Source organism: Citrobacter sp. Cu096, assembly GCF_030332285.1.
Classification (GTDB): Bacteria; Pseudomonadota; Gammaproteobacteria; order Enterobacterales; family Enterobacteriaceae; genus Citrobacter; species Citrobacter meridianamericanus.
Window position 1 is genome coordinate 921,645 of record NZ_JAOWID010000030.1, and the last position, 57,671, is coordinate 979,315.

Here is a 57,671-nt window from a genome sequence, read left to right on the forward strand (position 1 = left end):
ATCGACGTACAGCTCTACGTTTGACGGCAATGTTGCAGAGCCCAGATAAGCAGGGAGGGGTGTAGTTGGCATATAGGGCTGCAGACCAAAATCAGTTCCAATCTGAATGCCGCCGATACGCGTCGGCCGAGACCAGATAAGTGAACTGGTCAGGGTATCGCCAGCGGTTATCGCCAACATCGTTTCGGGAAATGATGTACGCCAGCTGGTATCAAGGCGCTCAACGCTGTTATTTGCATATTCCTCGGTGGAATACTGTGTCAACTGGGTCGTGCTGAGTACGCCTGCGGCACTGAAGGCGCGAAGTTCGCTGAAGGTATTGATTGCGCTTTCATCACCCTGTTGGCTATAGATATCGTAATTGAGCAGCGCTCCGCGTGAGGTTGTCGCCGTCGGCGCGGTTTCTGTGGGCGAGCTAAGCTGCGTGGTCGCAAGATTGAGTGAACTCAGCGGGGCGGTAAGCGAAAGCGTTTGCAACTGAGCGTTGTAGTCAATGGTAAGCTGAGGGATATCGTTCAGGCAGACGACATTAGTGGCGTCTGGCGCAAAGCGAAAGCCCATTTTTCGTAGGGTGTCTGCTCCTGCATAGAACTTTCGATCATCGTAACCCAGATGCACCAGTCCAACGGAATTTCCATTTAAGGTGACGTCGAGATACAGATCGATACCCACAAGTCGCGATGCGCCATTAATAACACCGTTTTCATTCTGGTGATTGTTCTGCGTTTGTGCGCAAACCATTCCCGAAATTAATACCCCATTGAGAAAGCAATAGTTCAGCAGAAGCCAGGATCTGTTAAAGGTCTTGTACTGTTTTTTGGCCATTGATTGTTACTTCAACTTTCCCGCCATAATGCGTATCACTGGCTGACGGAGAGACTATCCAGCGCATTGTTGAGCCGGGCAAAACGTAGCCTAACAGTCCGGGTGTAATGACTTTTTTAGCCCCGCCAGGGCTTATAAAAGTTGCCGCAGATAATTGTGCATGACCATTTCCCAGGTTGCTGACTTCAATAAATTTTTTGCCATCCAGTTGTTGTAATTTCCATTGCAGTTTTGCCTGCGTTTGCGCAGATGATGCCGGTTGGATGAAAACGGGGACGGAATAACGCAGTACAAATTGAAGCTTGTTTTTCTCAACTTTTGCAGGCGGCAACTCATCTATCGATAACCGATAAGCGTCTTCTGCCTGTGTCGAGGGTGGCCCCGTTCGAATAACGCGAATCAATTGACGTTCTCCGGGGGCCAATGCCAGCATCGGCGGACTAATGACCAGCCCCTGAGAGGGCGAAAGTTTGTCGTCGTAAGCGCTTTGGCTCCAGCGAAAAACCCGAACCTGGGCATTAAGCACATTTTCACCTGCGTTACTCAGCCAGATACCATCGGCATTTTGCGTCGCTTGCAGCGTTAACGTGACCGGTGCGATTTGCAATCCGCTGGCGGAGGCAAAGTTGACGTTCGCAACCATCCCTAACAGGCATGCGCAGGCATACTGCGCAACAGGCAGTTTTACTTTCATGTGGTTTCCTGAAGTTAGTAGTTAACGTTAACTGTTACCGTGTCGGCATAGTCGTCAGGAGTGAAGTTGGCGCTCGGTGCGGTGGCATAAACAGTATAAATTTGCGCCAGGCCGGTCCCCGTAGCTGCTACGCCGTTTCCCGGCGCAGTGTCGGTGGCTGTGTTCCCCCACACCGGACCTGTTGCTGATGTACGATTTAGTTGATAGGGCACTTTATCAGTATTGGAGGCAGCATTAGCCACGGAGGACATGGCACCTGAGCCTGTCGTCGTCCCTCCATTAGCGGCTGACGGCGCCAGACCGATAAAATAAGGCGTGGTCTTTGAGCAATTAACCGAAATCGTGTTGCTTGCGCTAGTATTCGTTGCCGTGGTATTCACTGGTCCAAGAGTGATATTTGAAGCCGAACCGGCGGTCACGGTACAGGCCTTTTGAATCGTCATCAGTACCTGAAATGTTCCATTAACGGTTGCTGCATGAGCCACAGGAATAATGGAAAAGGCGCAGCAACAAAGAATTAAGCGTTTGTTTAAGACCAGGGCCATATCCTATACCTTTTTCAAATAACCACATTTATTACCTTAGAAAAACAACAATGTGGCATAAGAAGACATGATTTAACCCTAGAATAAGTATTAGGCGTACGCCAGTTGGACTAATGAAGTTTACTTACGAAAAAGGTGATGGCGTCTACAAAAGAATAATACCAATGGGTGAGTATTTTGTTTTTTTTCTGTGCTACGCGCGGGTTAAGACAGGTGAAAACGGACAATTGATTCGTTCGATGGCACTCAAAATAAGCATCATAAATCAGAATTTGTAAGATCTGTTCTCTTCAGTGTGAAAAAATGAGCAAGTGATAACCCACCTATTTTGGGGTCATCAACATTATGATGCTGTTATGGCCACCCTCGATAGTTACGGACAGTGGAAAATGACTTTGTAACCTTGCTCATTCCAGTGTTGTAGCAGCTCATTTTGTCTTCGGGTTGGCGTAATACCGGTCCAGACAAAAAGCGTTTGCCCTGGGAAAAGTTCTGGTCTTGGTGTTTCAATGGGTTCAGCAAGCACGGCAATATGCCAGCCTGATTGCGATAATCGCCAGGATTCGAGCCATAAACGAGTTCTGTCTTCAACATCCCAGGCCATCAGGATGGCATCTTTCCCTGATTTGCGTCGCGTCTCAGACAGCAGTGTTGCAACATATTCAATCAATGCACCGTCAAGCATACTGTTCATAATGCGGGATGTATTATGGTCAAGCATCAGCCGTTGACGTACGGGAAGAAAAACGTGATCAATTAATGCTTCAACTGGGTAGACACGACCGAGTGAGATAATTTTGGCTCGAAGTTTCGGCGGGTTCACCATGCGAAGAATGCCCATCATCTCTTCTTGCAGTTGATTCCAGTCGTCGTCAGTTTCACGAGTGCTGGTTTCGAGCAATGCTTTAACTTTGCCAACAGGCGTGCCATTGTTAATCCAACGTTTTATTTCCTCTATACGTTGGATATCTTCTTCATCAAAGAGTCGGTGACCACCTTCGCTGCGCTGGGGTTTGAGTAAACCGTAACGCCGCTGCCATGCCCGGAGAGTGACAGGATTTATCCCGCAACGTTCTGCGACATCCCCAATACTGTAATACGCCATAACTCCCCCAAACATTCCCGATTCTCCGTCACCGATATGCAATTCCTGTTAGTTTGTACAACATGCATCAAATTGTACAAAACTGACATATGATTCTAGCAAAATTAAGATTTACTTTACTATCATGTATGGCGCAAATGCTGAAATTTATATTCAACATGAAGGCGTGTGGGGGATATTTTTGTTAAAGAACAGTTAGTTGAATTTAGTAACGATGGGGAATTATTTTTTCTCAGGCCATGCAACAGACGGTGTTCCATTCAGGCAGGCTTGTGCAAAAAGGTTGCCCTGGAAGATTTCAATGCCCGCGGATTCAAGCCACATCCACTCTTCAGGTTTTTCAACGCCGACTGCGGAAATCATAATCTCCAGTGAAGCGCAGCATTTGATAATTGCCTGAATGATGGCCTGCCGTGGTCCACTTTTATGCACATCAGTGATGAGCTCGCGGCTGATCTTAATTCGGTCGGGTTGAAAACGAGACAGAAGCTGAAGCCCGGCAAAACCTGCGCCAAAATGATCTATCGCTACACATATTCCCGCAGCCTTGAGTGACTTCACGGCCTGCGAGAACGTATCAAAGCGCGAAATAACTTCACTTTCGGTAAACTCTACAATGATTTGCTCAGGTACCAGTCCATGCGCCGTGATTTCGTCTATAAGAAAACTCACTGCATCGGGTTCGTTTACCAGGGTCATGGGGAGCAGATTGACTGACAACATTTTGCCATTAAGTCCCAGCGCGCTTGCCATCGCAAAGGCTGTCTTTTTACTCTGCAGGTCTGCAGAATACACATCCTCAGGTTTTAAGCTGCCAAAATATGTTGTGGGGGTATCACCGTCTTTACCGCGGATAAGCGCTTCCAGTGCGATGACTCGCTGCGACATAGGATCGATAATAGGTTGAAAAGCAAAGCTGAAATCTGCATCGGAGGGAAATGTGTCTTCATCCAGGAGGGTACAAGTATTGTCGGTAATAAAACTCCAGTAATCAGGTGCGGGTATTTCAAAATAGCTCGACTTGTCTGTCGCAAGGACAAATGTGCGGAAAAACTGTAATGCCCTGTCATCATAGGTGAGCTGAAACTTCGATGTTCCCTTATTCAGCACGGCTTGCAGGACGTCATTGCGCTCATGTCTTTGTAAATCAAATAACTCCATCCCCACTTTTCCAAATCTTCTCGCTGGAGCGTAATCACACATCAGCTCAACGACATTGTGGTGTCGTGGATCATTACAAATACAACGATAGATCTCTTTTACCTGCTCCTCAGGGCCTTCAAGCAGTTGGAAAAAGTGGCGACCATTAAAGAGTAAGATCCCCGTAACATCTGAGAGTCTGTTTTTAATATTTGCGGCTGTCACCATATCTTCAAGCGCTTTAAGAGGTGCGTCATCACGTAGATGGCTACGATAAATTATGGTTGTGAGCATGGAAATTCCGGGACTATAAGCGGGAAGAAGAAGTATGGACAGTATCAGACAAACCTGATTATGTCGTGATTTTAATACTTTATTCTAACTTTAATTTCACATTTTAAAGACCTTATGAAGATAAAGCTTACCCTGGGTGAGAATCGATTTGTACAATGCGTTCAGTGTTTTAAGTAAGTTGCAATTATCATAACTATATGATTTAAAACAATTAGCACATTATGGTAAAAATTAATTCATCACGTTGTACACATTTTCGGTACAACTTTGCTACTGTTATAAAACTTAATATTCACCAGCATTTTGTTACAGGAGAAGTACATGCAGCAGCATACTGTTCTTACTGATTCCGCAGGCGCGATTTCTCGTTACTTTGCTAAAGCGCATCTTCCTACCCAGCAGGAAACCTTGGGCGAAATCGTTACTGAGATCCTAAAAGATGGGCGCAATCTTAGCCGCAAATCACTGTGCACCAAACTTCTTCATCGTCTTGAAAAAGCATCAGGAGAGAACGAACAGAAACATTACAATGCGTTGATCGGCCTGCTTTTTGAATAAATGAAAACCCTAATAAGATAATGGGTAAGTAGTGAAGGAGTTATGAAGAAACCTGACAGTGAACGCTTGAAACATGAAATTACAGGTTTGGCTGTGCTAGAAATTTTACGCATGCATACAGACGTTTCTTTAACGGTACTGATTAAGCAATTGCGACTTATGCAGGCCGGTGAAATGGACAGGACACGCAAACAACTAATTGACAGCGTTATCAATGAATTCACAAATTTTAATCCGGACAAAATAAAAATAAAACCGGACAGAACTATTGATGAGAGTGATTTCAGTGCCAGCAAAAAACCTAAATTACATTAAAGATAATTTTCCAGACTATACAAGCGAGGTTACTATGCTTCATGAAATTAATGTCCACAGTGTTATGGCGGATAAAGCGTTATCAAGTTATTTCCACAATGCCGGTGAGCTTTTAGCCGATGAGTCGGTGGTACTGGGTCAGGCGGTGACAAATGTTATTTTAGCAGGTGATAATGTTAACAATAAAAACATTATTTTAAGCCTGATCGGTTCTCTGGAATCGACAACTGATGTTGTCCAGGCTGATATTATAAGAAAAACCCTGGAAATAGTGTTGCGTTATACAGCTGATGACGTTTAATTTGTTATTATATTAATATAATAATCAACTTTGTTATATGCAGCAAACTCTACTGCTTCGCTTTTTAGATTAAGACTATGCACAGCAGCCTCTTTTTTATAAATGCATTTCTATGGGGGGATATGGCTAATTCAATTCCGGATAATTATATTTTCCGCTGCGCGCTATATAAGGATGTAGAGCGAAAAGTAATGTTAAAACAGGGTTATATAAACAACGATATTCTTGCTCAGGCATTTAGTACGCAGTTGAAGAATGAGAAAAATGTGATATTAACCGATATCTATGCGCAGATTCTGGCCCATCTTCAGCCCGATAAAACTGCGCAGCCCGGTTAGGTCAATGGTGATTTTTCATTGGGGCCATAAAAATGAACATAATTCAGGAACATGCTGGAAACGCGGAATTATGGGTTGATGATATTTTTATCAGACAAGGATTAAAGAACATCATTGCCGATATCGTTTTTGAAGATGATAAGGCGCGGCTAGTGTTCTTCACCGCTAATCACTTTGAGGCGGTAAAAAAGCAAAATTACGATCTGAATACGCACCGGTTGGTGCTGCTGATCGATGGCCATCTGTATCAGTATCTCAATGAGATTTCATTTTACAGATTGCCGATAGATATTAGCGTTGCCACACTCAAACAGTTTATTATTGATATTACTGGTTTTGCTAGTAATCACGAAAATCAATCAGAGCTAAATATCTCACTGACCGCGCGGGATAAATATATTTTAACGCAGTTAGGGGAGGGGAGAACCATTTTTGAGATATCTGCCCTGTTAAATCTACACTTAAAAACGATTTATCAGGCCAGGCAGAATTTGATCAAGAAACTGGGTTGCTCTGGGCTGATTGATTTTCAGGGGATACTGCAAGCGCAAATTTTTCGGAACTGGCTGAAACATGCCTGAGCTCACCGACAGTTTGTACTTGATGTTGGGGATGTACGACAGGGCCAGTGGCCCTGTCGCGGTATAAACTAAACTTTGCTATTCCATTACGAGTTCATTCCCGCCCTCCTGCTGATGATGCTTTTTACTCAGCGAGAAGAAGCCAAATATCAGCGTTATTACCACAATGCTGGCCATAATCAGGAAAATTTCCTGATAGCCCACCATATCAAACAGCTTACCGACAGGCAGCGACAGCACGATGATGCCAATTGAACTGGCAATATTAAAGCCAATCAGGTATATCGTTGACGATAGGCGCTTATCAAAATTTGCGACGCTGAATTTAAAAACTGAAATAACAAACAGTGGGACTTCCAGCGCGTGCAGCATTTTGATTAAGGAAATAATATAGATATCAGTGAACAACGCAGAGCCCAGGATTCGGCAGGTCATGATTGTGCCACCCAGCAGCAATGCGGATTTAGGCCCAATGCGGTTAATCAGGAATGGAATCATCGCCATGCCAACGGCTTCCATAAACACCTGTACCGAGTTGAGGTAGCCGTAGACGCGCGGAGCCAGTTCAGGGTCGTCAAATAAGCTGGCGTAAAACACCGGGAACATCTGCTGATCGTAGATGCTATAGAACGACCAGGTGCCGACGACAAAGATAACGAAAAACCAGAACTGCGAATCTTTAAAGATGGTGAGAAAATCCTTTCGGGTCAGCGCGTCTGGCTCGGGCGAACGTGTATCCGCGGATGCCGGGGCCGGTGCGTTGGTTTTGAACACCACGTTAATCACCAGGAATAACACCCCCATGACCGACACACACCAGAAGTTAATGTGCGGGTTGATACTGAAGAAGATGCCACCCACAAACGTCCCTGCGGCGTAGCCAAGCGATCCCCAGAAGCGGGCGGTGCCGAATTCAAAGTTGAATTTGCGGCTCACTTTCTCGACGAAGCTTTCCACCAGACCGCAACCGGCGAGATAGCCAAGACCAAAGAAAATGGCGCCTAGTACCATGCCAAGCTTGAAGTTGGAGACCAGCAGCGGTTCATAAACATAAATCAGGAACGGACCGCTGAGCGTGATGACAGTCCCCATCATCCAGATAAGGGGCTTGCGGGTACCGAGCTTATCCTGCAGAAAACCGTAGCCCAGCATAAACAGCATGCTGAAAAACTGGTTTACGGCATACAACATTCCCAGCTCCGTTCCGGACAGGCCTAATTTGCTTTTTAGCCATATGGCATAAAAAGACCACCACAGCGACCAGGCGGCAAAGAAAAAGAGCAGATACCCGGAGGAATACCGGTATTTATCATTACTGAACGGCATCGTTATTTTCATGTTTTTTCCAATCCAGATTAGGTCATTGTAAGGTCTTGCTGCCGCGACGTAACGCGTGCTCGGTATTACGGGTTTATCGTTCTGTTTAGCGAAGGTTGTGACTGAATAAAGCGGCTCAGCTGTTGGTTGTTGGGGAACGCGCTAAGCGCGCCACGCTGGGTAGTTGCCAGAGCACCGCAGGCGCTGGCCTGCTCGAGAAGGGAGGACAACGCCGCCGTTGACGCAGGCCAACCTGCACCAGCAAGCGCCGCCAGCAGCCCGGCCATAAAGGCATCACCTGCTCCGGTGGTATCAATGCTTTCGACGTGATAGCCGCTTAAAATCAGCCTATGGTTTTGCCAGAAAGCGATAGCGCCATCGGCACCGCGGGTGATGATTTTCAGGCGTGCGGGAAAACCAGTCAGGCGCTCGCAGGCGGTGTTCAAATCATCGGTCTGTGTTAGCCAAAGCAGTTCTTCCTCCGACATCTTCAGTATGTCGCTCTGCCGCGCGAAGTCGCTCACCTGGTCAAACATCTGCGTCTCATTGCTCCACATTTGCGGACGCAGATTGATGTCGAAGCTTAGCGTGCCACCGGCCTGGCGCATAGCAGCCATCGCCTGGGTAAGCGTGGCTCGGCAGTCAGGGGCGACCAGCGCCAGCGAGCAGAAGTGCAGAATATCGCGGCCAAAGTCGGGCAGGCTCGCCGGGCTGAGAAACTGATCGGCAGATGGATTGACCAGAAAATCAAATTGCCGCTCACCGTCAGGATCCAGCGACACCAGTACGGTGCTGGTGTGTCGCTTGGGATCAAACTCCAGGCTTTTGGTGTCCACCTGCGCTGTCACCAGCGTTTGGTGCAGAAAGCGGCCGAAGGCGTCATTGCCTACGCGGCCGATAAAGCCGCTGTCATGGCCGAGGCGGGCGACGCCGATGGCCACATTGAAGGGCGCGCCTCCCGCACAGGCTTCAAACTGCATATTGTCGCGCGGTAGCAAATCCACCACGGCATCTCCGAGCGTCCAGATTGTCATTATTTTTCCCCAAAGCAGTGAGACGGGTGGTTATTTGGCGGCGAGCGGCCAGGCATGCCCGTTATTAAAAATGGCGTGTCCGTTCTGGCTAAATAAGGTCAGTTGGCGATCGTCCGGTTCAGGATAAATACGGCTGCTGAGGGTGTACTCGCCGTGATTAACAAAGACTTCTACCGACGAACTATCGATAAACAGGCGCAGGTCCAGCACATCATTGGCGGGCAGCGGTACGCTACGGCAGCCCGACAGGCCGTGTTGCGGATAGCGGCGTTCCAGCACCAGACGCTGAGCCTGGGTATCGACGAAGACGCGCAGCCCGTCACCCAGCGCGATGCCGTATTGTTCAGCATGGCTGCGGGCAATATCGAGGCTCAGTTCGACTTCGAGAGCATGCGCCTGTTCTTCTACCATCAGGGTGCGATTGTTCAGGTCGCTGACCGGCCAGACATGAAGCTGACCGCGTAATGACTCCAGCTCTTTGACCGGGTTCATGCGCAGACGCAAATCTGCATCGAGCGTCACTTCCCGGGGAAGAGTAAGCATGCCCGCCCAGCCGTCGGCCTGTTCTGGCATCGGCGACTCCCACATCGATAGCCAACCGATCACCACGCGGCGACCGTCCGGTGTGAAAAATGACTGAGGGGCGTAAAAATCATGCCCGTGATCCATCTCCCGGAAGGGGTGGGTCACGTGGAACTGATGGTTATCCTGCCATTCGCCGACCATATAGCCGCTCTGGAACAGGTTACGGTAATCGTAGCCGTCGGCGGCGATACCCTGCGGCGAGAACATGAAGACGAGCTTATCGTCCAGCGGGAAGAGGTCCGGGCACTCCCACATGTAGCCCATGCCGTCATTGGCCTGGGCAAGCGTGCTCGCAAACTGCCAGTGCTGCAGATCCTGCGAACGATAGAGCTGTACTTCGCCCACGTCATCGACCCGGGCGCCCACAACCATGTACCAACTGTCTCCCTCTCGCCAGACTTTCGGATCGCGAAAATGGTGAACGCCCTGCGGGGTATCCAGAATCATGCCCTGGCGTTCAAAGTGAACTCCATCGGTGCTGGTGGCCAGACATTGCACCTGGTACAGGTTTTCCTCTTTTGCCTCGCCGTCGAATTTGTGCCCGGTGTAGATCAGGGCCAGTTTATTGCCGTCAACCACCGCTGAACCGGAAAAACAGCCGTCTTTATCCTCTGGCCCTTCGGGGGCCAGTGCGATGGGTAGGTGCTCCCAGTTCACCATATCGCGGCTGCGCGCATGGCCCCAGTGCATCGGCCCCCAAACCGGTTGCCACGGATAGTGCTGATAGAACGCATGGTAGTAACCATCAAACCAGGAGAGGCCGTTAGGGTCATTCATCCAGCCCGCCGGAGGGGCGAGGTGATAGCACGGATACCAGCGCGGATTGATACGATCTTTTTGCTGGTTTAGGGCCTTATTGGCCGTTAAGAGTAATGACGTCATTTGCGTGTCCCTGTCAGTGAATTGAGTAGAAGGTAACGTTAACATTCTCAGCTTTCTCGCAGAATTGATGGTAATATCGATGTTAATCACAAAAGTTAACGTTAACATTTTGCGAGTGTTATCAAGATCGCATTTTCAGACCCGGCAAGGTGAACGCCGTTAAAGGAGAGGGTATGGCATCTTTAAAGGATGTGGCGCAACGGGCTAACGTCTCGTTAATGACCGTATCACGAGCGATTAACGAGCCCGAGAGACTGCGGCCAGAAACCTATAAAAAGGTGATGGAAGCGGTAGATGCGCTGGGGTATGTCTCCGATCTCTCCGCGAAAAAAATTCGTGGCGCGAAAACCACGGCTAACACTATCGGGGTGTTAGCGCTGGACACCATGACCACGCCATTTTCCGTGGAGATAACGCTCTCTATCGAAGAGACCGCGCGGGCGCACGGTTGGAATAGCTTTGTGGTGAATATGTTCAGCAATGACCAGCCAGAGAAAATGGTGGATCTGCTGCTGGCGCATCGCCCTGACGGCATTATCTATACCGCGATGGGGTTGCGTCAGGTTCCGGTACCGGAAAAGCTGCATAAGTATCGCTGCGTGCTGGCAAACTGCGAAAGCATCAGTGGTCCTTTTCCCACCTATATTCCTGATGATGAGCAAGGGCAATACCTTGGCGTGAAGGCGCTATTAGCCGCAGGCTATCGTCGGCTGCTGTGCATCCACCTGCCGAAAGGGATTGTGGCGACCGATCGCCGCCGGGCGGGAATGGAGCGCGCCTGTCGTGAGGTGGGGGTTGACCCTGATGCCATGCTCCACCATTATCTCCCACCCGGCGAAAGCCACCATATTGATGCAGCGGAGATTGTCGGCCGCTATATCCATGGCGCGCGACCGATATTTGATGCTGTGGTTTGCGGGAATGACCGCGTGGCTTTTGTTATCTACCAGGTATTGCTGGGCCGTGGGCTGCGCATTCCGCAGGACGTCGCTGTGCTGGGCTATGACAATATGGTGGGCACCGGTGAGTTGTTTTTACCGCCGCTGTCGACGATACAGTTGCCGCATTATGAAATTGGCCGTCTCAGTGCACTGCATCTTATCCAGGGACTCGATCACCGGGATACTGTGCGAGTCGACAGCCCCTGGCTTCCCCGGTCGTCAATATGATTAGCTTAACTGCTTCGTTTCAATAACCGGAGGGATGTGTGCATTCTGTTGAGGGTATCGCTAATTTGCTGGTGGATGTTATAAAACTGAAACTTGGGGGTACTGTTTAGTCACTGTTGAGCGCGCAAGGCTCAAAGTTGGGTCGTATATTAAACTCTCGCCGTAATTTAGGGGTTTCAATAAAATAACCATTATTTATTAATGTTAACGTATCAATATATTGTAACTTACGAAACGTTTACATTTTTTTCCGTTCTTACCCATCCATCGCTCTTCTCTGCTTCTGTAACTTCAGTGGGACGTACAAGCGTCCACCACATTAACCACATGCAATAGTTCATCTTAGTGACATTGGATTTTACGGCGGTTATAGGCATTTACGTCCCCCTTTTTTAGCCTACAGATAAACCGTGAAAATTGTGATCCCGTACTCAGATAGTGCATTCCGTGGTTGCCTTTTAATCACAGACTTTTATTGTATTCTCATTGTATACAATAAAAATACAGAGAGTGAGTATGAGAGTGATCGATACCCATAACCATGTTTGGCAGTGCCGGGGGGAACATTTTTCCTGGATTACAGACGACCTGGCGGCAATTCGACGTGATTTTCTTATTGACGATTTGCAGGCGGTATTGGCTGAAAACAGTATCGAAGGCGCCATTTTAGTACAAGCCATCCCTTCAATTGAGGAGACCGAATGGCTGCTGGATATAGCTGAGCATCACGATGAAGTCAAAGGTGTTGTTGGATGGGTGGATATAAACCACGGGACTGAGATCGTAGAGGATTTGCAGAGACTGCTGAGAAAATCCCGCTATCTGAAAGGGATCCGCTATATGTCTCAAGGCTTGCCTGAGAGTCATTTAGTGACCCCGCAATTTATTCAGGGGGTTCGCAGTGTTGGGGAGCAAGGGTTGGTGTATGAACTGTTGGTTACGCACCAACAGCTTGAGGCGGCAAATCAGCTAATTTCTGCTTGTCCAGAGGTGACCTTTGTTATCGAACATGCGGCAAAACCCGCAGTTCGCGACAGGGAAATTATCCGCTGGCGTGAACAGTTAATGTTGATTGGTGAGGCTTACAGCAATGTTTTTTGCAAACTATCAGGCCTGGTCACGGAAGCAGATTACGCCCGCTGGACGGGACCTGAGCAGGCGAGCCAGGAGCTTGAACCTTATTTTAGCTCGGTTTTTGCCGCATTTGGCCATGAGCGAGTGATGTATGGATCCGACTGGCCAGTTTCTCTACTGGCATTACCGTACGCCGGCACTTTAGGGCTTTACCAGAACTACCTGCAATCTCACCAGGCTCTTTCCAGCGATAACTTCTTTTATCGCGTGGCAGAGAAGGTTTACTCATTAAAGTAACAGGGGGGCACTTATGGAAGTCGTTCAATATATTCTCGGATTTGGCCCGGCAGTGGTCATTCCAATGATTATGTTTTTATTTGCCGTGCTTTTTGGCGCGAAACTTGCCGACGCGGCGAAAAATGCAATGACGGTAGGTATTGGTTTTCTCGGTCTTTCGTTGCTGATTGGTTTTATGGTGACATCACTCAGCAGTTCGACAGAAGCGATGGTAAAAAACCTCAATCTTCATTATGAAGTGTTGGATCTGGGGTGGCCGCTAATTAGCGCCTTCAGTCTGGCTGCACTCTCTCTACCGATAGTTTATACGTTATGTTTTGTCACTAATTTGTTGATGATTTCAACCAACACCACTAAAACCCTTAACGTTGATTTTTGGAATTATTGGCACTTTGTATTTGCCGGAATCATTGTTGAACAGGTGACGGGTTCATTTTGGATGGGGATTTTCGCCAGTTGGATCACATTTATTATTACGCTAAAAATCGCCGATTACATTGCCCCACATGTGCAGAAATTCTGTGACACGCCGAACGTGACTATTACTCAGGCGGAGATCGTCGCCTGGGCTCCGTTGGCATTTTTAATGGATCGTGTAATTGATCGTATTCCGTTGATTAACAAAATTGACCTTAATCTCAGCAAAATTGAAGCCAAACTAGGTTTTTTTGGTAGCCCGTTAGCCATGGGAGCCATTCTGGGGGTAATTATCGGTATGCTTGGCGCGCTACCGTTCAGCGATATTATTAAGAGTGGGATGAATTTTGCGGCGGTAATGGTGTTATTGCCGACGATGGCGGGGGTACTGGTCAGTGGTCTGGTACCAATTACTGAAATTGCCTCTGAATGGGTAAAGAAACGTTTTCCAACAAAGTCACTTTATTTTGGTATTAGTGGTGAAATTGCTTTTAAAAATCCTGCGGTATTGTCTGTAGGTATTTTGATGGTACCACTCACTATCCTGATTAGTACTATTTTGCCTTTTAATACCATGATGCCATTCGCCGATATTCCTTATCTGCCGATATTTGTCGTCTTTGGCACGGTTGCATGCAACGGAAACATGTTCCGTGGATTAATTAATGGCATTGTCATCGTGTGTGGGATCCTATGGTTTGGTTCGGATCTCGCTGTTGTGTCGCAGGCTTTGGCCGAAAAGGCGCAACTGAATGTGCCAAAAGAGATGATGGCCTCATCAATCGATGGCGGCTCACACGCTATATCCTATATTTTCTACAAAATGTTCGAATTGTTAAAAGGAATGAATCCTGCACTCTTGTGTATTTTTTCTATCGTAGCGACCGGGATTATTATTTATGTGCTGAAGTTGATTTTCAATATTAATAATAAATCAATTACAGCACCCTCATTAACTGCAAAAAAAGTTGACTAAGAATACTGATAAACATCAGGGGAATATTATGATTACTCAGAATACAATTAAAAGTGTAGGGCTTAGTGTACCTTCTTTAACCTTCGGTGCAGCCAGCCTGGCTAATTTATTCAGAACGCTGAGCAATAACGAAGCCATGGACATTGTTGATAAGGCCATTCAGGTTGGCTGGCGCTACTTTGATACTGCACCACATTATGGCAGCGGACTTTCTGAACTGCGTTTAGGTCTGGGATTACGGGGACTGGATCGTAGCGAATATGTTTTGTCCACCAAGGTTGGTCGTCTGCTGCAATCGCGGAAACAAGAGCCTGGTCTTGAGGCGGGGGAGTTCTTCTATGATGAGAACCCGTTTAACCGACTGGCTGATTACTCCTATGAGGGCATCATGCGCTCATACGAAAACTCTATCCAGCGCCTGGGAACCCGTTTTATCGACATTCTCTATGTACACGATCTCGGTACCTATACCTACGGCAATACGGAACTGGAACGTCAACATTTTAGAACCTTCTGTGAGTCAGGGCAGAAAGCACTAGAAGAGCTTAAGCGCAATGGCGATATCAAAGCCTGGGGCGCAGGTGCGAATGAAGAGGCAATCCTTATGGAGGTGATGGATAACGCTGCCCCGGATATCTTAATGCTCGCCAACCGCTACAACCTGCTGGAAACAGACCGCCAGGCGTTCTTTGCTAAATGTGAAAGCAACAATGTTTCGGTGGCTGTTGCTGCACCTTTCGCTACCGGAGTTTTAGTCGCCAAAGATAAATCTAAGGCGTTGTATGAATACGGTTCAGCGCCAGCGCAGGTTATTGAAAAAGTAAATGCGATAGAAGCGCTATGTGCAAAATATGCCGTGCCGATTGGTGCCGCGGCGCTGCAATTCCCATTAAGAAACCAAAATGTGGTCACTGTAACCTGCGGCATTCAATCCGTGGAGCAGGCGTTGACTAATTTTACATGGGCTAACTGGGATATTCCGCAGGGATTGTGGGATGAACTGGTCAGTATTGGTATTCAGTAAGCATCATTTGTAACTTTGCGAAAAAAATAAACAGATATTGAGGATGTAATGAAAATAGTTAAAGCCGAAATCTTTATGGTTGATTTGAAACCTAAAGTGAAACGTGTCGATGCGATTCAGTCTTTTGTATCACAAGAGACGCCGATTATTCGTTTAACAACATCGAGTGGAGAAATAGGTGAAGGTTACACCTACACCATTGGCACTGGAGGCTCATCTGTGGTTGCGCTGTTACGAGATCATCTGTTACCGAAATTGATTGGTCAGGATGCGACGATGATTGAGGGCATCTGGGAATCATTGCTATTCTCAACTCATGCGACCTCGGTTGGCGCCATTACGTCTCTGGCACTGGCAGCCATTGATACCGCATTATGGGATTTGAAGTGTAAGCGCATGAATTTGCCGTTGTATAAAGTCGCAGGTGGCGCGAAATCGCGCATGAAATTATACACCACCGAGGGGGGCTGGCTGCATTTAAGCACTCAGGAATTAGTTGATGATGCGCTAGCCGTTAAGGCGCAGGGATTCTGCGGTTCTAAAATCAAAATTGGTTCTGAAAGTCCGGTGCGTGATATCGAGCGCTTGACTGCTGTACGTGAAGCGGTGGGTGATGAGTATGTGATCATGACTGATTGCAACCAGGCGTTTAAATTCTCGGAAGCCAAACAGCGAGCAACGTTGTTGGAACATATTAATCTTTCATGGATTGAAGAGCCGTTTCTTGCGCATGATGTTGATTCTCACCAGAAATTGTGTGAGTCAACCTCTATTCCTGTTGCTGTGGGTGAGTCCATTTATTCCATCCAGCACTTCAAAGAGTATTTACAGAATAATGCCGCAGATATTATTCAAGTTGATGTGGCTCGTATTGGTGGTATTACACCATGGCTTAAAGTTGCACATATGGCGGAATGCTTTAACAAAATTGTCTGTCCGCATTTCTTGATGGAATTGCATATATCATTATGTTGCGCCATTACTAATAGCCGTTGGTTGGAATATATCCCACAACTCGATAGTGTTACTCTGAATAAGGTGAACATTCGCGAGGGATATGCTTTTCCACCAGAGGAACCTGGTTTGGGTATTCAGTGGGACTGGCAGAAAATACAGGCTGATACTGTTGTTTACCATGTCATTGAATAAAACAATTTTTATTTTCTCAGGAATATATTATGTCTGAAAATCATGCTCAATTTCACGGTGCATGGTGCCCATCAATTACGCCTTTTGATCAACAAGGAAATATTGATTTATCGGCACTGCAACAGCATTTGCGACGGTTGAAAGAGGCAGGGACTCGTGTCGTATTGCTAATGGGAAGTATTGGGGAGTTCACTGCATTAACGCTGGATGAACGACTGATGCTTATCCGTGAGACACGGAAAATGTCATCGCTGCCGCTGGTGGCAAATATCTCAGCTACCTGTATGGCGGATATGATACGTCTGGCAGAAGAGGCCTCGCATTGCGAGTATCAGGCAGTGATGATTCTACCTCACTACTATTTTCAACAAACGCCGGCCCAACTATTGGCATACTACCGCGATCTGGGGCAACGCCTGAATGGAAAATGGTTCGCATACAACTTTCCTGCCCGAACTGGATGCGATCTGGACGCGGTACTGGTGGCGCAATTAGCGGCAGAATTTCCCAATTTTGTGGGTGTTAAAGATACTGTTGATTGCCTCTCTCATACTCGCGCCATCATTCAGTCAGTCGCGTCCGTTAGAGACGATTTTGTTGTTCTGTCCGGTTATGATGAATATCTCATCCCAAATCTACTCGCGGGTGGCGCGGGAGTTATTTCAGGATTAAATAATATTTGTCCCGAACTTTTTGTGCGGGCAATTAAAGCCTGGGATGAAAATGATCTTACCCAGCTTACTGGTATACAGCGTGAGATAAGCCGACTTTCTGCTATTTATAATATTGGTAATGATTTTGTTACCACAATTAAAACCGCGGTGGCTCATAAGTTTCAGTATTCTGGAGGGGGATCAAGAAGCTTTGCGGGGAAACTAACCTGTCAGGAATCGCAACAGATCGACATAATGTTCAGTATCAAATAATCAAAAATCAATAACGGCATTCATTATGCTACGGCAATACAGTATTGCTGTTATACATCTCTGTTATAAGGTATAGAATATGTCTTATAGAATGATATTAAATGAAACCTCATATTTTGGCGTGGGTTCAATTAACGCTATCGTTGATGAAGTTAAAAAGCGAGGCTTTAAAAAAGCGCTGGTAGTTACTGACCACGATCTTATCCAGTTTAATGTGGCGACTAAGGTCCTTGATATTCTTGATAGCGCAGGGTTGCCTTACCAAATTTTTGATAATGTCATACCTAACCCTACGATTGACATCGTGCAGCAAGGTGTTGAAGCATTTCGTCAGGCGGGCGCGGATTACCTGGTCGCCATTGGTGGTGGTTCACCGCAGGATACGTGCAAAGCGGTAGGGATAATTATTAGCAACCCTGAGTTTGCCGATGTCCGCAGCCTCGAAGGTGGGGCTGACACTCAAAATGCCGCCGTACCGATGATTGCCATTCCAACGACCGCGGGTACGGCAGCAGAGGTGACTATTAACTATGTAATTACCGATGTAGAGAACCGCCGTAAGTTCGTTTGCTACGATCCTCATGCTATTCCGGTCGTTGCTATTATTGATGCTGACATGATGGCCAGCATGCCGCCCAGTTTAAAGGCGGCAACCGGGGTTGACGCATTGACTCATGCAATTGAAGGTTATATTACGAAAGGGGCATGGGAATTAACCGATACGCTTCATTTAAAGGCAATTGAGATGATAGGGCGTTCGCTACGCGGTTCGATACAGGGAATAGACCAGGACGCTGAAGGCATGGCGGTGGGGCAGTATATTGCCGGGATGGGTTTCTCTAATGTCGGGTTGGGTCTGGTACATGGTATGGCCCATCCTCTGGGGGCATTCTATGGTACACCGCATGGCGTTGCCAATGCGGTGCTACTGCCGCATATCATGGCTTACAATGCTGAGTTTACAGGAGACAAATATCGCCAGATTGCGCAGGCTCTGGGCAATACTCAGGCCATGGTGATGCCGATCGAAGAGGCGCGTCAGGCGGCCGTTGAAGCCGTGGAACAACTTAACCGAGACGTTAATATTCCTGTCCGACTGCGTGATATCGGCATGAAATATGAAGATATCGATGCATTGGCCGTTGCGGCAATGGCGGACATCTGTACCGGTGGAAATCCTCGAGATACCTGTATTGAAGAGATTAAAGTGTTGTACCGACAGCTCTACTAATTTTTAATTTTCCAAATGACCGGTAGAAATACCGGTCATTTTATATGTATGCCTATTTAAAGCTGGAGAACAGACGGTTGTATGAGTTGTTGACGTGGTGGGCAATGGCTTCACGGGTTTGTTCTATATCACGGGAAATAATACCGGCGCAAATTTTCAAATGTTCTTTGGATGAATCAATTATTGAATCATTTTTCATTTTGTCTGAACGCAGCATGCGTAACCGGTCATACATGAAGGTCAGTGTTTTAGTCACGATAGCGTTGTGGCAATCGGATAGCATTTGTTCATGTAGTTCGTTATCAGCTTCGAGTAATAAAGACACATTCGAATCATGAAAACCGACTTCAATTTTATCTTTAATTGTCTGGTAGCGTTGCGGATCCTGGTTCTCCCATGACAAATTCAATACCATAATTTCAATGTCTTTTCGGATCTGAAAAATATCGCGTATTTCACTGAGTGTAATGGGCTTAATGGTTTTCGTTTTGTTTTTGGAAGGCTCAATCCAGCCTTCCGTCATCAGACGAAACAAAGCCTCACGCAACGGCGTTCGACTGACATTAAGTTCCTGACATAGCTCATTTTCTGAGATAGCCCCTACCAACTCATTTGCGATGATTTTGGCCTTCAATTGATGATATGTTTTTTCGCTGATGTTCATAGTCTGGCTTTGATGGGGGTCATAATCATGTTTAATGAGATACAAATTAGCCCCTTGTCACTATGAAATCAATGGGTAAGCCTGGTTCTACAACGAATTAGCTTGTGTTTCAACGCCTCAATCAGCAGCACTAACAGCTGCAACCGCGTAAACAGATGGGGAGTTGTTGAAGTGTAAAATCCCCCATTTAGCTCTTCTGCTGCCAGCGCATCCACATCCTTCTGCGGATGATGTTTTTTTACTCAGCGTGAAGAAGCCAAATACCGGCGTTCATATCACGGTGCTGGCCATCATTAAGAAATTCTCCTGACAATCCACCTTTGCAAACTCAACGTTGAATTTGGCTTAGTGGAAGAGATAGCCGTTAGCCAGTTTGTTGAGGATGTATGCAGGCGGTCTTTCTGCTGTCATACCTCTGGCATTTACTCTTGATGAGGAGAGCTTTTTGCCCCTAAAAATTGCCTAATGTGACTAACGGTTAAATAAATTGCCGATTTCTCTAAAAAAAATGATTAGCGTGCCGATACACTGACAGGATATGTCAGTATTTTATATATAATTTGTGTAAGGAAAACAGAAAAGTAGGTGCTTATGGCTGATTCAGCAAGGAGTTGCTCAGCAGAACGTTTAGTCGATATCCTAATAGAGCTACAAACTTGTGGCGTTGTGAATCGCTATCAGTTGATGAAAAAATTTAATATCACTGAACGAACGGTCTATCGTGATCTTAATATGCTTTCCTCTTTTATTGAGGGGAGTGGTGGCGGAGAGTATCGATTGATACCGGTTCGAGCGCAGAATAATAGCGCCTATGCCCTTCATGGCCCACTGGCAAAGCTGCTGGACGCCGATGCGGTTTTTCCTGAGAGAGATGAAGATTTTTGGCTTAACTTAGAAAAAAGAGCTGAAGAACAGCACGTTAGAGTTCAGTTTGGTCGCCCTGAACATTCAGTCAGAAATGATTTGCGAAAGTATTTTAACTTATTAGAAAAAGCGATTCAGAAAAACAGAGTCTGTCATATTTTATATAAAGACAAAACGCGCACTGTTCACCCTTATAAATTAGTTAACCAGAAAAATATTTGGTATCTGCAGGCGACTGAGGACGGAAAACTTAAGTCTTTTTCGTTAAGTAAAATTCGGTGGTTGGATATCCGGAAAGAGCATTTTGCGGTTGATATACCCACACTGTCATTAATTGACGAGCATCGCGATCCCTGGGTGAGTGAAGATACGTTTGAAGTGCGGGTGCGTATTAAACACAGCATTGCTGGCTACTTCGCAAGACGAGATTTACTGCCTCAGCAAGAATTGGTTCGCGAAGAGAATGATGGCGTGACTTTGCTTTGCAAGGCAGCACATCAGAATCAAATTATTCCACTAATTCTATTCTGGTTACCAAATATAGAAATTCTGGAACCAGAATGGTTGAAAAAAACGGTCATCAATATACTGCATAACTACATCACTGGCGATCGCGACCCCGTTCCTGTTCTGGAATGTGATGCGTAGCAGGTAACAACGATTTATTGCAAAGGAGATTATTATCTATGGCATTACCATTCATTATTCTGGGCGTCGCGGCAGCGGCAACGGCGTTTGGCGGCAAAAAAGCTTATGATGGCTATCAGAAAAAATCGGAAGCTGATGATGTATTAGATCGCGCGCAACGTCGCTTTGATAAGCATAAAGAGAGTTTTGATCAGGCAAATGAAACAACGTCGAAAAAACTGGCCGAACTGGGTGAAAAAGAGCTGAAAATCGGTAAAGATTTCAATGAATTTAAAACGATTGCCGACGATCTGTTGGCGCGTATGGCTAAGGATGGGCATAAAGATCTTCGTCTGAAGGTACCGCAGCACAATATCAATAAAATTCAAAGTCTGGCGATTTCCGCCACGGAATACTTGACGACAGTCGTCGGTGCCGGGGTTTCTGGTGCTGCCGCTGGTTTTGCCGTGTACAGCGGTGTTATGGCGTTTGCCGCAGCTTCTACCGGTACGCCGATCGCCGCCCTGTCTGGTGCGGCGGCGTATAACGCCACAATGGCGGCTATTGGTGGTGGTTCCCTGGCCGCAGGTGGGTGGGGGATGGCGGGCGGCGCGATGGTGCTCGGCGGTGCGGTAGTGGCTCCGCTGATTGCTATTGCGGGCTGGGCTTACGATAGCCATGCCGAAAAAGCACTTAACAATGCTTATCAAAGCTCTCGTGAAGTGACCGCGGCGGTGGAAAAAATGAATGCGGCTGAAGCGCATCTGACGAAGGTGCAGCGGTATGTAAATAGTATTTATGAATCAATTACCCGTATGCATAGCGTCTTTGTTCAACACTACTTTGAACCGCTGAAAGCAATGCATGCCATCATTGTTGAACGTCATGAGAAGAATATCACCACCGAAATTAGTGAGTCGGAAGAGATCATGGCGATTATCGACCATGGTTATGAATTAGCCGCCATCATGACCGACGTGATCACCACGCCGCTGTTCAAGCCGGTGACGCAGGAAAACGGAGAAGCCGTTATCGAAGATGGGGTGATCCAACTGCAGACCGACAGCAACGGTATGAACCTGCTGAACAAAGAGATTCTGGACGAAAAACTGTCGGCTTCTGCTTCTGAGTTTGACGCATTTTCTTCTCGTATTTAATCGACCTGCCGGGCGATTCTGCCCGGCATTGCTATGGGTGAGCACAATGAACACAGCCAGGTTTGACTGGGGTGAAGAGTTACATCAGACGGTGGTCAAGAGTCTGACCACCTCTTTTGGGTTGGATTTTCTCTTGCTGGAGGATAAACACGGCGGCGATGTGAATACCATCCATAACGCTCGCGAGGGAGTGTATGCTACCGATGCCGAGCGTCAACGATACGAGCAACGTGAAGGGTATGATTCTCATCATTATCATAGCCACGAAAACTACATTGCCACCAATCGGGCGGGAAAAAAGGCGCACGAAGCTGGTACGTTGACTGATACCTACACCGGTGAGAGATTTGCTGCTAATGATAAAAAGAACCTCGACCATATTATTGCCGCCCATGAAATTCACAACGATCCAGGGCGTATCCTTGCCGAATGCGATGGTGCCGATCTGGCTAATGATTCATCAAATCTGACCTTCACGAATGAGTCGCTGAATAAGGCGAAGAAGGCGAAAACGATGGATGCCTTCGTGCAAACGCTACAAGAACAGTATGCTGCGACTACGCAGGAAATTGCCCGTTTACGCAGCCAGCTAACGCTTTCCGAGCAAGAGCAAAAAAAACTTAATAAGCTGGAAAATAAAGCCGCCGCCGATTTTGAACGGATGAAAGAGGCCGACAAAAAGGCGCGGGCAAAATACAACAGTACGATCAATCGGGAATATTACACCAGCAGCAAGTTTGCGAAGAATGTCGCCACTGCCACAATGAACAATGCGTTTCGCATGGGAACGCGGCAGATGTTGGGGTTGGTTCTGGCAGAGACCTGGTTTGAGTTCCGCGAGCGTATTCCCGTGATCTTTGAGAAGCATCGTCGTTCATTCGATGCCGGAGACTTCCTGCAAGATGCGGCGGAGGCATTACGCGCAGTCTGGCAGCGAGTGCAGGGTAAATTCAACACTTTCCTGACGTCCTTTAAAGACGGTGCCATCGGTGGCGTGCTCTCCAGCATTACGACGACGCTCTTCAATATCTTCTTTACGACTAAGAAGATGATGGTGCGCCTGATTCGTGAGATGTGGAACAATTTGGTACAGGCCTTTAAAGTTATGGTCTTTAATCCTGAGGGGTTAGCGCCGGGGCAGCTAGCTAAAGCGGTGAGCAAGCTGGTGGCTGCGGGTGTGTCCGTGGCTGCTGGGGTGGTGGTTAATGATGCTTTAGCCAAGATGCTCGTCTTTCCTTTTGGCCCGGAACTGGCCGCTTTCTGCGGTGCGCTGGCGACAGGTATTCTGACGCTGGTAATGAACTACTTCCTGGAACACAGCAAATTGATGAAAAAGGTCTGGGAGTTTCTGGATACGTTTAAAGATAATTATCAGAAAGCACTAGAGTATTATCAGCAGGTGAATGCTGCACTCGATCGTTATCTACTGGAGCTTTCGGCGTTAGAGTTTGCTATTGATACGTCTGCGTTATCGCGCTTCTCGCTGCATCTTAACGCGGTGAATAGTGAAATTGAGCGCGGTTTGTTGCTGCGTGCAGAGGTTGAGCGCCGTAATATTGCGCTACCCTTTGAAGCAGGGAATACCCGCTCTGTGCGTAGCTGGTTAAGTAAGCTATGACGCTAACACCCGCGTTTCCCTGTAACCAGTGCGGCGCTTGTTGTCGCCACGTCGATCGCGCCAGTGAAACGCAATTTCTAGATCGCGGTGACGGCATTTGTCAGCACTATCAGATGGAGACAAAGTTGTGTGCGATTTATGAAACACGCCCGCTTATTTGCCAGGTAGAGAAGCAGTATCAGCTTAACTATCAACAGCAATATAGCTGGCAGGAGTTCATTACGCTTAATCGTGAAGCGTGTTTAATTCTGGAGAAACTGTAGGGCTATGTGCTTCACGAAGGAGTCAGCCTCAATATGTACTCATTTTTGACAGCGTTGTTACGAGATGAGTTGAGACTCTATCAAATGAAAAATCCACGCAATTGCGTGGATTTTATAAGTTTTTTCGGTCCCGACGAGGTTCAATGAAACCTCATGAGACAGCAGGTTCTATTTAGACGTTGAACAGGAAGTTCATTACATCGCCATCTTTAACGATGTAATCTTTACCTTCTGCACGCATCTTGCCGGCTTCTTTCGCACCTTGTTCACCTTTATAGGTGATGAAATCTTCAAACGCGATGGTTTGTGCGCGGATAAAGCCTTTCTCGAAGTCTGTGTGAATTTTACCGGCGGCCTGTGGAGCCGTGGCGCCGACCGGGATGGTCCATGCACGAACCTCTTTCACGCCAGCGGTGAAGTAGGTTTGCAGGTTCAGCAATTCGTAACCTGCGCGGATAACACGGTTCAGGCCTGGTTCTTCCAGACCCATTTCCGCCATGAATTCTTCGCGATCAGCATCATCGAGTTCAGCAATGTCAGCTTCAACAGCAGCACAAACGGCAACCACAACGGAACCTTCGGCAGCCGCGATTTCGCGTACTTTGTCGAGGTACGGGTTGTTCTCAAAACCGTCTTCGTTGACGTTAGCGATATACATGGTTGGCTTCAGGGTCAGGAAGCTCAGGTATTTGATGGCCGCTTTGTCTTCGTCAGTCAGCGTTTTTAGTGCGCGCAGCATACCGGCGTTTTCCAACTGCGGCAGGCATTTTTCCAGTGCAGCCAATTCTGCTTTAGCGTCTTTGTCACCGCCTTTGGCTTTCTTCTGTACGCGATGGATAGCGCGCTCACAGGTATCCAGATCAGACAGCGCCAGTTCGGTATTGATAACCTCAATGTCGTCAGCCGGATCCACTTTGTTATTAACGTGGATGATGTTGTCGTTTTCAAAGCAGCGAACAACGTGGCCGATCGCTTCGGTTTCACGGATGTTAGTCAGGAACTGGTTTCCCAGACCTTCGCCTTTAGACGCGCCTTTTACCAGACCGGCAATGTCGACGAATTCCATCGTTGTTGGCAGAATACGCTGCGGTTTGACGATTTCGGCCAGCTGATCCAGACGCGGATCGGGCATCGGGACAACACCGGTGTTCGGCTCGATAGTACAGAACGGGAAGTTTGCCGCTTCAATACCCGCTTTTGTGAGCGCGTTGAACAGGGTGGATTTGCCTACGTTTGGCAAACCGACGATACCGCATTTGAATCCCATGTTTAAATCACCTTAATCTTTTGATATTCAACCTGTTATAGAAAACAGATTGTAGAAAAGTAAATAACTCTGCCCATTATACACAGCACGCGAGAAAAATGCCGCACATCGCTGCTTATTGCGCTTTAAAGGTGTGCAACCGACTCGTTGCTTTGGTCAGGCCATCTTTGAATAGAATCTCGGTACAACGTGCCGCTTCGTCAATCGCTTCATCAATTAACTTCTGTTCTGAAACAGGTGGTTTGCCTAAAACGAACCCGACAACTTTGTTTTTATCACCCGGATGACCAATTCCAACGCGTAATCGGTGAAAGTTAGGGTTATTGCCCAACTTGCTAATAATATCTTTCAGGCCATTATGCCCGCCATGGCCGCCGCCAAGCTTAAATTTGGCAACGCCAGGTGGCAGGTCTAATTCATCGTGCGCGACCAAAATTTCATCGGGATTAATACGATAAAAACTGGCCATTGCACCGACGGCCTTACCGCTAAGATTCATAAATGTGGTCGGTACCAGCAGACGGACATCCTCACCTTCAAGCGTTACTCGGGAGGTGTAGCCGAAGAATTTCGGCTCATCGCGCAGGGGAGCGCGTAATCTCTCTGCCAGTAGATCGACATACCATGCGCCTGCGTTGTGTCGCGTTGCCGCATACTCTGCGCCGGGGTTCGCCAGACCGACAATCAGTTTAATCGTCACGTGTTTTATCCTGAGTGTTTCCATAAACGACGTGTAGTTTACTGTCTGAAGGTGCGCTTGACAAAAAACTGCGTGTTTATCACTAAAAACTGAATAATTGCACGAGTGGACTATTGGAAAATTAGTGTGTTCAGTAGTTTATTTGTAAAGTTTTGTTGCGCGAGTGTTTGTTATTGTGATCGCTGGCGCACTTGCGAATGGAAGTGTTGTCTATACTTTACACATAAGGATTAGGGGTATTTCCTGTAACAACCCAAAAGTTCCGGAGGTGACACATGAAACGCAAAAACGCTTCGCTACTCGGTAACGTGCTCATGGCTTTGGGGTTGGTGGTGATGGTTGTGGGAGTGGGTTATTCAATTTTAAACCAACTGCCGCAATTTAATCTGCCACAGTTTTTCGCACATGGTGCAGTGCTCAGTATTTTTGTTGGCGGTATTCTCTGGTTAGCAGGCGCCAGAGTGGGTGGGCACGAACAAATCAGTGACCGTTACTGGTGGGTACGTCATTATGACAAACGATGCCGTCGTGGTGACACCAATCACCGTCATAACTAAATCGTCCCTCTGTTAAGAGTCCGGCGGTCTGAATGCAAAGCCTTGGTTGTAAAACCAGGGCTCTGCTGGTTTATAAATCTTGCTTGATAGCGCGTTACGGAATAATAGAAGAATTACTCGAATAACCGAGAATGTAATGCTCTAACCGCGCTATCCGCATCGTCAGCCGGTAACAGGATGCACAGGTTGTCATTCGATGCTCCATGGCAAATCATTCGTACCGTATGCTCTTCAAGCCAGGCAAAAACGTCTTTGCAAACCCCCGCAGCCTGAGTCAGTTGATTCCCAACCAAAGTGACGAGTGCCAGTCCGGTTTCTACTTCCACGCGACAGTGGGAGGACAATGCGGTAAATAATGCCGTGGTTAATATATGGTCTTCGCCTGACGTCGCATGAGTGGCATCTAGTGCCAGCGCAATACAATTCTCCGAGGTTGTGACTAAATCTACCGCGACCGTGTGGCGGGCTAAAATGGCAAATACTTGCGCCAGGAAAGCACAGGACGGTTGTGATTCCAGACTGTGTAATCGCAACAGCGTCTGCTTACGGCGCACGGCGAGCGCACGATAACGCGGCGGATTATCGGTGGTGTTATGCACCAGCGTTCCGCCGGCAGCCGCATCCTTACTTGAGCCAACAAAGACCGGAATGCTTTTACGCATCGCCGGAAGCAGTGTTGCCGGATGGAGCACTTTCGCACCATAGGCGGCCATATCGCTGGCCTCGGAGAATGAGATGTGATCAATGCGTTTGGCCCGCGGCGCAATACGCGGATCGGTGGTATATATCCCCGCCACATCGGTCCAAATGTCCACGCGTGCGGCGTGAAGCGCCTCACCGAGAAGCGTCGCCGTGTAATCACTCCCACCGCGTCCAAGCGTAGTAGTGTGTCCGGCGGCATCACGCCCGATAAATCCCTGGGTCACTATGATTGCGTGTTCAAGACGAGGGCGAAGATGGGCCTCGACCTGGTGGTGCAGGGTACTAAGTTCAGGTTCGGCGCAGCCAAAACTCGAGTTGGTACACATCACGCTGCGAGCGTCAAACCACCCGGCTTCGGCATATCGTTCACGTAAAACTTCAGTAAACAACAAAGAGGACATAAGCTCGCCGTGGCTGACCAATTCATCGCTTAGCGCATCGGATGGTGAGACCGTCGCCATTTGCGCAAGGTGGCGTATGTTGTTGAGAAGATTATCGATTTCCGTGCTGATAACGGAGGGCTGCTTCAGGCGGGAAATAATGTTGTATTGAATGGCGCGTAAGGTCTCAAGTTTATCTAATTGCTGATGCGTTTCCAGACCTTCAGAAAGCTCGACCAGTAAGTTTGTTACGCCTGCAGAAGCAGACAGTACGACTAAACGGACATCTTGATCAGCAAGGACAATGCTGGCGCTGCGGTTCATCGCATCAAAATCAGCGACGCTTGTGCCGCCAAATTTGGCAACGACGGATGGTGGATAAATGCGAGTCATAACAATCTCATATCAGGGCGCCATAAAAGTATGGCTAGAAAATTTTCATTCTCGGCATAAGGGAACGATGTTCACCTTACGAAATGTCCGCCCGCGAACATTTCTGCTGACAACCCAGGGAATTCCTGTTGTCGATAACACGTGTCGCCTGTACGCGTTACCGGGTGCTGCGCATTAATTTTATTTACATAGCCTGTAAATAAGCGCGCCATACTAAGTGATTTATATTAAGGGATCGACTTTTTTATTCGATTTATCGGCAAATAAGTGAAAAATCATGTCGTAACAAGAAAGTGCGTACATCATTAATGGTAAAAACGTGTAAAAAAATAATAAAAACATGAAAATCCCATGGTTTTTATAACATCGTATGCGTTGCAATTGGCTACGGCATTGTTAATTAAATAGCTATATTTGTTTAGGATTTAGTAATGGTTGGAGAGGTTTACATATTGAAATTTAAGGGGAAAGTGATTATTTGAGACGTCTAAAAATAAATGATTGAGTCCTAAGCTAAAACAACATATATTAGCCGCGCTTTTTTACAGGTAATCCTTATAACCATTTATTCAATCAGGCGTTAATCTACACCTGGTTGTAGGAGTGATATGATGACGGATAAAGTCCGTATTGATACTTTAAGTGCTAATTCATTACCACAGAGCAATGATACCTTTTTAGCAAGACAGGCTGAGTTTGAATCTAATGTCCGCAGCTATCCACGTAAACTGCCATTGGCGATTGCTAAAGCGCAGGGCGTCTGGATTACCGACGTAGAAAATAATCAATATCTTGATTGCCTGGCAGGTGCCGGAACCCTGGCGCTTGGTCATAATCATCCTGAAGTGCTGCAGAGCATTCAAAGTGTCATCACAAGCGGCTTACCGTTACATACGCTCGATCTTACTACCCCGTTAAAAGATGAATTTTCATCTTATTTACTGTCTTTATTACCGGGCCAGGGCAAAGAATATTGCCTGCAGTTCACCGGACCGTCCGGTGCAGATGCCGTTGAAGCGGCCCTGAAGCTGGCGAAAAAAGTGACTGGTCGTTCCAGCGTGATCAGCTTCTCCGGCGGCTACCACGGGATGACTCACGGCGCGCTGTCTGTGACCGGTAACCTGTCACCGAAAGAAGCCGTCAGCAACATGATGGCGGAAGTGCAGTTCATGCCGTATCCGCATCAATACCGCTGCCCGCTGGGTATCGGTGGCGAGGCTGGCGTTAAAGCATTAACCTATTACTTCGAAAACCTGATCAACGACGTTGAAAGCGGCGTGCGTAAACCGGCTGCCGTGATCCTCGAAGCCGTGCAGGGCGAAGGCGGCGTGAACCCGGCTCCGGTCGAGTGGTTACAGCGTATTCGTAAAGTGACCCAGGAACACGGCATTCTGCTGATCATTGATGAAGTACAGGCTGGTTTCGCGCGTACCGGTAAACTGTTCGCCTTCGAACACGCCGGTATCGAACCAGATATCATCGTGATGTCCAAAGCGGTTGGCGGTGGTCTGCCACTGGCGGTTCTCGGTATTAAAAAACAATTCGATGCATGGGCACCAGGGCACCACACCGGTACTTTCCGCGGCAACCAGTTGGCGATGGCGACCGGCCTGACAACGTTGAAAATCCTCAAAGACGACAAGATTGCCGATAAAGTGGCTGCCCAGGGCGAGTGGCTGAAAGGCAAGCTGGCTGACCTGCAGAAACGCTACCCGGTGATTGGCCATGTACGTGGTCTGGGTCTGATGATTGGTATTGAAATCGTTAAGCCGAACGAAGCGCAGGATCACATGGGCTGCTACCCGGCCGATGGCGAGCTATCCGCGCTGCTGCAGAAAAAATGCTTCGAAAACGGCCTGATTCTGGAGCGCGGCGGTCGCAACGGTTGCGTGCTGCGTCTGCTGCCGTCACTGCTGATCACCAACGCTGAGCTGGAAATTTTCCTCGATAAATTCGAAAACGCCCTGCTGGGCGCTGGCATTAAGCCGGTTTAAACGGAGTTGGATCGAATGTCAGACCTAAACCCGATTCTGTCCGGCTCGGCGCAAAGCATCGCAGCCTATCAGGATGCTATCGAGCAGAGTACGAGAGCGGTGGTTGAATGGTTGAAGCAGCCTGAGATGTATCAGGGCAAAACCGTTGAACAGCTGCGCGAACGCATCAACCTGAATTTTACGTCTCAGGGCCTGGGCAACCAGGCCGCTATTGAGCGTGCGGTTGAATACTTTCTGAAAGACAGCCTGTTAGTGCACCATGCCCAGTGCGTGGCGCACCTGCATTGTCCGAGCCTGGTGATTAGCCAGGCGGCGGAAGTGCTGATCAACGCCACTAACCAGAGCATGGACTCCTGGGACCAGAGCCCATCCGCCACCATCATTGAGATCAAATTGATCGAATGGCTGCGCGAGCAGGTGGGCTATGCGGCGGGCGACGCCGGCGTGTTCACCAGCGGCGGCACTCAGAGTAACCTGATGGGCCTGATGCTGGCGCGTGATGCTTTCTTTGCACGCCAGGGTCATTCCATTCAGCAGGATGGTTTGATCGGCGATCTGAGCAAAATCAAAGTGTTTTGCTCAGAAAGCGCTCACTTCTCCGTGCAGAAGAACATGGCGCTGATGGGGCTGGGTTACCGCTCAGTGACCCAGGTGAAGACCGATGCGTTCTCCCGCATGGATGTGGCTGACCTGAAAGATAAGCTGGCCCAGGCGAAAGCGAACGGCGAGCAGGTGATGGCGATTGTTGCCACCGCAGGGACCACCGATGCAGGCGCCATCGATCCGTTAGCGGATATCGCGGCGTTGGCGGCGGAGCATCAGATTTGGTTGCACGTGGATGCAGCCTGGGGCGGGGCGTTATTGCTGTCTGAGAAGTATCGCAACTTCCTGAACGGCCTTGAGCTGGCAGATTCTGTGACTCTGGATTTCCACAAACAGTTCTTCCAGACCATCAGTTGCGGCGCGTTCCTGTTAAAAGATGCTCGCCACTATGAACTGATGCGCTATCAGGCGGCGTACCTGAACTCTGATTTCGATGAAGAAGCTGGCGTGCCGAATCTGGTGTCGAAGTCGCTGCAGACCACGCGCCGTTTTGATGCGTTGAAGCTGTGGATGGGGCTCGAAGCGCTGGGCAAAAAGCAGTATGCCGAAATCATTGATAATGGCGTAACGCTGGCACGCGATGTAGCTGAGTTTGTCAAAACTCAGCCGCACCTGGAACTGGTGATGGAGCCGCAACTGGCAAGCGTGTTGTTCCGCTCCCGTCCTGAAAGCGACGATATGGCGTTCGTTGCACTACTGAACCAACGTATTGGCGACGTTCTGCTGGCTTCGGGTAGCGCCAACGTCGGGGTGACTGAAGCGGATGGCATCACCTGTCTGAAGCTGACGCTGCTGAACCCGACGGTGTGTCTGGAGGATGTGAAAGCCCTGTTGGCCAGCGTTAAGGTAATGGCTGAAAAGTTGCTGAAAGCGTAAGCAATAAGCTTGTTATAAAAATGGCTCCCACTACGGGAGCCATTTTTTTGCCTGTCATTTATGGCCTTGCGGCGCTTCCCTTAGCCGGGATAGACGTCAGTTGATGTCCGCCAGCGCGGCGTCTTTATTCGGGAAGAATGCCAGACGCCCGGGGATCGGCTGAATACCTGCGCGAGCCATGGTACGCAGCGGCTGGAATTCCAGGTTAGATACCCGCAGTTCGCAGCCTTCAGGCAGCTTTTTGACAAAGCGCTGGAAGGCGTCCAGACCACCGGCATCCAGTACCGGGACGGCGTCCCATTTCAGCACCACAATGCGTTTACCTGCAATACGCGACTCGAGATCGGTAAATAATCCCTCCGCAGCGGCAAAGAACAGTGGGCCAATGACGCGCAGCACCAGCACATCATCCGGTACGTCTACGTTGACCGGTGCCAGACGCGTCATGCGGGCAATACGGCGCATAAACAGCAGAGAAGCGAGAACGATACCGACGCTGATGGCGATAACCATATCGAACAACACCGTCAGCGACATACACATCAGCATGACAATGATGTCGTCTTTTGGCGCATGACGCAGCAGATCCACCACTTTATGCGCTTCACTCATGTTCCATGCCACCATTAGCAACAGCGCGGCCATGGCGGAAAGCGGTAACCAGGAAAGCAGTGGCGCAAGCACCAGCAGGGCGAGGATCACCAGAATTGCGTGGATGACCGCAGAAATTGGCGAGGTCGCTCCGGCACGGACGTTTGCCGCTGAACGGGCAATTGCCGCCGTGGCAGTGATACCGCCAAAGAACGGGGCGACGATATTGCCCAGACCCTGGCCAATCAGCTCGCTGTTGGCTTTATGCTTGGTACCGGTCATCCCATCGAGGACGACAGCGCACAGCAGAGATTCGATTGCCCCGAGCATTGCCATCGAGAAGGCTGCCGGTAACAGCGCCTGTAACGAGCTCCAGCTAAGGGTAAAGTTTGATTCTGGCATATTCCACGGTAAAACCAACTGCGGCAGCAGTTGTGGGATACCATTGCCTTGCGAGCCATCAGCCAGAATATAGTGGAACTGAGATCCGATGGTGGCGACATGGCCGCCGGTCAGGTTCACGATCCCCATCACTGCGCAGCCTGCCAGCAGTGCAGGAAGGTGTCCCGGTAATCGGATACCCAGACGTGGCCAGAAAATCAGGATCCCCAGTGTTACTACGCCAATCGCGGCATCACCCACGTTGATGGTCGGCAAGGCCATAAACAGCGCGCCAACCTTCTGCAAATAGTGCTCTGGAACATGGGGCATTTGCAGGCCGAGAAAATCTTTAATCTGCATGGTACCGATGGTGATACCAATACCCGAGGTAAAACCTAATGTCACAGACAGCGGAATATATTCGATCAGGCGGCCAAAGCGGGCGAGGCCGAAAAGGATCAGGAATATCCCGGACATTAACGTGGCAACCAGCAGGCCTGCCAGCCCAAACTGTTGCGATACCGGATACAGAATCACCACGAAGGCGGCGGTAGGGCCAGATACGCTAAAGCGCGAGCCCCCGGTAAGGGCGATAACGATCCCAGCGACGGCTGAGGTATACAGGCCGTACTGCGGAGCAACGCCACTGCCTATTGCCAGCGCCATCGCCAGTGGAATGGCAATGATCCCAACCGTTATCCCGGCGATCAGGTCGCGGGTAAAGCGGGAAGCAGTATATTTTTCTTTCCAACAAGCGTCGATGAGGGCGCGGAAAGGCATCACATGTGAGGAAAATAATCTGTTCACAATAATGTTTCATCCATGGGCGCATCATCTGTCAACTGAATGGCAGGTGAAGGAGGCAAAAGTCATACAAATAAATATTACAGATAAAAAAACCCGCCGCAGCGGGTTTTTGAGCCGGGCTCGATTAATGCTCGAACATAGCAGAGATGGATTCTTCGTTGCTGATACGACGAATCGCTTCGGCCAGCATACCCGACAGGGTCAATGTACGCACGTTTGGCAATGCTTTGATTTCGTCAGTCAGTGGAATGGTGTCACAGACAACGACTTCATCAATCACAGAGTTGCGCAGGTTGTTTGCCGCATTACCTGAGAAGATCGGGTGGGTTGCGTAAGCAAATACGCGTTTTGCACCACGTTCTTTCAGTGCTTCTGCTGCTTTACACAGCGTACCGCCGGTATCGATCATGTCATCAACCAGTACGCAGTCACGACCAGCAACGTCACCAATAATGTGCATCACCTGAGAAACGTTCGCACGCGGGCGACGTTTGTCGATGATAGCCATGTCGGTATCGTTCAGCAGTTTAGCGATAGCGCGGGCACGCACGACGCCACCGATATCCGGAGAAACCACAATCGGGTTGTCCAGATTCAGCTGCAGCATGTCTTCTAACAGGATCGGGCTACCGAATACGTTATCAACCGGTACGTCGAAGAAGCCCTGGATCTGTTCAGCATGCAGGTCAACGGTGAGGACGCGGTCAACGCCAACGCTGGACAGGAAATCAGCGACGACTTTAGCGGTAATCGGAACACGAGCGGAACGTACGCGACGATCCTGACGTGCATAGCCGAAGTAAGGAATAACGGCGGTGATACGGCCTGCGGAAGCACGGCGCAGCGCATCAACCATAACGACCAATTCCATCAGGTTGTCGTTAGTAGGGGCACAAGTGGACTGGATGATGAAAATATCACCACCGCGTACATTTTCATTGATTTGTACGCTGACTTCGCCGTCGCTAAAGCGACCTACAGCGGCGTCGCCGAGTGAAGTGTACAGGCGGTTGGCAATACGTTGTGCTAGTTCCGGGGTGGCGTTACCAGCAAAAAGCTTCATATCAGGCACGAGAAGAACCTCAGGCATGCGTCCATTGGTGGAAAGAATCTGCCGAAAACTGTGCGGGCCGGGCAGAATCCTCTCCATGCGGTGTATTAAAGAGCGCGATGCAACGTCTGGAACAGGGTGACGTTGTCACCGCAACTCAGCTTGCCCGGCTTACTCGGTATCCTTCACGTTTCATGTGCGCTGGCATCAATTCCTCGCACCAGTGACATACGTTTGTATGCTCCTGGCGACTCGTCATTTCGCCATCTTCCTGAAACCCGAAGGATTTAGAGTAACGCTCTTTGCAATGGGGAGAGGTTGACGCCTTTCGCCACAAAGCCTTTGAGCCATTCCGGGGCTTGCTCAAGCACCTGGCGAGCACGAGACTCAGTGTCAAATTCAGCAAAGACACAAGCCCCTGTACCAGTCAGGCGCGACGGCGCGTATTCTAACAGCCAGGAAAGCGCCGCATCAACCTCGCGAAAACGTTTTCTTGCGATAACCTCGCAATCATTGCCGAATTCACATTTTAGTAACGTTTCTATTGACCTTTTTGGCGTATTACGCGGGAGGTCGGGATCTTTAAAAATCACCGGCGTTGGAATGCTGACTCCCGGATGAGCAACCAGATACCACTTTTCCTTCGGCTCGACCGGCGTCAGAATTTCTCCCACACCTTCGGCAAAAGCCGCATGACCGCGTACGAACACAGGAACATCCGCTCCCAGCGTCAGGCCGATCGCCGCTAGCTCATCCACGGAAAGTCCGCACTGCCAGAGATGATTCAGCGCCACCAGAACGGTCGCCGCATTTGATGAACCACCGCCGAGGCCACCGCCCATCGGCAGGCGCTTTTCGATACTGATGTCCGCGCCGATTCCTTTGGGAAGGCGATTGCTTTCAGATGCCGTCGTCATTAGCAAACGCGCCGCACGGACGATCAGGTTGTCTTCATGCGCAACGCCTTCCACCGGAGTTAACAGGTGAATTTCATCGTCGCTACGCAGCGCAATATCTATCGTGTCGCCGTAATCCAGAAACTGGAACAACGTCTGCAGCGTATGGTAACCGTCCGCACGCTGCCCGGTGATGTATAAAAACAAATTCAGTTTTGCCGGAGAGGGCCAACGGGTCATCATTTCACAATCCAGTTGTCCATTTTCAGCTTAATACGCTGGGAGCCATCGGACAGTTCCATGTTCGCCGGCATCGCTGGCTGGATTTTGCTGTCGTAGGCGCTATAGACCACTTTCCAGTTTTTACCGTCTTTGCTGTAGTTCACTTCACTCAGACGATATTGGTCGTCGAGTTTATAATCGGTGGCGTCTCCCGGCAGTCCCAGGATCCACTGGCGTAAGCTGTTCAATGGAATAGGCATGCCGGTCAGTTTTCCAATCATCTCTTCGGCGTCGTCGGCGGTGTAGTGCTTACCTTTGTTATCGACAAGCTCGACGTTGCCCGGCTGCGCATTGAGTTCCAGTTCAGTGCTGCCCAGCGGGTTGGTCAGCAAGAGACGATAGCGATCCTGTCCGGTTTGCTGCCAGAAAAAGCGGGCATACACCTTCTGTTGATCGGAAATATAGGCAAACGCACCGCGCGTCTGATATTGGTTCAGGGCGCGTACTTCCTGCTGGTGCTGTCGCCACTGTGGAGAGTCGGGGCTTTTGCCAGGACCTTTCGGCGCGTTGAGCGTACAGGCAGTAAGAACCAGGGCCGCCAGCGGCAGCAGGCGAATCAGGCGAAAATCAGGCAGGGTCATAATGATGACAAATCCTTGAGATACGTTGCAGTTATAACGCTTAATGCTAGCGCCACCATCAGACATCGTCTACGTTCAAGTTATCTTAATTCGCTTAAATTTGTGCACTAAGCTATTACTCCAAAAGGGGGCAGTCTCTTTTATTGACCGCACGCATCCTGTATGATGCACCCAGTCTAACCTTATCAACGCTGGTACTATTCCCGCAGACATGACCCTTTTAGCGCTTGGTATTAACCATAAAACGGCACCTGTATCGCTGCGAGAACGCGTAACGTTTTCGCCGGATACGCTCGATCAGGCGCTGGACAGCCTGCTTGCGCAGCCAATGGTGCAGGGCGGGGTGGTATTGTCGACGTGTAACCGCACGGAGCTGTATCTCAGCGTTGAAGAGCAGGATAACCTGCAAGAAGCGCTGGTTCGCTGGCTGTGCGAATACCATAATCTCAATGAAGAAGACCTGCGCAATAGCCTGTACTGGCACCAGGACAACGACGCCGTCAGTCATCTGATGCGTGTCGCCAGCGGTCTGGATTCGCTGGTGCTCGGTGAGCCGCAGATTTTGGGGCAGGTGAAAAAAGCCTTCGCGGACTCGCAAAAAGGCCATCTGAACGCCAGCGCGTTGGAGCGCATGTTCCAGAAATCATTCTCTGTCGCTAAACGTGTACGTACAGAAACAGACATCGGCGCCAGCGCCGTGTCCGTAGCGTTTGCTGCCTGTACCCTGGCGCGGCAGATCTTTGAATCGCTCTCCACAGTAACCGTGCTGTTAGTGGGCGCAGGGGAAACCATCGAACTGGTTGCGCGACACCTGCGTGAGCACAAAGTGAAGAAGATGATCATCGCCAACCGTACGCGCGAGCGTGCGCAGGTGCTGGCTGATGAAGTTGGCGCCGAGGTGATTTCATTGAGTGATATCGACGCGCGTTTACAAGATGCCGATATTATTATCAGCTCCACCGCCAGCCCGCTGCCGATTATCGGTAAAGGAATGGTGGAGCGCGCGCTTAAAAATCGTCGTAACCAACCTATGCTGCTGGTGGATATCGCCGTACCGCGTGATGTCGAGCCGGAAGTCGGTAAGTTGCCCAACGCCTATTTGTACAGCGTTGACGACCTGCAAAGCATCATTTCGCATAACCTGGCGCAGCGCAAAGCGGCAGCCGTGGAAGCCGAAACGATTGTGGCGCAGGAAACCAGCGAGTTTATGGCCTGGCTACGCGCCCAGGGCGCAAGTGACACAATCCGCGAGTATCGCAGTCAGTCAGAACAGATCCGTGATGAACTGACCGCCAAAGCGTTGGCCGCTCTTCAACAGGGTGGTGATGCGCAAGCCATTATGCAGGATTTGGCCTGGAAACTGACCAACCGCCTGATTCATGCACCAACCAAATCACTTCAACAGGCCGCCCGTGACGGGGATAGTGAACGCCTGAATATTCTGCGCGACAGCCTCGGGCTGGAGTAGCAGCACACCAATCTTATTTTTTACAGGGTGCATTTACGCCTATGAAGCCTTCTATCGTTGCCAAACTGGAAGCCCTGCATGAACGCCATGAAGAAGTTCAGGCGCTGCTCGGCGATGCGGGTACTATCGCAGACCAGGAACGCTTTCGTGCATTGTCGCGCGAATATGCCCAATTAAGCGATGTATCCCGCTGTTTTACGGACTGGCAACAGGTTCAGGAAGATATCGAGACCGCTCAGATGATGCTCGACGATCCTGAAATGCGTGAAATGGCGCAGGATGAACTGCGCGAAGCTAAAGAGAAATGTGAACAGCTGGAACAGCATCTGCAGGTTCTGCTGCTACCAAAAGATCCCGATGATGAACGTAACGCCTTCCTCGAAGTGCGTGCGGGAACCGGTGGCGATGAAGCGGCGCTGTTTGCGGGCGATCTGTTCCGTATGTACAGCCGTTACGCTGAAGCGCGTCGCTGGCGGGTAGAGATCATGAGCGCCAGCGAAGGCGAGCATGGCGGCTATAAAGAAGTCATTGCCAAGATTAGCGGTGAAGGTGTTTATGGCCGACTGAAATTTGAGTCAGGCGGTCATCGCGTGCAGCGTGTTCCGGCGACGGAATCTCAGGGGCGTATTCACACCTCTGCCTGTACGGTCGCGGTCATGCCGGAACTACCGGATGCGGAACTGCCGGACATCAACCCGGCCGATCTGCGTATTGATACCTTCCGCTCATCCGGCGCTGGGGGTCAGCACGTAAACACCACCGACTCCGCTATCCGTATTACTCACTTGCCGACCGGTATTGTGGTCGAATGTCAGGACGAACGTTCACAGCATAAAAACAAAGCGAAAGCGATGTCGGTGCTGGGGGCGCGAATTCGTGCCGCCGAAGTGGCAAGACGTCAACAGGCGGAAGCCTCCGAACGTCGTAACCTGTTGGGCAGCGGCGATCGCAGCGATCGCAATCGTACCTATAACTTCCCGCAGGGGCGCGTGACCGATCACCGCATTAATCTCACGCTCTACCGTCTGGATGAAGCGATGGAAGGTAAACTGGATATGCTCATTGAGCCGATTGTCCAGGAATATCAGGCTGACCAACTGGCGGCATTGTCCGAGCAGGATTAATGGATTATCAGCACTGGCTGCGTGAAGCGATAAGCCAATTACAGGCAAGCGAAAGCCCGCGCCGTGACGCCGAGATTTTACTCGAGTTTGTGACCGGTAAGGGGCGCACCTTTATTCTGGCGTTTGGCGAAACGGTGTTAACCGAGGCGCAGCGTCAGCGGCTCGATACATTACTGGAACGCCGTCAGCGGGGGGAGCCTGTGGCACATCTGACCGGCGTGCGCGAGTTCTGGTCGCTGCCGCTGTTTGTGTCTCCGGCTACGCTTATTCCACGTCCGGATACCGAGTGTCTGGTTGAGCAGGCGCTGGCTCGTCTGCCTGCCTCTGCGTGTCGTATTCTCGATTTGGGAACCGGTACGGGCGCCATTGCGCTGGCGCTGGCAACCGAGCGTCCGGATTGCGCGGTGACCGCGGTTGACCGCATGCCCGATGCTGTAGCACTGGCAACCCGCAACAAACAGCATCTGGCTATCGACAATGTTTGCGTGCTGCAAAGCGACTGGTTCAGTGCTTTGCAGGGGCAGCAGTTTGACATGATTGTCAGCAATCCGCCGTATATCGACGAACAAGACCCGCACCTGGAGCAGGGCGATGTACGTTTTGAGCCGCTATCGGCACTGGTGGCGGGCGAGCAGGGAATGGCGGATATCGTGCATATCATTGACCAGTCTCGACAAATGCTAACGCCCGGCGGCTATCTGCTGCTGGAGCACGGCTGGCAGCAGGGACAGGCCGTCCGCGACGCCTATACTCATGCCGGTTACCAGACAGTTGAAACCTGCCGTGACTATGGCGGCAACGAGCGAATTACGCTTGGACGCCTTCCATCATGAGTTCCTTCAGAGTGTTACTCAACGTCCATCTCATCAGCATTGCGCTTTCTGTTGGTCTGTTGACGCTGCGTTTTTGGTGGCGTTACACCAACTCACGTCTTGCCTGCGCACGCTGGACGCGCATTGTGCCGCCAGTTGTGGATACCGTTTTATTACTCAGCGGCGTGGCGTTAATGCTTAAAGCGCACATCCTGCCATTCACTGAGCACGGGACATGGCTGACTGAAAAGCTGTTTGGGGTTATCATTTACATCGTTTTGGGTTTTATTGCGCTCGATTATCGTCGGGCGCGCAGTCAGCAGGCGCGATTAGTCGCATTTCCGCTGGCGCTGGTGGTGCTGTACATCATCATTAAACTCGCCACCACAAAAATACCGTTACTGGGGTAAGCATGAGGTCGTTAGCTGATTTCGAATTTAATAAAGCGCCATTGTGTGATGGGATGATCCTGGCGTCGGAGACTATCCGTCTGGATTTTCCAACACAAACTGTCTATGACGAACTGGAACGTCTGGTTAGTCTGGCGCAAGAAGAAATTAGCCAGCTCCTGTCTCAGGATGAGCAACTGGAAAAACTGCTGGCACTTTTTTATGGCGAATGGGGGTTTACGGACACCCACGGCGTCTATCGTCTTTCTGATGCACTATGGCTTGACCAGGTTCTGAAAAATCGTCAGGGCAGCGCCGTGTCGCTGGGCGCGATCTTATTATGGATTGCCAACCGACTGGAACTGCCGTTGGTGCCGGTGATTTTCCCGACACAACTCATCCTGCGTATTGAATCGCTCGATGGCGAAATGTGGCTAATCAATCCGTTCAATGGCGAAACGTTAAATGAGCACACGCTGGAAGTCTGGTTGAAAGGGAATATCAGCCCGGTTGCGGAGTTATTTAACGAGGACCTGGATGAAGCGGATAACGCGGAAGTGATCCGCAAACTGCTGGACACGCTGAAATCATCGCTGATGGAAGAGCGGCAAATGGAACTGGCCCTGCGTGCCAGCGAAGCATTATTACAGTTTAATCCTGAAGACCCGTATGAAATACGCGACCGTGGATTAATCTACGCGCAGCTGGAGTGTGAGCATGTTGCGCTGACCGATTTAAGCTATTTCGTTGAACAGTGTCCGGAAGACCCGATCAGCGAAATGATTCGTGCGCAGATTAATACTATTTCGCACAAACAAATTGTATTGCATTGATTAATGACACTTTACCTACCGTTTAAGGCGATCCTATGAAACAAAAAGTGGTTAGCATTGGCGACATCAACGTGGCAAATGACCTGCCGTTCGTGCTGTTTGGCGGAATGAACGTGCTGGAATCCCGCGATCTGGCGATGCGCATTTGTGAGCACTACGTAACCGTTACTCAAAAGCTGGGTATCCCTTACGTGTTCAAAGCCTCCTTTGATAAAGCCAACCGTTCTTCCATCCACTCTTACCGTGGACCGGGCCTTGAAGAAGGGATGAAAATCTTCCAGGAACTGAAGCAAACTTTTGGCGTAAAAGTGATCACCGACGTCCACGAAGCCAGCCAGGCGCAACCTGTTGCTGACGTGGTGGATGTGATTCAGTTGCCGGCATTCCTCGCTCGCCAGACCGATCTGGTGGAAGCGATGGCGAAAACCGGTGCCGTTATTAACGTGAAGAAACCGCAGTTCGTAAGCCCTGGTCAGATGGGTAATATCGTGGATAAATTCCATGAAGGCGGTAACGATAAGGTTATTCTCTGCGACCGTGGCGCGAACTTTGGTTATGACAACCTGGTTGTGGATATGCTGGGCTTTAGCGTGATGAAAAAGGTCTCCGGCAACTCGCCGGTGATTTTCGACGTGACCCATGCGCTGCAGTGTCGCGATCCGTTTGGTGCAGCAAGCGGTGGGCGTCGTGCGCAGGTTACCGAACTGGCGCGTGCAGGTATGGCAGTCGGTCTGGCAGGCCTGTTCATTGAAGCGCATCCGGATCCAGCCAATGCGAAATGCGATGGCCCATCCGCGCTGCCGCTGGCGAAACTGGAACAGTTCCTGACGCAGATTAAAGCCATTGATGACCTGGTGAAAAGCTTCGACGAGCTGGATACCGAGAACTAAGTCATTTTGTATACCTGACAGAGCTTGTGCTTATCAGGCCTACGAAAGGAAATAAAAAGCCGGACCCGACAAGTTGAGTCGGGTCCGGCTTTTTTCATCAGGCAAATATTGTCATCAGATAGGCGATAAACAGCGCCAGATGAGCCGCACCGTTAAGCACATTGGTGCGTCCAGTGGAGAAAGAGATATGGCACAGTACCAGTGATGAAACCATCACAATCATCTCTGGCGCGCCCAGCGCAAACACTAAATCATTTCCGGTTGCCCATGCGATCAGCGTCACCACCGGTACGGTCAGTGAAATAGTGGCTAATACCGAACCGAAGAACAAATTCATCGCCCGCTGTACCTGATTGCTCAGCACCGCTTTCAGCGCGCCCAGTCCTTCAGGAGAGAGGATGAGTAACGCGACCAGGAAACCGGTAAAGGCTACTGGTGCATTCAGTTCTGTCAGCAATGTCTCCAGTGGGCTGGCGTTCATCTTGGTTACGGCGATAACGGCGATCAGATGAATGATAAGCCAGGCGGCGTGCCACATATTGCTGTGTGCTGACGGCTTACCGTGATGCGGGTCGTCATCGTCGCCTTCGTCTTCATGCTCGTAAATAAACAGGCTTTGGTGGGTTTTGGTTTGAATCAGCAAAAATACACCGTACATTGCCGCAGAAATTAATGCGACCAACAGCGCCTGCGCCGTCGTGAAATTCGCGCCCGGTAAAGCCATTGGGAACACCAGTACAATAATGGCCAGTGGGAACAGGGCGATTAAATACTGTTTAATACCAAACAGGTTCATATACTGTGTAGCAAATTTACGTCCACCCAACAGTAATGAAAAACCGACCAGACCGCCGGTGACGATCATAATGATTGAATACAGCGTATCGCGCATGAGGGTAGGCGCAGCATCACCGGTCGCCATTAATGCCGAGATCAAACTGACTTCAAGAATAACAACGGACAGGCTGAGGATCAGTGACCCGTAGGGTTCGCCAAGTCGATGCGCTAATACATCCGCATGACGGACAACGCTGAATGCGCTGCTTAATATACCAATAAGGGCCAGCGCATTAATACCGATGACCACTGGTAGTGACTGACTGCTCCCCCAGAAGAACAGGACTACCAGCGCCAAAATCGGGAAGACGAGAGAGGTCTCCTTGTGGCGGGTTTTTACCGCCTCATGTACTTGTGTCATTGAACTAATTCTCCATCTCTGCAGGTATTTATAATTATAAAAGTATTAAAGAATGTAAAAAATAACAGATCTTTCGGTAATTCCGATCTGATTTTACGTAATTTTACGGCATGGAACATTTTTTGCATCAAAGCGAACAAAATTGCATATCTTGTTTATAGAGTATTTAAATAACAAAGCATTAGATTTTACCGTCAACAAGAATTGCTAATAGTACTGATACAAATGATAGTGCAGGGTTTAGCAACGCGAGAGGATATAAAGTGCCGTTGACGCTTTGTTGCCTTGCAAGCGAGCGGCGAATTGCCTATTGTCCAGCTATTGGTTTCAAAATGAGCAGTAAAAAGCCTGGAAGGCGTCAAAAAAGTTGTCGCACGGAAGCAGCAGTGGCGGAGGTGTAAGGTGTTAACGCGTGATTTTTTATTGAATGCCGACTGTAAGACGGCGTTTGGTGCTATTGAAGAATCACTACTCTGGTCAGCGGAACAACGGGCAGCTTCACTGGCCGCCACGCTTGCTTGCCGACCCGATGATGGACCGGTGTGGATCTTCGGTTATGGATCGTTGATGTGGAATCCGGCCTTAGAGTTTGATGAGTCCTGTACCGGGACGTTAGTCGGCTGGCACCGTGCTTTTTGCCTGCGCCTGACGGCGGGGAGAGGAACGGCGGGTCAGCCTGGACGCATGTTGGCCTTGAAAGAGGGCGGACGCACCACCGGCGTAGCCTACCGCTTACCGCACGCGTCGTTGGAACAAGAGCTTTCTTTACTGTGGAAGCGTGAAATGATAACCGGATGCTATCTGCCCACCTGGTGCCAGTTGGCGCTGGATGATGGTCGGACGGTGAACGCGCTGGTCTTCATTATGGATCCGCGCCATCCGCTGTTTGAGTCAGACACGCGTGCGCAGGTGATCGCTCCGCTTATTGCTGCGGCGAGCGGGCCTTTAGGCACCAACGCCCAGTATTTGTTCTCGCTGGAACAAGAGCTGGTTAAGTTGGGGATGCAGGATGACTGTCTTAACGATCTGGTGATTACGGTCAAACGATTGTTGGGAGAGAATCTGCCGGAGGGCGTTATGCGACCAGGGTATGCCTGAACCCCGCCAGGAACTGAATGCCCGAAAGCCAGACGCTTTTCGGGCATTTAACGCTTAGGCTGCAATATAACTTATCGAATGCTCAAGCGACTGGCTGTGGCTGTCGATCAGCACATTCCAGATGCCCGTATAGGGCACGGTCAGCCATGCGTTATCACGATCCTGCACGCTTAAAATGTCGGACTGCGTGTCTTTGACGTGATTTTTCTCGCTCATCAAATGGATATGACAGCGCTCAGAACAGCGCACAACCACCGTATCGCCACCAAATAACTTTAAACTCGCCTTCACTAATGCCATTTTTCACCCCGTTCTTGAAAACAACGTACTTTCTGTCGAAAGTGCTGCGTGATGTTGTTCACATTTCACTCATTGCATAACACCAAAGGGGGAGCAACAGGATGCTGATTTTGATCAAAAAATGGCATAACGATTAAACAAAAGTGATAAAATCCCTCAAAAGGGTTGAAAGGGCGTGCTAACGTTCAACGAAACCGCGCCCATCTACAATTAAATCCGGAAATTATCGACACTTTCAGTGCGCTTGCCTGAAAACGTTGTATCAGAAGGTCAATACCTTATCTGCATCCAGCGTCCATTGCGCCAGTTCAACCAGCGTGCCGACGGCCACTCCGTCAATTAACGGTAGCGCCGTGATCCCACGGCCATCGGTGCAGGTTTTGCACAGTTTCACCGGAACATTTTGCGCCGTCAGAATCTCCAGCATTTGCTGAATATTGTATCCTTCAGCGGGTTTCTGGCCACGCAATCCCGCAGTTACCGCGTCTGACATTAAAAACAGACGCAGGTCGAGAGAGCCTTCTTGTTCGCGCAAGGCGATAGCCAGACGCAGGCTGTTGAATAACGATTCGCTTCCGTAGGCCGCACCGTTCGCGACGATCACTATCTTTTGCATTTTTACTCCTTTTGCTGCATATGAGCGTTAATAACTGACACGTATGTTACACCTCTTTCTTGATGCCAGGATAATGCCGAAAAAGGTGGGAAGGGCTGAAAATCAATGCTGAAGACGTTATGGTTTAAGGTAAGTATGCCGCTGTGGCTAATTGATGTAAGAAACCGCTAACGATTTGAGCCATAATATTTATTTATCTCTCGCTGTATTCTCACTCTTGCCGTTGGCAGGCGGTACTGCCAGTGCGCAATCGTCTTTCATTCATCAGGCGGAAAACCCTTTCGATAACAATAGTGATGGCTTGCCCGATCTCGGCATGGCACCGGAGTCGCGGGCGGGCGAAAAGCACTTTGCCGAAATGGTCAAAGCGTTCGGTGAAGCCAGCATGACCGATAACGGGCTTGATACGGGTGAACAGGCGAAGCAGTTCGCGTTTGGTCAGGTGCGTGATACGGTTAGCGAGCAAGTGAATCAGCAACTGGAATCCTGGCTCTCTGTGTGGGGAAATGCCAGCGTTGGGTTGCAGGTTGATAACGAAGGCAGTTTTAACGGGAGTCGGGGGAGCTGGTTTATCCCGTGGCAAGACAATCAACGTTATCTCACCTGGAGCCAGCTGGGACTGACGCAGCAGGATGAAGGACTGGTCAGTAATGCGGGGATTGGGCAGCGCTGGGTACGTGACGGTTGGTTACTGGGTTACAACACCTTTTATGACAACCTGCTGGATGAAAATCTGCCCCGGGGAGGTCTCGGTGCAGAGGTATGGGGCAAAAATTTGCGCTTATCTGCTAACTATTATCAGCCGTTTTCCTCCTGGCAGGAGCGCTCTGTGACCCAGCAACAACGGATGGCCCGCGGCTATGATCTGACCGCGCAAATGCGCATGCCATTTTACCAACACCTTAATACCAGCATCAGTGTGGAGCAGTATTTTGGCGACCAGGTAGATCTTTTTCATTCGGGCACCGGGTACCACAACCCGGTGGCGATGAATCTCGGGCTGAGCTATACGCCGGTGCCGCTGATCACAGTGACAGCGCAGCACAAGCAGGGTGAAAGCGGCATCAGCCAGAATAACCTCGGCTTCACGCTCAATTACCGATTTGGCGTGCCGCTAAAAAAACAACTGATGGTCAGCGAGGTGGCAAACAGCCGTTCGCTGCGTGGCAGTCGTTATGACGATCCGCAGCGCAACAATCTGCCGACGCTGGAATATCGCCAGCGTAAAACCCTGTCGGTATTTTTGGCCACGCCACCGTGGGATCTCAAAGGGGGAGAGACGGTGGCGCTGAAATTGCAAGTACGTAGTCAGTATGGGATTCGCCACCTGACGTGGCAGGGCGATACCCAGGCGTTGAGCTTAACGGCTGGCAGTAATAGCAGAAGCGCGCAGGGCTGGACAATTATTATGCCAAAATGGGACAGCAGAGAAGGGGCGATGAACCGCTGGCGGTTGTCTGTGGTGGTAGAAGATGAGCTGGGCCAGCGTGTCTCTTCCAATGAGATCACGCTCTCACTGACCGAACCGTTTATTAACGTTTCGGAAAATGATCCTCGTTAATGCATTATCAGAAAATGCGTTCCTGATGCACCCATACCGCCGCTTCAACGCGTGATTTGAGCTTCATTTTCTTCAGCATATGTTTCACATGAACTTTTACCGTACTTTCGGTGATGTCCAGACGGCGGGCGATCATTTTGTTCGGCAGGCCCTGGGCGATCAGCTTAAGAATATCGCGTTCGCGCGGTGTCAGTTGGGTGACATCACGATCCGACGTTGCACGATTGGCGCGCAGGCTGGCGGCCAGAACCGGGGTTAGTGCTTCGCTTAGCACCATTTCACCAGCGGCTGCCTGCTGCAATGCTTTCAGCAAATCTTCCGGCTCCATATCTTTCAACAGATAGCCGTCGGCGCCACGCTTCAGTGCGGTAACCACGTCTTCTTCATGATTGGATACGCTAAACACCACGATACGGCCCGACAGCGATTTCTCACGCAGCTTGTCGAGTGTTTCCAGACCGTTCATGCCGGGCATGTTGAGATCGAGAAGGATCAGATCGGGATCAAGGGATTCTGCCAACTCAATACCCTGCTCGCCATTGCTGGCTTCACCGACCACGGTGATATCGGGCGCCATGCTGACAAGCTGTTTTACACCGGTTCGCAGCATCGGATGATCGTCGATCAACAGGATGGTTGCCGGTTCCTGATTACTCATGGGTATCTCCTTGGACTTCTGTGAAGTTTGTTTCGGGAATAAAAGTGACAGCAACTTCAGTACCGCCTGTCTCGCGACGGCGTACACGGCAATCGCCGCGCAAGCTCTGCGCGCGGTCACGCATGATTATCATACCGTAGTGGTTACTGCGTTCGGCGTTTTCTGGTACGCCACAGCCGTTATCTTGTACTGTCAGTTTGACCTGCTTGCCATTTTGCACCACCGTCACGACCACTTCATTGGCTTGCGAGTGTTTAAGAGCGTTGCTCAGGGCTTCGCGGGCAATTTGTAGCAGGTGAATCGCCTGATGTGAAGGGACCAGACGCGGCGGCAACTGATAATCCAGCTTAACCGTAAATCCAAAACGGGCGCTGTATTCCTGACAGCTGGCTTCCAGCGCGGGTCGCAATCCAGGTTCCGTCAGCTGTAAACGGAAGGTCGTCAACAGCTCACGCAGTTGCGCCCACGAAGCATTCAGCTCATTACGAATTTGGCTGAGCAGCTCGCGGCAGTTATCTGAAAGCGCATCGCCCTGCATCTGCAAACAGCTAACCTGCATCTTCATACAGGAGAGCGATTGTGCAATAGAATCATGAAGTTCGCGCGCAATGGTGGCACGCTCTTCCATCACGATCAACTGCTGCTGACGCTCCTGATGCCTGTCGAGTGCAAGCGTTGCGGTCAGTTGCTCAACCAGCGTATCGACCAGCTGCTGTTGATCGTGGCTGAGATGGCGTCCGTACGGCAACGTGGCGAGCAGAATACCATATTGTGTATGTGTATCGGTCAGACGCCATTTCAGTGTGATACCGCCGTCAATGGCAGGTAGCGTCCCACGTGGACACAAATGACAGCCTTTCTCATCACAACTGGCATCGGACTGACAGGTAAATTCCTGGTGGTTATCTTCATCTTCCAGGTCATAGACCCGCAGTTCTATATCATGCAGCAGGGTTAAATTTTGCAGGCCGTTCAATACCGGGGAGAGGCGTTCGCATAACGGCACCTGTGAGTGCAGACGGCGGTTGGCTTGCCACAGGAAAGAGAGGATCTGATTTTTATGCTCCAGCCCCGCCGTTTTCTCCTGTACGCGTTGTTCCAGCACGGCATAACTCTCAGCCAGTTCTTCCGACATGTTATTCAGTGCCGAACCCAGAGCCGCCATCTCATTACGCCCGCTAATATGCGCGCGTTGGGTAAAATCACGCTGGCTGACCGCTCGCGCCATTATCAGCAGCTGTTTCCAGGGCTGTAACAGACGCACCCGCAGCCAGATAATAGTGAAGACCAGCAGCAATGCCATAAATATGGCCATCAGGCGATGCAGCAGGACGACGCGTTCAATACGTAATTCGGTAGTATGATCAAAGGCGGTAACCAGTTTATCCAGTCCAACCACAAAGCGCGTAACATCCTGCGCGACCGCATCAGGTGTCTGCGCATGTAAAAGCCCCGGTGCCAGTTCGGTATGCCAGTAATCCTGTAATGCTTTTAACTGCGTTTGCTGTCCGTCGCGCTCAGCAGCACGCGTCAATTCCGGACTAAACGCCGTTTTCTCCATTTCATCCAGTAGCGGTTGATCATTAGCATCCAACGGGATAGCTGCCAGCAGGCGATAGCTTTGCATACGTAGCGAGCCTGCTTTGTTGATTGCATGCGCGCTACCCTGAACGCCCTGAACCAGCCAGCCGGAGACAGCCATACCTGCCACGCCGATGGCAGTGGACAACAAAACAATCAGCGCCACCTGGTTGACCAGCGTCAGCGGAGAGAGACAACGTTTAAACATGGTGACTTGTTCCTTCGGATTTCGCAGAACAGAAAACCTTATTGAATGACGATGCTGCAGGCAGTGGCGTTATTCTCGACGATACACTGGAGTATACCCATACCTCAAACGGGCTACCTCTTAATTGCCGTCAGGGGGAGTGTTCATGGACGAGGGGGAGTAGGGGACGGCAGAGGCGTGAAAAACCACATATTTTTTACCTAAGTTATGTACTCACTTAGGGTAATGACAAATTTTAGGCCTGAATAATGACACCTTTTCCTTTGATTTATATCAACTTACCTCCAGCTGTAAACCCTAATGTTGCAGGCATCGAAACAAGTATCAGAGGTGTCTATGAGTCACTCATCTGCCCCGGAAAGGGCATCTGGAGCTGTAATTACCGAATGGCGGCCAGAAGATCCCGCCTTCTGGCAACAGCGTGGTCAACGAATCGCCAGCCGTAACCTGTGGATTTCCGTTCCTTGCTTGCTGCTGGCGTTTTGTGTGTGGATGTTATTTAGCGCCGTGGCGGTGAATTTACCGAAAGTTGGATTTGATTTCACTACCGAACAACTGTTCATGTTGACGGCATTACCCTCGGTGTCCGGCGCGTTGCTGCGTGTACCGTACTCCTTCATGGTTCCCCTGTTTGGTGGCCGTCGCTGGACGGCATTCAGTACCGGTATCCTGATCATTCCTTGTGTATGGTTAGGCTTTGCGGTGCAGGATACCTCCACGCCATTTAGTACCTTTATAATTATCTCTCTGCTGTGCGGTTTTGCCGGCGCGAACTTTGCTTCCAGCATGGCAAATATCAGTTTCTTCTTTCCAAAACAGAAACAGGGTGGCGCGCTGGGGCTGAACGGTGGCCTGGGCAACATGGGTGTCAGCGTGATGCAGTTGGTCGCTCCGCTGGTGGTTTCACTGTCAATCTTTGCCGCGTTCGGTAGCCACGGCGTTGCACAACCGGATGGCACGCAGTTGTATCTGGCAAATGCCGCATGGATTTGGGTGCCATTCCTCGCTATTTTCACGCTGGCCGCATGGTTCGGTATGAACGAACTGGCAACCTCCAAAGCCTCGCTGAAAGAGCAATTACCAGTGCTGAAACGCGGGCATTTGTGGATTATGAGCCTGCTGTATCTGGCGACCTTCGGTTCCTTTATCGGTTTCTCAGCTGGATTTGCGATGCTGTCGAAAACGCAATTCCCTGAGGTGCAGATCCTGCATTACGCCTTCTTTGGCCCGTTCATTGGTGCTTTGGCGCGTTCTGCAGGTGGCGCAATCTCTGACCGTCTGGGCGGAACCCGTGTCACACTGGTGAACTTCATGCTGATGGCTATTTTCAGTGCCTTATTGTTCCTGACGCTGCCATCAAATGGTGTCGGAGGCAACTTCATTGCTTTCTTCGCAGTGTTCCTGGCGCTGTTCCTGACGGCCGGGCTGGGGAGTGGTTCAACCTTCCAGATGATCTCCGTTATCTTCCGTAAACTGACGATGGACAGAGTAAAAGCTGAAGGCGGTTCAGAAGAGAAAGCGATGCGTGAAGCAGCAACCGATACGGCGGCGGCGTTGGGCTTTATCTCTGCTATTGGTGCGATCGGTGGCTTCTTTATTCCGAAAGCATTTGGTACATCCCTGGCATTAACCGGTTCTCCGGTCGGTGCGATGAAAGTCTTTTTGATCTTCTATGTCGCTTGTGTGGTTATCACCTGGGCGGTATACGGACGTCATTCTAAAAAGTAAAAAAGCAGTAACTGTTGATTATCCATTGCGCGGCGTTAGACCGCGCTTTTTTTTGCTTATCATTAGTTACAACATACTTATCATGTGGGCACAACAACTGCCTGTGAGTATGGTGCTTTCACGATGCCAGGCAGGGGGGATACCCCTTAATACCCACTTATAAAGAATTTAACATTTGTATGATAAGTGTATTTAAAAAAATTATTATAATTCAGTTAGTTGACTGATTTATAGATATCCCACTAAGGGGGTATGTGAAAATTGTCCCTCATTTTTCATCCCTGTCTGCCTTGATCGTTATCAATTCTTACGTCCTTTCAGAGCGTTACCTTCGCTCTCAATCAAGCAATGTCGATTTATCAGAGAGCCGTCAGGCTCCTACAGGAGAAAACCGATGAGTAAATTCCTGGACCGGTTTCGCTACTTCAAGCAGAAGGGCGAAACCTTTGCCGATGGGCACGGCCAGCTTCTCAATACTAACAGGGACTGGGAGGATGGATATCGCCAGCGTTGGCAGCATGACAAAATCGTGCGTTCAACCCACGGGGTAAACTGCACCGGCTCATGCAGCTGGAAAATCTACGTCAAAAATGGTCTGGTAACCTGGGAAACCCAGCAAACTGACTATCCTCGCACTCGTCCGGATATGCCAAACCACGAGCCTCGCGGCTGTCCGCGCGGTGCAAGCTACTCCTGGTATCTCTACAGCGCTAACCGTCTGAAGTACCCGCTGATGCGTAAACGTCTGATGAAGATGTGGCGTGAAGCAAAAAGATTACACAGCGATCCGGTAGATGCCTGGGCGTCTATTATCGAAGACGCCGACAAAGCAAAGAGCTTCAAACAAGCGCGCGGTCGTGGTGGTTTCGTTCGTTCTTCCTGGCAGGAAGTGAACGAACTGATTGCTGCGTCTAACGTGTATACCATCAAGACCTATGGCCCTGACCGCGTCGCTGGCTTCTCGCCCATCCCGGCAATGTCCATGGTCTCTTACGCTTCTGGCGCGCGCTACCTGTCGCTGATCGGCGGTACCTGCCTGAGCTTCTACGACTGGTATTGCGACTTACCGCCAGCATCTCCGCAAACCTGGGGTGAGCAAACAGACGTACCTGAATCCGCCGACTGGTACAACTCCAGCTATATTATTGCCTGGGGATCCAACGTACCTCAGACCCGTACCCCGGATGCGCACTTCTTCACTGAAGTTCGGTATAAAGGCACCAAAACGGTAGCAATTACGCCGGACTATGCAGAAATTGCCAAACTGTGCGACCTGTGGCTGGCACCGAAACAAGGGACCGATGCGGCGATGGCGATGGCGATGGGCCACGTCATGCTGCGCGAGTTCCACCTCGATAATCCGAGCCAGTACTTCACCGACTACGTACGTCGCTATACCGACATGCCAATGCTGGTGATGCTGGAAGAGCGCGACGGCTACTATGCTGCTGGTCGTATGCTGCGTGCGGCGGATTTGGTTGATGCTCTGGGCCAGGAAAACAATCCAGAATGGAAAACTGTTGCTATCAACAGCAACGGCGAAATGGTTGCGCCAAACGGTTCAATTGGTTTCCGTTGGGGCGAAAAAGGCAAATGGAACCTTGAGCAGCGTGACGGCACATCTGGTGATGAAACCGAACTGCAGCTCAGTCTGCTGGGGAGTCAGGATGACATCGCTGAAGTAGGTTTCCCATACTTTGGCGGTGAAGGTACTGAACATTTCAGCAAAGTAGAACTGGAAAACATTCTGCTGCATAAATTGCCGGTTAAACGTCTGCAACTGGCCGATGGTTCTACCGCACTGGTGACCACCGTTTACGACCTGACCATGGCCAACTACGGTCTGGAACGTGGTCTGAACGATGAAAATTGCGCGACCAGCTACGATGACGTGAAAGCGTATACCCCAGCATGGGCAGAGAAAATTACCGGCGTATCACGTGCTCAGATTGTGCGCATCGCCCGTGAATTTGCGGATAATGCCGACAAGACGCACGGTCGTTCGATGATTATCGTCGGTGCGGGCCTGAACCACTGGTACCACCTCGATATGAACTATCGCGGCCTAATCAATATGCTGATTTTCTGCGGTTGTGTGGGTCAGAGTGGTGGCGGCTGGGCACACTATGTCGGCCAGGAGAAACTGCGCCCTCAGACCGGCTGGCAGCCGCTGGCGTTTGCCCTTGACTGGCAGCGTCCGGCGCGTCACATGAACAGCACCTCCTACTTCTATAATCACTCCAGTCAGTGGCGGTATGAGACGGTCACCGCGCAGGAACTGCTGTCTCCGCTGGCAGATAAATCCCGCTATAGCGGCCACCTGATTGATTTTAACGTTCGCGCTGAACGTATGGGCTGGCTACCATCTGCGCCTCAGTTGGGTACCAACCCGCTGTATATCGCGCAAGAAGCGCAGAATGCAGGTATGACACCGGTGGATTACACCGTGAAATCCCTGAAAGAAGGCTCGATTCGCTTTGCGGCGGAACAACCTGAAAACGGTAAAAACCATCCGCGTAACCTGTTCATCTGGCGTTCTAACCTGCTCGGTTCTTCAGGTAAAGGACATGAGTACATGCTGAAGTACCTGCTGGGTACCGAGCACGGTATTCAGGGGATGGATTTGGGCCAGCAGAACGGCGTGAAGCCAGAAGAAGTGGAATGGCATGACAACGGACTGGACGGCAAACTGGATCTGGTGGTGACGCTGGACTTCCGTCTGTCGAGCACCTGTCTGTATTCCGACATCGTGCTGCCTACCGCAACCTGGTATGAAAAAGATGATATGAATACCTCGGATATGCATCCGTTTATTCATCCGCTGTCTGCCGCCGTTGACCCAGCCTGGGAGTCGAAAAGCGACTGGGAAATCTACAAAGGCATCGCGAAGACATTTTCTGAAGTCTGCGTAGGCCACCTCGGGAAAGAAACCGACGTCGTTACGCTGCCAATCCAGCACGATTCTGCCGCCGAACTGGCGCAACCGCTGGATGTAAAAGACTGGAAAAAAGGCGAATGCGACCTGATTCCGGGGGTTACCGCGCCGCACATCATGACCGTTGAGCGTGACTACCCGGCAACCTATGAGCGCTTTACTTCTATCGGTCCATTGATGGAAAAAATCGGTAACGGCGGTAAAGGTATTGCCTGGAACACCCAGAGCGAAATGGATCTGCTGCGTAAGCTCAACTACACCAAGGCGGAAGGCCCGGCGAAAGGACAGCCTTGTCTAAACACGGCTATTGATGCCGCTGAGATGATCCTGACACTGGCCCCTGAAACCAATGGTCAGGTCGCCGTGAAAGCCTGGAAAGCGTTGAGTGAATTTACCGGACGTGACCATGCACATTTGGCGTTGAATAAAGAAGACGAAAAAATTCGCTTCCGTGACATTCAGGCGCAGCCGCGAAAAATTATTTCCAGCCCGACCTGGTCTGGTCTGGAAGATGAACATGTGTCTTATAACGCCGGTTATACCAACGTTCACGAACTGATCCCATGGCGTACGCTTTCCGGTCGCCAGCAGTTGTATCAGGATCATCAATGGATGCGTGATTTCGGTGAAAGCCTGTTGGTTTACCGCCCACCTATTGACACTCGTTCAGTGAAAGAGGTGATGGGTGAGAAGTCTAACGGTAACCCGGAAAAAGCGCTTAACTTCCTGACGCCGCACCAGAAATGGGGTATCCACTCCACCTACAGCGACAACCTGCTGATGCTGACATTGTCACGCGGTGGTCCGATCGTGTGGATGAGTGAAGTCGATGCGAAAGAACTGGGTATCGAAGATAACGACTGGATCGAAGTTTTCAACAGCAACGGTGCGCTGACCGCACGTGCGGTTGTCAGCCAGCGTGTGCCGGCCGGGATGACCATGATGTACCACGCGCAGGAACGCATCGTTAACCTGCCGGGTTCAGAAATCACCCAGCAGCGCGGCGGGATCCATAACTCGGTGACCCGTATTACGCCGAAACCGACCCACATGATCGGCGGCTATGCGCAACTGGCATACGGTTTTAACTACTACGGTACCGTCGGTTCAAACCGCGATGAGTTCGTAGTTGTACGTAAGATGAAGAACATTAACTGGTTGGATGGCGAAGGCAATGACCAGGTACAGGAGAGCGTAAAATGAAAATTCGTTCACAAGTCGGCATGGTGCTGAATCTCGATAAGTGCATCGGCTGCCACACCTGTTCAGTGACCTGTAAAAACGTCTGGACCAGCCGCGAAGGTATGGAATACGCCTGGTTCAATAACGTCGAAAGTAAGCCTGGTGTTGGTTTCCCGAATGACTGGGAAAATCAGGAAAAATGGAAGGGCGGTTGGATCCGTAAAATCAACGGTAAGTTGCAACCGCGCATGGGTAACCGTGCGCTGCTGCTGGGTAAAATCTTTGCTAACCCGCATCTACCGGGCATGGATGACTACTACGAGCCGTTTGATTTCGACTATCAGAATCTGCACACCGCACCGGAAGGCAGCAAAGCGCAGCCGATTGCCCGTCCGCGCTCGCTGATCACCGGTCAGCGGATGGACAAAATTACCAGCGGTCCTAACTGGGAAGAAATTCTGGGCGGCGAGTTCGAAAAACGCGCCAAAGACCAGAACTTCGAAAACATGCAGAAGGCAATGTACGGCCAGTTCGAAAACACCTTCATGATGTATTTGCCGCGCCTGTGTGAGCACTGCCTTAACCCGGCGTGTGTGGCGACCTGCCCGAGTGGCGCTATCTACAAGCGTGAAGAAGATGGCATCGTGCTGATCGACCAGGACAAGTGCCGTGGCTGGCGTATGTGCATCACCGGCTGCCCGTACAAGAAGATTTACTTCAACTGGAAGAGCGGGAAGTCCGAGAAGTGCATCTTCTGCTATCCGCGTATCGAAGCGGGTCAACCGACCGTTTGCTCCGAAACCTGTGTTGGTCGTATCCGTTATCTCGGCGTACTGCTGTATGACGCAGATGCGATCGAAAGCGCGGCCAGCACCGAGCACGAAAAGGATCTGTACCAGCGTCAACTGGACGTGTTCCTCGATCCGAACGATCCAGCGGTTATTGAACAGGCGCTGAAAGATGGTATTCCGCTGAGCGTCATTGACGCTGCACAACAGTCTCCGGTTTACAAAATGGCGATGGACTGGAAGCTGGCGCTGCCGCTGCATCCGGAATACCGTACGCTACCGATGGTCTGGTATGTGCCGCCTTTGTCACCGATTCAGTCTGCCGCGGACGCGGGTACGCTTGGTAGCAACGGTATTCTGCCGGACGTTGAGAGTTTGCGTATCCCGGTTCAATACCTGGCGAACCTCCTCACCGCAGGCGACACACAGCCGGTACTGTTGGCGCTGAAACGTATGCTGGCGATGCGTCACTACAAACGTGCGGAAACCGTTGACGGTAAAGTTGATACCCGTGCGCTGGAAGAGGTGGGATTAAGCGAAGCGCAGGCACAGGAAATGTATCGTTATCTGGCGATTGCTAACTACGAAGATCGTTTCGTGGTACCGAGCAGTCATCGTGAACTGGCGCGTGAGGCATTCCCGGAGAAAAGCGGTTGCGGCTTTACCTTCGGTGACGGTTGCCACGGTTCTGATACTAAATTCAATCTGTTCAACAGCCGCCGCATCGACGCTGTTGATGTGACCAGCAAAACGGAGCCGCACCAATGATTGAACTCGTCATTGTTTCGCGTCTGCTCGAGTACCCGGATGCTGCCTTATGGCAGCATCAGCAGGAACTTTTCGATGCACTCGCGTCATCTGAAAACCTGGATAAAGAGGATGCCCAGACCCTGGGCGTTTTCCTGCGCGATCTCACTGCGCAGGACATGCTGGATGTGCAGGCAAGCTATAGCGAACTGTTTGACCGTGGTCGCGCCACCTCGCTGCTGTTGTTTGAACATGTACACGGCGAGTCCCGCGATCGTGGTCAGGCGATGGTCGATCTGATGTCGCAGTATGAGCAGCACGGTTTGCAGCTCGACAGCCGCGAGCTTCCCGATCATCTTCCGCTGTATCTGGAATACCTTGCGCAACTGCCGAAAAGCGAAGCGTTAGCTGGATTACAGGATATAGCACCAATTCTGGCGCTGCTCAGCGCACGTTTGCAACAGCGTGAAAGCCGTTATGCGATGCTGTTTGATCTGCTGTTAAAACTGGCGAATACCGTTATCGACAGCGATAAAGTGGCTGAAAAGATTGCGGATGAAGCGCGTGATGATACCCCACAAGCGCTGGATGCAGTTTGGGAAGAAGAGCAAGTGAAATTCTTCGCCGATCAGGGGTGTGGCGAGTCGGAAATCACCGCTTATCAGCGTCGTTTTGCCGGGGCCGTTGCGCCGCAGTATCTGAATATCACCACCGGAGGACAGCAATAATGCACTTCCTGAATACGTTCTTCTTTGACATCTATCCGTACATTGCAGGTTCAGTCTTTCTTATCGGCAGCTGGCTGCGTTATGACTACGGACAGTACACCTGGCGTGCGGCGTCCAGCCAGATGCTGGATCGTAAAGGGATGAACATGGCGTCAAACCTGTTTCATATCGGGATTCTGGGTATTTTTGCCGGTCACTTCCTTGGTATGTTAACGCCGCACTGGATGTATGAAGCGTGGCTGCCGCTCGAAGTGAAGCAGAAGATGGCGATGTTTGCGGGCGGGGCATCCGGCGTGATGTGCCTGGTTGGTGGCGTTTTACTGCTTAAACGCCGTCTGTTCAGCCCACGTGTGCGGGCAACCACGACTGCAGCAGATATTTTGATTCTTTCCCTGCTGGTGGTTCAGTGTGCGCTGGGCCTGTTGACCATTCCGTTCTCTGCCCAGCATATGGACGGCAGCGAGATGATGAAGCTGGTGAACTGGGCACAGTCTGTGGTGACTTTCCACGGCGGAGCGTCTCAATATCTGGATGGTGTCGCGTTTATTTTCCGTATGCACCTGGTGTTGGGGATGACGCTGTTCCTGTTGTTCCCATTCTCGCGCCTGGTGCACATCTGGAGCGTTCCGGTCGAGTACCTGACGCGTAAATACCAGATTGTACGAGCGCGTCACTAATCGGTTATCTGTATAAGACAAACCCTGCTTCGGCGGGGTTTTTTTATGGTTGTTTGCAAGAAGATGTATTTAGCTGAAGTGTTACTGGAGAAGTAGGTTGTGGGGGAAGGATTACTCAG

General features: G+C 50.1%; 53 protein-coding genes and 1 other RNA gene (2 of these 54 cut by a window edge). 32 read left to right on the plus strand and 22 right to left on the minus strand.

The window, feature by feature from the left end; translation table 11 throughout:
• From OGX99_RS18765 to OGX99_RS18785, 5 genes are all read right to left on the minus strand, one after another.
• Window positions 1–741, minus strand: partial view of a fimbria/pilus outer membrane usher protein gene (locus tag OGX99_RS18765; protein WP_286545325.1) — the 5' portion only. 1,545 nt of this gene lie to the left of the window's left edge; only the first 741 of its 2,286 coding nucleotides appear in the window; its start codon is at window positions 739–741; its stop codon lies off the left edge, out of view.
• Between the two features lie 55 nt (window positions 742–796).
• Complete coding sequence (locus OGX99_RS18770; RefSeq protein ID WP_151219430.1) at window positions 797–1,519, minus strand: fimbrial biogenesis chaperone; 723 nt, start codon at window positions 1,517–1,519, stop codon at window positions 797–799.
• Window positions 1,520–1,533: 14 nt separating this feature from the next.
• Window positions 1,534–2,064 (minus strand): Csu type fimbrial protein, encoded by a 531-nt coding sequence (locus tag OGX99_RS18775; protein WP_151219429.1) that lies wholly within the window; start codon window positions 2,062–2,064, stop codon window positions 1,534–1,536.
• 373 nt (window positions 2,065–2,437) lie between these two features.
• A complete protein-coding gene (locus OGX99_RS18780; protein ID WP_187253008.1) occupies window positions 2,438–3,169 on the minus strand; it encodes a MerR family transcriptional regulator in 732 nt (243 codons plus the stop codon).
• A 222-nt stretch (window positions 3,170–3,391) separates the two neighbouring features.
• Complete coding sequence (locus OGX99_RS18785; RefSeq protein ID WP_151219428.1) at window positions 3,392–4,603, minus strand: diguanylate phosphodiesterase; 1,212 nt, start codon at window positions 4,601–4,603, stop codon at window positions 3,392–3,394.
• Between the two features lie 321 nt (window positions 4,604–4,924).
• Between OGX99_RS18785 and ycgZ the strand changes: the two genes are divergently transcribed.
• The 5 genes from ycgZ (at window position 4,925) to OGX99_RS18810 (ending at window position 6,696) form a co-directional block, all read left to right on the plus strand.
• The gene (gene ycgZ / locus OGX99_RS18790; RefSeq protein ID WP_151219427.1) at window positions 4,925–5,161 is read left to right on the plus strand and encodes a regulatory protein YcgZ; all 237 of its coding nucleotides are present in this window, start codon (window positions 4,925–4,927) and stop codon (window positions 5,159–5,161) included.
• Between the two features lie 42 nt (window positions 5,162–5,203).
• Window positions 5,204–5,476: a hypothetical protein gene (locus OGX99_RS18795; RefSeq protein WP_278238122.1), complete on the plus strand. Its 273-nt coding sequence runs from the start codon at window positions 5,204–5,206 to the stop codon at window positions 5,474–5,476.
• Between the two features lie 34 nt (window positions 5,477–5,510).
• Window positions 5,511–5,777 (plus strand): biofilm/acid-resistance regulator YmgB/AriR, encoded by a 267-nt coding sequence (locus OGX99_RS18800; RefSeq protein WP_151219425.1) that lies wholly within the window; start codon window positions 5,511–5,513, stop codon window positions 5,775–5,777.
• A gap of 122 nt (window positions 5,778–5,899) precedes the next feature.
• Window positions 5,900–6,115, plus strand: coding sequence for a hypothetical protein (locus OGX99_RS18805; protein WP_278238121.1), 216 nt, complete (start codon window positions 5,900–5,902; stop codon window positions 6,113–6,115).
• 32 nt (window positions 6,116–6,147) lie between these two features.
• Window positions 6,148–6,696: a LuxR C-terminal-related transcriptional regulator gene (locus tag OGX99_RS18810; RefSeq protein WP_151225543.1), complete on the plus strand. Its 549-nt coding sequence runs from the start codon at window positions 6,148–6,150 to the stop codon at window positions 6,694–6,696.
• Between the two features lie 78 nt (window positions 6,697–6,774).
• Here OGX99_RS18810 and OGX99_RS18815 read toward each other — a convergent pair whose 3' ends face one another.
• The 3 genes from OGX99_RS18815 to OGX99_RS18825 all read right to left on the minus strand — a co-directional run bounded on the left by OGX99_RS18815 (window position 6,775) and on the right by OGX99_RS18825 (window position 10,514).
• Window positions 6,775–8,034 carry an oligosaccharide MFS transporter gene (locus OGX99_RS18815; protein ID WP_210905178.1) on the minus strand — a complete coding sequence of 420 codons (1,260 nt, stop codon included), beginning with the start codon at window positions 8,032–8,034 and terminating at the stop codon, window positions 6,775–6,777.
• 65 nt (window positions 8,035–8,099) lie between these two features.
• The gene (locus tag OGX99_RS18820) at window positions 8,100–9,047 is read right to left on the minus strand and encodes a PfkB family carbohydrate kinase (protein WP_151225541.1); all 948 of its coding nucleotides are present in this window, start codon (window positions 9,045–9,047) and stop codon (window positions 8,100–8,102) included.
• Between the two features lie 30 nt (window positions 9,048–9,077).
• Window positions 9,078–10,514 (minus strand): glycoside hydrolase family 32 protein, encoded by a 1,437-nt coding sequence (locus OGX99_RS18825; protein ID WP_286539790.1) that lies wholly within the window; start codon window positions 10,512–10,514, stop codon window positions 9,078–9,080.
• Window positions 10,515–10,687: 173 nt separating this feature from the next.
• Between OGX99_RS18825 and OGX99_RS18830 the strand changes: the two genes are divergently transcribed.
• From OGX99_RS18830 to fucO, 7 genes are all read left to right on the plus strand, one after another.
• On the plus strand, window positions 10,688–11,683 hold the full coding sequence (locus OGX99_RS18830) for a LacI family DNA-binding transcriptional regulator (RefSeq protein WP_210905177.1): 996 nt from the start codon (window positions 10,688–10,690) through the stop codon (window positions 11,681–11,683).
• Window positions 11,684–12,199: 516 nt separating this feature from the next.
• Entirely contained in the window at window positions 12,200–13,054 is an 855-nt protein-coding gene (locus tag OGX99_RS18835; RefSeq protein WP_278238118.1) for an amidohydrolase family protein, read from the plus strand.
• A 13-nt stretch (window positions 13,055–13,067) separates the two neighbouring features.
• On the plus strand, window positions 13,068–14,447 hold the full coding sequence (locus OGX99_RS18840; RefSeq protein ID WP_278238117.1) for a PTS transporter subunit IIC: 1,380 nt from the start codon (window positions 13,068–13,070) through the stop codon (window positions 14,445–14,447).
• A 28-nt stretch (window positions 14,448–14,475) separates the two neighbouring features.
• Window positions 14,476–15,471, plus strand: coding sequence for an aldo/keto reductase (locus OGX99_RS18845; RefSeq protein ID WP_151219418.1), 996 nt, complete (start codon window positions 14,476–14,478; stop codon window positions 15,469–15,471).
• A 48-nt stretch (window positions 15,472–15,519) separates the two neighbouring features.
• Window positions 15,520–16,620, plus strand: coding sequence for a mandelate racemase/muconate lactonizing enzyme family protein (locus OGX99_RS18850; protein WP_151225538.1), 1,101 nt, complete (start codon window positions 15,520–15,522; stop codon window positions 16,618–16,620).
• A gap of 29 nt (window positions 16,621–16,649) precedes the next feature.
• On the plus strand, window positions 16,650–17,546 hold the full coding sequence (locus OGX99_RS18855; RefSeq protein ID WP_187258858.1) for a dihydrodipicolinate synthase family protein: 897 nt from the start codon (window positions 16,650–16,652) through the stop codon (window positions 17,544–17,546).
• 79 nt (window positions 17,547–17,625) lie between these two features.
• Window positions 17,626–18,777: a lactaldehyde reductase gene (fucO, locus tag OGX99_RS18860; protein ID WP_278238116.1), complete on the plus strand. Its 1,152-nt coding sequence runs from the start codon at window positions 17,626–17,628 to the stop codon at window positions 18,775–18,777.
• 52 nt (window positions 18,778–18,829) lie between these two features.
• On the opposite strand, the gene OGX99_RS18865 is transcribed toward fucO, so the two are convergent.
• Window positions 18,830–19,486, minus strand: coding sequence for a GntR family transcriptional regulator (locus OGX99_RS18865; protein WP_151219414.1), 657 nt, complete (start codon window positions 19,484–19,486; stop codon window positions 18,830–18,832).
• Window positions 19,487–20,032: 546 nt separating this feature from the next.
• Here OGX99_RS18865 and OGX99_RS18870 point away from each other — a divergent pair.
• Genes OGX99_RS18870 through OGX99_RS18885 form a run of 4 tightly spaced genes read left to right on the plus strand, consistent with a single transcriptional unit; the run spans window position 20,033 to window position 23,970 of the window.
• Complete coding sequence (locus OGX99_RS18870; RefSeq protein ID WP_151219413.1) at window positions 20,033–20,953, plus strand: helix-turn-helix transcriptional regulator; 921 nt, start codon at window positions 20,033–20,035, stop codon at window positions 20,951–20,953.
• A gap of 38 nt (window positions 20,954–20,991) precedes the next feature.
• Complete coding sequence (locus OGX99_RS18875; RefSeq protein ID WP_151219412.1) at window positions 20,992–22,089, plus strand: chemotaxis protein; 1,098 nt, start codon at window positions 20,992–20,994, stop codon at window positions 22,087–22,089.
• Window positions 22,090–22,135: 46 nt separating this feature from the next.
• On the plus strand, window positions 22,136–23,707 hold the full coding sequence (locus tag OGX99_RS18880; RefSeq protein WP_286544683.1) for a coiled-coil domain-containing protein: 1,572 nt from the start codon (window positions 22,136–22,138) through the stop codon (window positions 23,705–23,707).
• Complete coding sequence (locus OGX99_RS18885) at window positions 23,704–23,970, plus strand: YkgJ family cysteine cluster protein (protein WP_003020821.1); 267 nt, start codon at window positions 23,704–23,706, stop codon at window positions 23,968–23,970. Before OGX99_RS18880 ends, OGX99_RS18885 begins: the two co-directional genes overlap by 4 nt.
• Before the next feature lie 172 nt (window positions 23,971–24,142).
• On the opposite strand, the gene ychF is transcribed toward OGX99_RS18885, so the two are convergent.
• Together ychF and pth are read right to left on the minus strand one after the other, a co-directional pair.
• Window positions 24,143–25,237, minus strand: a complete 1,095-nt coding sequence (gene ychF, locus OGX99_RS18890; RefSeq protein ID WP_016153303.1) for a redox-regulated ATPase YchF — start codon at window positions 25,235–25,237, stop codon at window positions 24,143–24,145.
• A 115-nt stretch (window positions 25,238–25,352) separates the two neighbouring features.
• Entirely contained in the window at window positions 25,353–25,937 is a 585-nt protein-coding gene (pth, locus tag OGX99_RS18895; protein ID WP_016153302.1) for an aminoacyl-tRNA hydrolase, read from the minus strand.
• A 275-nt stretch (window positions 25,938–26,212) separates the two neighbouring features.
• Between pth and ychH the strand changes: the two genes are divergently transcribed.
• A complete protein-coding gene (gene ychH, locus OGX99_RS18900; protein ID WP_003020810.1) occupies window positions 26,213–26,494 on the plus strand; it encodes a stress-induced protein YchH in 282 nt (93 codons plus the stop codon).
• 113 nt (window positions 26,495–26,607) lie between these two features.
• On the opposite strand, the gene lysC is transcribed toward ychH, so the two are convergent.
• Window positions 26,608–27,969: a lysine-sensitive aspartokinase 3 gene (lysC, locus tag OGX99_RS18905; RefSeq protein WP_187259577.1), complete on the minus strand. Its 1,362-nt coding sequence runs from the start codon at window positions 27,967–27,969 to the stop codon at window positions 26,608–26,610.
• A 608-nt stretch (window positions 27,970–28,577) separates the two neighbouring features.
• On the opposite strand from lysC, the gene OGX99_RS18910 reads away from it, so the two are divergent.
• Entirely contained in the window at window positions 28,578–29,963 is a 1,386-nt protein-coding gene (locus tag OGX99_RS18910; RefSeq protein ID WP_252837648.1) for a diaminobutyrate--2-oxoglutarate transaminase, read from the plus strand.
• A 6-nt stretch (window positions 29,964–29,969) separates the two neighbouring features.
• Window positions 29,970–31,442: a pyridoxal phosphate-dependent decarboxylase family protein gene (locus OGX99_RS18915; RefSeq protein ID WP_286544687.1), complete on the plus strand. Its 1,473-nt coding sequence runs from the start codon at window positions 29,970–29,972 to the stop codon at window positions 31,440–31,442.
• Window positions 31,443–31,538: 96 nt separating this feature from the next.
• On the opposite strand, the gene dauA is transcribed toward OGX99_RS18915, so the two are convergent.
• From dauA to lolB, 4 genes are all read right to left on the minus strand, one after another.
• A complete protein-coding gene (dauA, locus tag OGX99_RS18920) occupies window positions 31,539–33,221 on the minus strand; it encodes a C4-dicarboxylic acid transporter DauA (RefSeq protein ID WP_151219406.1) in 1,683 nt (560 codons plus the stop codon).
• A gap of 124 nt (window positions 33,222–33,345) precedes the next feature.
• A complete protein-coding gene (prs, locus tag OGX99_RS18925; RefSeq protein ID WP_001518537.1) occupies window positions 33,346–34,293 on the minus strand; it encodes a ribose-phosphate diphosphokinase in 948 nt (315 codons plus the stop codon).
• Window positions 34,294–34,559: 266 nt separating this feature from the next.
• Window positions 34,560–35,411, minus strand: a complete 852-nt coding sequence (gene ispE, locus OGX99_RS18930) for a 4-(cytidine 5'-diphospho)-2-C-methyl-D-erythritol kinase (protein ID WP_151219405.1) — start codon at window positions 35,409–35,411, stop codon at window positions 34,560–34,562.
• A complete protein-coding gene (gene lolB / locus OGX99_RS18935; RefSeq protein WP_151219404.1) occupies window positions 35,408–36,031 on the minus strand; it encodes a lipoprotein insertase outer membrane protein LolB in 624 nt (207 codons plus the stop codon). The genes ispE and lolB overlap by 4 nt, the downstream gene beginning before the upstream one ends.
• 211 nt (window positions 36,032–36,242) lie before the next feature.
• Here lolB and hemA point away from each other — a divergent pair, with 211 nt between their 5' ends.
• Genes hemA through kdsA form a run of 6 tightly spaced genes read left to right on the plus strand, consistent with a single transcriptional unit; the run spans window position 36,243 to window position 41,547 of the window.
• Window positions 36,243–37,499, plus strand: coding sequence for a glutamyl-tRNA reductase (hemA, locus tag OGX99_RS18940; protein ID WP_286544690.1), 1,257 nt, complete (start codon window positions 36,243–36,245; stop codon window positions 37,497–37,499).
• 41 nt (window positions 37,500–37,540) lie between these two features.
• Window positions 37,541–38,623 carry a peptide chain release factor 1 gene (gene prfA / locus OGX99_RS18945; RefSeq protein ID WP_151219402.1) on the plus strand — a complete coding sequence of 361 codons (1,083 nt, stop codon included), beginning with the start codon at window positions 37,541–37,543 and terminating at the stop codon, window positions 38,621–38,623.
• The gene (prmC, locus tag OGX99_RS18950; RefSeq protein WP_187259579.1) at window positions 38,623–39,456 is read left to right on the plus strand and encodes a peptide chain release factor N(5)-glutamine methyltransferase; all 834 of its coding nucleotides are present in this window, start codon (window positions 38,623–38,625) and stop codon (window positions 39,454–39,456) included. The genes prfA and prmC overlap by 1 nt, the downstream gene beginning before the upstream one ends.
• Complete coding sequence (sirB2, locus tag OGX99_RS18955; RefSeq protein WP_151219400.1) at window positions 39,453–39,845, plus strand: invasion regulator SirB2; 393 nt, start codon at window positions 39,453–39,455, stop codon at window positions 39,843–39,845. The genes prmC and sirB2 overlap by 4 nt, the downstream gene beginning before the upstream one ends.
• A 2-nt stretch (window positions 39,846–39,847) precedes the next feature.
• The gene (gene sirB1, locus OGX99_RS18960; protein WP_187252325.1) at window positions 39,848–40,657 is read left to right on the plus strand and encodes an invasion regulator SirB1; all 810 of its coding nucleotides are present in this window, start codon (window positions 39,848–39,850) and stop codon (window positions 40,655–40,657) included.
• A gap of 35 nt (window positions 40,658–40,692) precedes the next feature.
• The gene (gene kdsA, locus OGX99_RS18965; protein WP_003020772.1) at window positions 40,693–41,547 is read left to right on the plus strand and encodes a 3-deoxy-8-phosphooctulonate synthase; all 855 of its coding nucleotides are present in this window, start codon (window positions 40,693–40,695) and stop codon (window positions 41,545–41,547) included.
• Window positions 41,548–41,644: 97 nt separating this feature from the next.
• Here kdsA and chaA read toward each other — a convergent pair whose 3' ends face one another.
• Entirely contained in the window at window positions 41,645–42,745 is a 1,101-nt protein-coding gene (chaA, locus tag OGX99_RS18970) for a sodium-potassium/proton antiporter ChaA (protein ID WP_003020769.1), read from the minus strand.
• 402 nt (window positions 42,746–43,147) lie between these two features.
• Between chaA and OGX99_RS18975 the strand changes: the two genes are divergently transcribed.
• Window positions 43,148–43,843 carry a gamma-glutamylcyclotransferase gene (locus OGX99_RS18975; RefSeq protein ID WP_252837647.1) on the plus strand — a complete coding sequence of 232 codons (696 nt, stop codon included), beginning with the start codon at window positions 43,148–43,150 and terminating at the stop codon, window positions 43,841–43,843.
• 54 nt (window positions 43,844–43,897) lie between these two features.
• Here OGX99_RS18975 and OGX99_RS18980 read toward each other — a convergent pair whose 3' ends face one another.
• Both OGX99_RS18980 and OGX99_RS18985 read right to left on the minus strand, forming a co-directional pair.
• Window positions 43,898–44,143: a DUF1883 domain-containing protein gene (locus OGX99_RS18980; protein ID WP_003020763.1), complete on the minus strand. Its 246-nt coding sequence runs from the start codon at window positions 44,141–44,143 to the stop codon at window positions 43,898–43,900.
• A 262-nt stretch (window positions 44,144–44,405) separates the two neighbouring features.
• Window positions 44,406–44,759, minus strand: coding sequence for a DsrE/DsrF/TusD sulfur relay family protein (locus OGX99_RS18985; RefSeq protein ID WP_151219398.1), 354 nt, complete (start codon window positions 44,757–44,759; stop codon window positions 44,406–44,408).
• Window positions 44,760–44,934: 175 nt separating this feature from the next.
• Between OGX99_RS18985 and OGX99_RS18990 the strand changes: the two genes are divergently transcribed.
• Window positions 44,935–46,320, plus strand: coding sequence for a YchO/YchP family invasin (locus OGX99_RS18990; RefSeq protein ID WP_210905166.1), 1,386 nt, complete (start codon window positions 44,935–44,937; stop codon window positions 46,318–46,320).
• Between the two features lie 7 nt (window positions 46,321–46,327).
• On the opposite strand, the gene narL is transcribed toward OGX99_RS18990, so the two are convergent.
• Both narL and narX read right to left on the minus strand, forming a co-directional pair.
• Entirely contained in the window at window positions 46,328–46,978 is a 651-nt protein-coding gene (gene narL / locus OGX99_RS18995; RefSeq protein WP_045443652.1) for a two-component system response regulator NarL, read from the minus strand.
• On the minus strand, window positions 46,971–48,767 hold the full coding sequence (gene narX, locus OGX99_RS19000; RefSeq protein ID WP_151219396.1) for a nitrate/nitrite two-component system sensor histidine kinase NarX: 1,797 nt from the start codon (window positions 48,765–48,767) through the stop codon (window positions 46,971–46,973). Before narX ends, narL begins: the two co-directional genes overlap by 8 nt.
• 336 nt (window positions 48,768–49,103) lie before the next feature.
• Between narX and OGX99_RS19005 the strand changes: the two genes are divergently transcribed.
• The 5 genes from OGX99_RS19005 (at window position 49,104) to narI (ending at window position 57,552) form a co-directional block, all read left to right on the plus strand.
• Window positions 49,104–50,495 (plus strand): NarK family nitrate/nitrite MFS transporter, encoded by a 1,392-nt coding sequence (locus OGX99_RS19005; RefSeq protein WP_252837646.1) that lies wholly within the window; start codon window positions 49,104–49,106, stop codon window positions 50,493–50,495.
• Between the two features lie 394 nt (window positions 50,496–50,889).
• Window positions 50,890–54,633, plus strand: a complete 3,744-nt coding sequence (locus tag OGX99_RS19010; RefSeq protein ID WP_151219394.1) for a nitrate reductase subunit alpha — start codon at window positions 50,890–50,892, stop codon at window positions 54,631–54,633.
• Window positions 54,630–56,168 carry a nitrate reductase subunit beta gene (gene narH, locus OGX99_RS19015; protein ID WP_151219393.1) on the plus strand — a complete coding sequence of 513 codons (1,539 nt, stop codon included), beginning with the start codon at window positions 54,630–54,632 and terminating at the stop codon, window positions 56,166–56,168. Before OGX99_RS19010 ends, narH begins: the two co-directional genes overlap by 4 nt.
• Window positions 56,165–56,875: a nitrate reductase molybdenum cofactor assembly chaperone gene (gene narJ, locus OGX99_RS19020; RefSeq protein ID WP_151219392.1), complete on the plus strand. Its 711-nt coding sequence runs from the start codon at window positions 56,165–56,167 to the stop codon at window positions 56,873–56,875. Before narH ends, narJ begins: the two co-directional genes overlap by 4 nt.
• The gene (gene narI, locus OGX99_RS19025; RefSeq protein WP_151219391.1) at window positions 56,875–57,552 is read left to right on the plus strand and encodes a respiratory nitrate reductase subunit gamma; all 678 of its coding nucleotides are present in this window, start codon (window positions 56,875–56,877) and stop codon (window positions 57,550–57,552) included. The genes narJ and narI overlap by 1 nt, the downstream gene beginning before the upstream one ends.
• A 94-nt stretch (window positions 57,553–57,646) precedes the next feature.
• Here the strand turns inward: narI and OGX99_RS19030 are convergent.
• Window positions 57,647–57,671, minus strand: a non-coding RNA gene (locus OGX99_RS19030) — RtT sRNA; it runs 106 nt beyond the window's last position.

What these genes read in the sequence shown, in the direction of transcription:
- OGX99_RS18770 (WP_151219430.1), bottom strand. Translation starts at nt 1,519, where the DNA reads ATGAAAGTAAAACTGCCTGTTGCGCAGTATGCCTGCGCATGCCTGTTA.
- OGX99_RS18775 (WP_151219429.1), bottom strand. Translation starts at nt 2,064, where the DNA reads ATGGCCCTGGTCTTAAACAAACGCTTAATTCTTTGTTGCTGCGCCTTT.
- OGX99_RS18780 (WP_187253008.1), bottom strand. Translation starts at nt 3,169, where the DNA reads ATGGCGTATTACAGTATTGGGGATGTCGCAGAACGTTGCGGGATAAAT.
- OGX99_RS18785 (WP_151219428.1), bottom strand. Translation starts at nt 4,603, where the DNA reads ATGCTCACAACCATAATTTATCGTAGCCATCTACGTGATGACGCACCT.
- ycgZ (WP_151219427.1), top strand. Translation starts at nt 4,925, where the DNA reads ATGCAGCAGCATACTGTTCTTACTGATTCCGCAGGCGCGATTTCTCGT.
- OGX99_RS18795 (WP_278238122.1), top strand. Translation starts at nt 5,204, where the DNA reads ATGAAGAAACCTGACAGTGAACGCTTGAAACATGAAATTACAGGTTTG.
- OGX99_RS18800 (WP_151219425.1), top strand. Translation starts at nt 5,511, where the DNA reads ATGCTTCATGAAATTAATGTCCACAGTGTTATGGCGGATAAAGCGTTA.
- OGX99_RS18805 (WP_278238121.1), top strand. Translation starts at nt 5,900, where the DNA reads ATGGCTAATTCAATTCCGGATAATTATATTTTCCGCTGCGCGCTATAT.
- OGX99_RS18810 (WP_151225543.1), top strand. Translation starts at nt 6,148, where the DNA reads ATGAACATAATTCAGGAACATGCTGGAAACGCGGAATTATGGGTTGAT.
- OGX99_RS18815 (WP_210905178.1), bottom strand. Translation starts at nt 8,034, where the DNA reads ATGAAAATAACGATGCCGTTCAGTAATGATAAATACCGGTATTCCTCC.
- OGX99_RS18820 (WP_151225541.1), bottom strand. Translation starts at nt 9,047, where the DNA reads ATGACAATCTGGACGCTCGGAGATGCCGTGGTGGATTTGCTACCGCGC.
- OGX99_RS18825 (WP_286539790.1), bottom strand. Translation starts at nt 10,514, where the DNA reads ATGACGTCATTACTCTTAACGGCCAATAAGGCCCTAAACCAGCAAAAA.
- OGX99_RS18830 (WP_210905177.1), top strand. Translation starts at nt 10,688, where the DNA reads ATGGCATCTTTAAAGGATGTGGCGCAACGGGCTAACGTCTCGTTAATG.
- OGX99_RS18835 (WP_278238118.1), top strand. Translation starts at nt 12,200, where the DNA reads ATGAGAGTGATCGATACCCATAACCATGTTTGGCAGTGCCGGGGGGAA.
- OGX99_RS18840 (WP_278238117.1), top strand. Translation starts at nt 13,068, where the DNA reads ATGGAAGTCGTTCAATATATTCTCGGATTTGGCCCGGCAGTGGTCATT.
- OGX99_RS18845 (WP_151219418.1), top strand. Translation starts at nt 14,476, where the DNA reads ATGATTACTCAGAATACAATTAAAAGTGTAGGGCTTAGTGTACCTTCT.
- OGX99_RS18850 (WP_151225538.1), top strand. Translation starts at nt 15,520, where the DNA reads ATGAAAATAGTTAAAGCCGAAATCTTTATGGTTGATTTGAAACCTAAA.
- OGX99_RS18855 (WP_187258858.1), top strand. Translation starts at nt 16,650, where the DNA reads ATGTCTGAAAATCATGCTCAATTTCACGGTGCATGGTGCCCATCAATT.
- fucO (WP_278238116.1), top strand. Translation starts at nt 17,626, where the DNA reads ATGTCTTATAGAATGATATTAAATGAAACCTCATATTTTGGCGTGGGT.
- OGX99_RS18870 (WP_151219413.1), top strand. Translation starts at nt 20,033, where the DNA reads ATGGCTGATTCAGCAAGGAGTTGCTCAGCAGAACGTTTAGTCGATATC.
- OGX99_RS18875 (WP_151219412.1), top strand. Translation starts at nt 20,992, where the DNA reads ATGGCATTACCATTCATTATTCTGGGCGTCGCGGCAGCGGCAACGGCG.
- OGX99_RS18880 (WP_286544683.1), top strand. Translation starts at nt 22,136, where the DNA reads ATGAACACAGCCAGGTTTGACTGGGGTGAAGAGTTACATCAGACGGTG.
- OGX99_RS18885 (WP_003020821.1), top strand. Translation starts at nt 23,704, where the DNA reads ATGACGCTAACACCCGCGTTTCCCTGTAACCAGTGCGGCGCTTGTTGT.
- ychF (WP_016153303.1), bottom strand. Translation starts at nt 25,237, where the DNA reads ATGGGATTCAAATGCGGTATCGTCGGTTTGCCAAACGTAGGCAAATCC.
- ychH (WP_003020810.1), top strand. Translation starts at nt 26,213, where the DNA reads ATGAAACGCAAAAACGCTTCGCTACTCGGTAACGTGCTCATGGCTTTG.
- lysC (WP_187259577.1), bottom strand. Translation starts at nt 27,969, where the DNA reads ATGACTCGCATTTATCCACCATCCGTCGTTGCCAAATTTGGCGGCACA.
- OGX99_RS18910 (WP_252837648.1), top strand. Translation starts at nt 28,578, where the DNA reads ATGATGACGGATAAAGTCCGTATTGATACTTTAAGTGCTAATTCATTA.
- ispE (WP_151219405.1), bottom strand. Translation starts at nt 35,411, where the DNA reads ATGATGACCCGTTGGCCCTCTCCGGCAAAACTGAATTTGTTTTTATAC.
- lolB (WP_151219404.1), bottom strand. Translation starts at nt 36,031, where the DNA reads ATGACCCTGCCTGATTTTCGCCTGATTCGCCTGCTGCCGCTGGCGGCC.
- hemA (WP_286544690.1), top strand. Translation starts at nt 36,243, where the DNA reads ATGACCCTTTTAGCGCTTGGTATTAACCATAAAACGGCACCTGTATCG.
- prfA (WP_151219402.1), top strand. Translation starts at nt 37,541, where the DNA reads ATGAAGCCTTCTATCGTTGCCAAACTGGAAGCCCTGCATGAACGCCAT.
- prmC (WP_187259579.1), top strand. Translation starts at nt 38,623, where the DNA reads ATGGATTATCAGCACTGGCTGCGTGAAGCGATAAGCCAATTACAGGCA.
- sirB2 (WP_151219400.1), top strand. Translation starts at nt 39,453, where the DNA reads ATGAGTTCCTTCAGAGTGTTACTCAACGTCCATCTCATCAGCATTGCG.
- sirB1 (WP_187252325.1), top strand. Translation starts at nt 39,848, where the DNA reads ATGAGGTCGTTAGCTGATTTCGAATTTAATAAAGCGCCATTGTGTGAT.
- kdsA (WP_003020772.1), top strand. Translation starts at nt 40,693, where the DNA reads ATGAAACAAAAAGTGGTTAGCATTGGCGACATCAACGTGGCAAATGAC.
- chaA (WP_003020769.1), bottom strand. Translation starts at nt 42,745, where the DNA reads ATGACACAAGTACATGAGGCGGTAAAAACCCGCCACAAGGAGACCTCT.
- OGX99_RS18980 (WP_003020763.1), bottom strand. Translation starts at nt 44,143, where the DNA reads ATGGCATTAGTGAAGGCGAGTTTAAAGTTATTTGGTGGCGATACGGTG.
- OGX99_RS18985 (WP_151219398.1), bottom strand. Translation starts at nt 44,759, where the DNA reads ATGCAAAAGATAGTGATCGTCGCGAACGGTGCGGCCTACGGAAGCGAA.
- narL (WP_045443652.1), bottom strand. Translation starts at nt 46,978, where the DNA reads ATGAGTAATCAGGAACCGGCAACCATCCTGTTGATCGACGATCATCCG.
- narX (WP_151219396.1), bottom strand. Translation starts at nt 48,767, where the DNA reads ATGTTTAAACGTTGTCTCTCTCCGCTGACGCTGGTCAACCAGGTGGCG.
- OGX99_RS19005 (WP_252837646.1), top strand. Translation starts at nt 49,104, where the DNA reads ATGAGTCACTCATCTGCCCCGGAAAGGGCATCTGGAGCTGTAATTACC.
- OGX99_RS19010 (WP_151219394.1), top strand. Translation starts at nt 50,890, where the DNA reads ATGAGTAAATTCCTGGACCGGTTTCGCTACTTCAAGCAGAAGGGCGAA.
- narH (WP_151219393.1), top strand. Translation starts at nt 54,630, where the DNA reads ATGAAAATTCGTTCACAAGTCGGCATGGTGCTGAATCTCGATAAGTGC.
- narJ (WP_151219392.1), top strand. Translation starts at nt 56,165, where the DNA reads ATGATTGAACTCGTCATTGTTTCGCGTCTGCTCGAGTACCCGGATGCT.
- narI (WP_151219391.1), top strand. Translation starts at nt 56,875, where the DNA reads ATGCACTTCCTGAATACGTTCTTCTTTGACATCTATCCGTACATTGCA.